This window comes from Litoribrevibacter albus (assembly GCF_030159995.1).
GTDB lineage: Bacteria > Pseudomonadota > Gammaproteobacteria > Pseudomonadales > Litoribrevibacteraceae > Litoribrevibacter > Litoribrevibacter albus.
Map to the genome: position 1 here is coordinate 115343 of NZ_BSNM01000026.1, position 57671 is coordinate 173013.

Here is a 57671-nt window from a genome sequence, read left to right on the forward strand (position 1 = left end):
TCGGCGCCTGGGCTGGAGAGAGTCTTCAGAACATTAAAGTGGTGCAAGCCTTCACCCGTGAGGATCTGGTCAGTCAGCAATTCTCCGAAGCGGCCGAAGGGGCTTTTTCGGTGGCGCTTGAGCGTATCCGACAACGAGCCTTGTTGATTGCCTTGGTGATGATTCTGGTAATGGGGTCGATTGCCGGAATGCTCTATGTGGGCGGCAGTGATGTGTTGTCGGGTGAACTGACCGCAGGTGAGTTAGGTGCCTTTGTGTTTTATGCGATCATGGTAGCGGCATCGCTCGCCGCTGTGACCGAAGTCTATGGGGAAGTGCAACGGGCCGCTGGTGCTGCCGAACGTATTCGGGAGTTACTGGGCACTGAGCCGGACATCTCTCCGATGGGGGATACGCAGGATCACAATGATCTATCTTCCGACCATCCGCAAGGCGCGGTGGTGTTTGATGAGGTGTCCTTCAGTTATCCATCACGTCCCGATCAGTTAGCCATTGATCAACTAAGTTTGTCGGTCAATAGTGGTGAACGGGTTGCATTAGTTGGCCCATCCGGGGCGGGCAAGTCCACTCTGTTTGATTTGCTGTTACGTTTCAGGGACCCCAAACAAGGGCGTATTTATATTGATGGGCAAGCCATTGATGCGATGGATACCAAAACCTTGCGTTCCCAGTTTGCCTTAGTGCCTCAGCAGCCGGTGTTGTTCAGTACCTCGGTTTGGGAAAATCTGCGTTACGGGCGGCCGGAGGCTACCGAAGAGGAAATCATTGCTGCGGCGAAAGCGGCCCATGCTCATGAGTTCATCAGTCAGTTACCTGAAGGCTATCACTCGTTTTTGGGGGAACAAGGGGTGAAATTATCCGGTGGTCAGAAGCAGCGATTAGCCATTGCCCGAGCCATTCTCAGAGACCCTAAAATTTTATTGTTGGATGAAGCCACCAGTGCTTTGGATGCTCAAAGTGAATACCTGGTTCAGCAAGCGTTAGATGAACTGATGCAGAATCGAACGACCTTCATCATTGCTCACCGTTTAGCGACCGTGGCGCACGTGGATCGAATAGCTGTGTTTGATCACGGAAAACTGGTGGACATTGGCACACATCAGACCTTGTTGTCTTCCTCTCCCTTATACGCTCGCTTGGCCGAGTTACAGTTTAATCAGAACCCGAGCAACGAGATTTCTGAACCGGCAAGTGTTACAGGCTAGCCTTATTGTTTCGGCCATTAGGTCATTAGCCAATTTTATAGAGGTAAATGGGCGAGCGGTAAAAGTCACGAATCTGTTCACGACGGATGGCGTGATGTTGCGGCAAGGCGAAGTTGTTGCTGATCACAAATCGAGGGGATGAACCCGGTTCCGCAATGCGCTCTGCTATCTGTTGCATGGCTGATGGAAATAGATAGCAGAGTAAGGTGGCGTGCTCAGGCCAGGGCGATTTTAAGAAATCGGTTCGATGGAGCGTCAGGTTGTCTAATCGCAACAGCGATTTTAGACAGACACTGACGGCCCAGGGAATCCATGACACTTCATAGCCATAGACTTGCCGCTGTGGATACCGCTTGGCCAGTCGAATTGCCAGGTTTCCCCAACCGCTGCCGAGATCCACTAACGGGGTATCGTCCGTTTGATCGGCCATTGATTCAATGACTCGGTAGGCCTTAATAGAACTGGGCATGGGTGAAATGCCTGATTGAATGGTCCCAAACAGAATCAACACTATCACCAACAAGAGCAAAAGAACCAAGGCGATCATTAACGGAGAAATTGTCACGTACCTAGAGCCTGTAAAGTTTGAGGAACATAAGTGCAGGCAGTATCGGTCAATTTCTTCTGAAAGTTAAGGAACCTCTTAACAAGCCGTTTAAGATTGTTTTCGCAGCTGTGTGACTGTGTCTCCCCCTATGCCCCAGTTATCGGTATTGACCTCTTCAATGATCACAAAGGTGGTTTTGGGGTTCTTGTTCAGTACGTCCACCAGTAGTTGGGTGGCACCTTCAATCAGGGCCTGCTTTTGTTCCGGGGTTACACCTTCGTCGGTAATCTTAATGTTTACGTAAGGCATCTTGTGTCTCCATGCTTTATTTCAATGATTGGTTTAAATGATTGTCTTAATTATTGGTTTTACTGATTGCTTGATGTGTTGTTGATAGAAACCGCCCGGTTAAAGTGTTTCCTTAACAAAAAGGGGGTAACGGGCTTCGCTTGGTTTGCCAGCCAGACTCCGAAACTGACCAGGCCAAAGGCACACAGTAAGGGTGTGGTTAAGGGTTCGTCGAAGATCACCGTAGATGCTACTCCGGCCAGAATCGGCACCAGTGCCATCATTGCGCCCATAGCTGGCGCACCAATGGTTTGAACCGCCCGAACGTATAACAACATCTGGATGATGGTCGCCATCACGCCTTGATAGAAGGCCTGCAATGCAATGTCTTTCCAAAGTGGGAGATGGCTTTGCATCGACGTAACTAGCTCCATGCTGATCTGTTTTGGCAGCCAGATCAGATACACCGGCATGTACAGGCAGAAGGTGATCATCGCCAGACTGACCGTGGCCTGCCAAGGCGTAATCTGCCACTTGCTGAGTAATACCGAGTACAGTGCCCAGCACAAACCGGCCAGCACCACTAACCCGTGCCCCCAATGCAAACCATGTCCTTCGTGCAATGCTGACCCGGAATGCGTGGTGTTCCATGCTTGCCATAGAAGTATGCCAACGCCGATGGTGATGACCGTCAGGCCGAGCCACTTCTGTTTGGGAATCGCAACCTTGAGCAAAGGAATCGATAAAATACTGATTGCCAGAGGCATTAATCCAGGTAACAGCACCGACGTGTGTGAGGCCGGTGTCGTTTCAAAGCCATTAAAGGCAAAAAGTGCGTAAAGTAACGCGCCAATCAAACTGCTGACGATCAGTTTCGGTTGCCATAAACGAAAGCGAAATTTCCACCAGAGTGGCAGTAACACCAGGCTACAGGTGGTATAGCGAATGGCGATGACATCGTAAGGTGTCAGGTCGCTGATGCCACCTTGTCTGGAAACCAAAATAAACCCGGACCAGATCAGAACCGCCAATATGGCACAAAGATAACCCGTCAATTTGGGGGAGTTAGATGGTTGAATCGAAAGGGTTGGCATGATGATGACCTCAAATAGGAAGCTAGAAACTATATGAGGTATACTTATTCATTAATATTGAATTATTAAGAATTTAATATTCACTAAATATGAATGAGTGTTGCATTTTCTAACGCCATTGAATGGGAGTACGAGCGTGGAACTGTCTGATCTTAAAGTGTTTTGTGCGGTGGCTGAGCAGGGAGGGGTGATCCGGGCGGCGGAGCAGTTGCACCGGGTGCCTTCCAACGTTACGGCTCGTATTCAGAAGTTGGAATCAGAGCTGGGCCGGTCTTTGTTTCACCGAGATAGAAACCGCCTCAAAATCTCGCCCGCCGGGGAGCAGTTACTCAGCTACGCCAAGCGGATTTTATCCCTGGCGGATCAGGCGATAGAGCAGTTCAGCAGTGATCAACCCTCTGGCGTATTAAGAGTAGGGTCGATGGAAGCCGTGGCGGCTTCTCGATTGAGTGCAATTCTGTATGAGTATCATACGGCGTATCCTGATGTTTCATTAGAAGTGAAGACCCGGCCAACGGGAGATTTGATCGAGTTTGTCTTGAACGGTCAGCTGGATGTAGCACTGGTGGCTGATCCTAATGCCGATGAACGATTGGAACGTATGCCTGTCTTTAAAGAAACGCTGGTGCTGGTGTCTGAAAAGAGCATGACGGATATTTCCGATCCTTCACAACTGGGCGTTGAGCCTACATTACTTGGGTTCAGTAATCAGTGCGCCTATCGTAATCGTTTGACGCAATGGGTCAAGCAAGTGAATTTGGTGGCTAAGGTGGTGGAAATTAATTCCTATCACACCTTGCTGAATTGTGTCACAGCAGGGATGGGTGTCGGTTTGGTGCCTGAGAAACTGCTGGAGTTATACCCTTTCGCCAAGGATTTAAGAACTCATCCATTACCTGACAACCTGGCGACAACGATCACCACCGCAATCTGGCGGAAGGATTCGTCGCGCCCCAGCGTCAGTGCCTATTTAGACATTCTCAAAGGGGCATCAAACCTAACTTAAGGTCGCATCACACTCTGGTTACAAGGATATTCTGGTTACAAGGATATTCTGGTTACAAGGATATTCTGGCTACTGTGAGTATTCTGGATGCTTTTTGATGAAATGGCTCAGGTTGGTATTTGCCATTGTTTGTACTTTATTTCGGAAGAAACCACTCCAACCTAATAGGTAGGCGGGTAAACCAACGGCCTGACGACTCCAGCGCCAGAAATCAAACGTGTCCTTGTGGCGATAAATTTTGCCGTCCTTGAATTCGAATTGGGCATCAATGATGTTGTGGACGAAACGGCCTGTTTGGCTGAAGGTGTATTTGGGTTCCCAGTGGGCGGTGATCTGGCCAGCGTTATCATCGACTGAAAAAGTCAGCGTTAAATCGGTGCCTCGTGTGACTAGCATATGCCACATAGCCGCGATCTCTTTGCCTCTCAGTTGAAAGGCTTCGTCTTCAAAGTAAGCGTCCGGGTGATAACAGTCTGCCATCGTCTGATAATCTTTGTTTTGAAACGCGGTGTAAAACCGATCAATCAGTGCTTTATGTTCACCAATGTCGGAGGTGTGTGTGTTGGCCATGTTCATTGTGTGCTCCTTAGAATTTGACTTCATACAGTCTAGCTCTTGTGTTTCTATTTAATAAGTGACATAAAAGACAACTTAGGTAGCTGAATAAGTCATGTGAAGATAATTTATGAAATCCATAGCTGTACTAGCTCCGAAAGGGTGTCCATTGACGTCGGTGTCCGGCCCTCTGGAAATGCTGATGCTCGCCAACGCTCGTAGCGAGAGAACACGACGATTGGAGTTGGCGTTGGTGTCGGCAGATACCGCTGCAATTGCTTGTCAGGGCGGATTTCAGCTACAGGGGCACATCGGATTGGATGACCAGACCCAATACGACTGTGTGGTGATCGGGGCCATTGGTCCGCCGAACAAGGAGTCGCTGTCTTTTGATCCGGCTACCGTGCAATGGTTAATTCGTCAGCATCAAGGCGGTGCACGCTTAGTGAGCATTTGTACGGGGGCCTTTCTGCTGGCCGCAACTGGTTTACTGGACGGGCGACGGGCTACGACGCATTGGGCGATGGCCTCTGTATTCACTCAACTTTATCCTCTGGTGCTATTAGATCCTGCTCAAATGGTTACTATGGATCAGACCCTGTGGTGCTCAGGCGGTGCCAGCAGTTATCAGGACATCACCTTGCTGTTAATCCGGGACTACTATGGTGATGCGGTTGCCGAGCAAGTCGCCAAGCTGGTTTTGATTGATTTAGATCGCACCAGTCAGTTGAAATACATGCACTTTATCCCGGCACGACAGCATCAGGACGAAATCATTCATCAGGTTCAAAATCGCCTGGAAGAAGATTGGCGTTCGGCGTCTGTGGTGTCATTGGCGGAGGGCGTTCATCTCAGTGAACGGCAATTCAAGCGCCGCTTTAAACAAGCCACAGGGTTATCACCACTGGAATATCTTCAAGCGGTTCGTATCGAACATGCCAAACGCGCCTTGGCTCACTCCCAAACCGGAATCGAACAAGTAGCTCTGTCGGTTGGCTACGAAGACGTTCGCTTCTTTCGTAAGCTATTCAAACGTCAGGTGGGGGTTTCTCCTTCAGAGTTTCGCGATAAAAGCCGTTTTTAAGGAATCCAGTGCTTGGCTTGTGAGATTTTGGCTAATACCGTGTTAGGAAAATACAGTAAGTTTCTCTGAGTCCGAGCTATCTTTTTCCTTGTTGTTCTCTTTATTGTCCCTCTCTGAAAGATGCGTCGTTTGCCCGGCTGTGCTTATTTGTGGCGCCGATAGTCTCATAGGTTTGTCGAGAATGTAGTTGCCATAAGGGTCACTCGTTATTGCGTTTGATAAAAGTTTGCGTGAATTGTGCTGCTGGAAAAACCCCTTGCCCTAAACCAGACTTATAACATTACTTAGGCGTAGTTTGCCTGAGAAAGCCTCAGGGAGGCAGGTGACCCCAAAACTACAGCGATATGGAGCAGCTAAGGAATGCAAACCGAGATAGGCACATCGAAACATCAGCGTTTCATTCGAATTGGGGCGGTGATACTGAGTGTTTTCGTACTGATAGGCGTGGTGTTTTTCGCTACTAAGCAGGGGGCAAATCTGGATGTGCCTGCTATTCGAATTGCTGTGTCGAAAACCCCCTTATCTGCCCCTGTGTTCATTGCTGATGAAATGGGATTCTTCGATGAGTATTGCTCGGAGGTCGAGCTAATTGAGGTTGTGGGCGGACGGCGTAGTTTTGAAAAGATGGCGTCCGGTCAGGCTGACTTTGCCACAAGCTCTGATTCTGTGATTGTTTATAAATCCTTTGCACGGTCTGACTTTGTTACCTTGGCCAGCTTTGTTCATGCCGATAATGATGTGAAGTTTATTACCCGTGAAGATATGTCGTTGGTGCAGGGAAAAGACTTCCGATATCGGAAAATAGCTGTGACCAAAGGTACTGCCAGTGAATATTTTTTAAGTACCTATTTAGCTCTGGAAGGGGTTGATAGAAGCGAGGTTACATTGGTTGATACACCGCCGGACAAAATTCCTGACGTTCTGGCCTCTGGCGAAGTGGATGCCATTGCACCGTGGGAACCCTATGGATACAAAACGGTTCAATTGTTAAAAGGTACGGCCAATGTCTTGCCGACAAAGAATTTGTATTCCTTGAGTTTCAATTTAATTGGATCTAAATCGAATGTTCAGTCCCAGCCTCAAAAAGCAGAATGTGTATTGCATGCATTAAGTGATGCCATTGATTACATCTCTGGCAATCATTCAAAGACTCAGGAGGTCATTGGGCGGCGGTTGAATCTGGAAAACGACTTCATTTTTTGGATCTGGCCTGATTATATTTTCAAACTTTCCTTGAATAGATCCTTGATCATGGGGCTGCAAAGTCAGGCCGAGTGGGTTGTTCAATCAGGTGTGATCAAAGATAGGGGGGTTCCTGATTTTAAGGAGGTAGTGAACCCGACTCCGTTGGCGAAAGTTAAACCCGAAGCGGTTTCCTTGCTGATTCAACGATCCTTGAGTGCTGTGTCTGAAAATTAGAGAACCTTTATGAGATCACTTGAATGAAGCTAAGAACACAACTGTTTATCTTTCCTATGGGCGTGGTCTTTATCACCGTTTGTATCTTTATCAGTTTGATGTGGATTTGGAGGCAGTCGGATTCTGTATTGGAACGAGAAGAGTATGTTGCTGAAATTCACTCTCTGGTTGGGCAGCTTGAAAGCAATTTATTACTGTATGAAGAAAATCCTACCCGAGCTTATATCTATCGCTGGGAGGAACGGCATAAGCAATTGACGATGGTGTTGCACCATTCACCTACCTTGCCGTCGGATCAGCAAACGCTGCTCAACAGCATCAAAGGTTTAAATCGTGGTTTGAACGTTCTGTTTGAACGTTTGCAGTACTTATCCCGTAATTCGACGCCTGAAACCGATGCCTTGAGACGGCACTTCAAAGACAAGTTGGTGACACAGTTAGAAACCATTGTGGAAGACTCGAAGCAGCTGGTGGTGATGGCCCGTCAATCCCTTCGGGACAGCCAGTTAAATCAGATCATTATGATAGGGAGTATTTTGCTCATTGGTGCCCTGCTTTTGTCTTTGTTGGCGATGAGCTTGTCGGTTCGAATCAGGAATTATCTTGATCTCTTGAAGGGCGGTATTAAAGCGCTAGAGGCAGGTAATTTTAGTAATAAGTTAACGAGTGCCGGTGAAGATGAGTTCTGTGAGTTCATTAATGAATTCAATCAAATGCAGAAAACATTGGAAGAGACCACCATTTCCCGGGATGCGTTACAGAAAGAGATTGATCAACGCACTTATGCCTTAAAGCACATTGCCAGTACTGATCCTCTCACGCAAGTCTCTAATCGCCGAAAACTCATGGAGCAGGCGGAGCTTGAAATGGCCCGAGCTTCCAGACACAAGTCGCCTTTATCTTTGCTCTTGATCGATGCGGATCATTTCAAAAAAATTAACGATAGCTATGGTCATGCTGTGGGTGATCAGGTGTTGATTCACTTGTGTCGTTTGAGTGAAGCCGTTATGCGGGAGAACGATCTAATTGCTCGTTACGGTGGGGAAGAATTTGTGATTTTATTACCTCACACGGACTTGTCTGGTGCGGGCGAGTTAGCGGGTCGTATTCAACAACGTTTGAAAGATCAACCTTTTAAACATGAAGGGCAGGTTATTCCGATCACCATCAGTGTTGGTGTAGCCAGCTACACCTATGATCAAAGTTTTGCGGATTTGATTGCCCAGGCTGACAGAGCCTTATATCAAGCGAAGCAGTCTGGCCGGAATTGCATCCGGCTCTCTGAACCGAAGGTGGTGCTCCCGGCTTCGGATCAGAGTCTTCATTAGATTGAACATCATGCATGTAAATTGCACCGGGCTTGGTTGTCCATCAAGGCATGTAAAACGTCCTGGCGGGCAATGACTCCCTCCAATTTGTCTCCCTCAACCACCGGGTACATCTCCGGTTTTTTATCCAACATGGCAATGGCCAGATCCACCACGCTGTCGGAAGGCGCAACCGTCACCAACTGATGATTCATAACATCACAGGCCAGGGCCGGTTGGTCACAGTGGTAACTGGTTTTTAACAGGGTTTTGAGGCAGTCATATTCCGAAATGAAACCAATTAACCGCTGTTCCTGATCGACCACTGGCGCGCCGCTTAGGTGGTGTTCTTCAAGAATTTTAATTACTTCCAGAATCGGAGTGTCGCAGTGAATACGGGTGACGTTTTTCTCGGCGATGGATCGCATGTAGTGTCGTACGCTGTTGTTCATGGTTTCACCTACTGTCTCATGGCTGTTTTTTTTGGCGCTTACTATGTGGCCTATACGGACAGAGAATAGAGAGAAGTAATTTATAGTTAAAATTAAATAAATCTATATTTGTAATAGGTGTAGGTTATTTTGTGTTGATTAACTACAGTTGATTATTCTGATTCTGAGAGAGTGTGTTCTGTTTTTGTATAAAGGTCGGTGATCTGATTCCTTTAAGGAGTGTCTAGACTGAAAAAATGACCTTCGAAAAGGTGTACCAGTGAAAACCCTAGTCCACTCCCTGCTCAGATCCGCTCCACTATTGGTTTTGATGAGCCCACAGGCCCAGGCTGTTGTTACCTACAACGGAACGGATGGCGTTCAGGCCAACATTTTCAACAGCAACAGTGTGCAGGTGTGTACGGGCTGTCATAACAGTGCGCTGGTGGGGGCAGTGGCCCGGAGTTCGGCACCTGACGGTGTCAATTTTGATAACTACGCAGAAGCAACCGCCACGGTTTCCGATCTTGATTTTAGTGGCGTCATCGATGGCAATGATGCCAATCATGTGCGTGCTAGCTTTCGGGTGAACGCCGGCACTATGCCGCCCAATGGCGCGCTTAATACCACAGAGAAAAGTCTGATTGCGCAATGGGTCTCGGACGGCGGACTGGAAAATGCGGCTCCGGCGGCGACCACCAGTGCCGCCAGTTCAGTCAGTAAGTATCAGGCGACTTTCAATGGTTCTGTCTATGAGAACGGAGCAGATACGACGGTGACTTTTGCCTATGGCACCAGCTCGATGAGTCTCACCTCGAATAAGGCGGCCACGTCGCCTTCCGGTACGGGAGGGGGAATCAGTGCCGGGGCGGTTTCGGCCACTCAGACCAGTTTAAATTGCGGCACCACCTACTATTTTCGATTGGAAGCCACAAATTCGGTGGGCAGTAACAATGGCTCGACTTTAAACTTTACCACCAGTGCCTGTAATGTGGCGCCGACCATTACCTCTACCGCCGGCACGACGGCTACCGAAGATCAGCAATACAGCTATCAGCTCACCATTACCGACCCGGACGATAGTAACAATGGCACCGACCTGAGCTTCAGTCTCACCAATGAGCCAACCGGCATGACGGTGTCGACCACCGGATTGATCACCTGGACGCCGACAGAAGGGGTTACCAGTTCGGGTGCTGTCACCGTGACGGTGGCTGATGGCGGTGAAGATGGCGCCAGCTCGGACTCCGAAATTTTCACTGTCAGTGTCACCGCTGTGAACGATTCCCCCAGTATTACCTCAACTGCAGGCACCACGGCCACCGAAGATCAGCAGTACAGCTATCAACTCACTGTGTCTGACCCGGACGATTCCAACAATGGCACGGATCTGAGCTTTTCGCTCACCAATGAGCCTTCGGGGATGGTGGTTTCAACCACGGGCTTGGTGACCTGGACTCCGACGGAAGGCGTGAGTTCATCAGGAGCGGTCACTGTGACGGTGGCCGATGGCGGTGAAGATGGCGCTACCAGTGACAGCGAAATATTTACGGTCAGTGTAACGGCAGTGAATGACTCGCCAGCCATCACTTCAACAGCGGGCACCACCGCAACCGAAGACATCGCTTACAGCTATCAAGTGACGGTGTCTGACCCGGACGACAGTAACAACGGCACGGATTTAAGTTTCTCTCTCACGAATCAACCTACGGGTATGACGGTATCAAGCACAGGCTTGATTACATGGACAGCCACGGAAGGCGTATCTTCTTCAGGCCAGGTAACGGTCACTGTGGCAGATGGTGGTGAAGACGGCGCCACCAGTGACAGTGAACAGTTTACTGTGTTGGTCACCGCAGTGAATGACAGCCCGAGTATTACTTCAACGGCTTCGACGACGGCCACCGAAGATCAGCAGTACAGTTACCAGATTACCGTTTCCGATCCAGACGACAGCAATAATGGCACGGATATCACCTTTGCCTTATCAAACGAGCCGTCGGGCATGACCGTCTCCTCGACGGGGTTGGTCACCTGGACCCCCGCTAATGGCGTCACAAGTTCCGGACAGGTAACCGTAACCGTTGCTGATGGAGGGGAAGACGGGGCAACCTCTGCGACGGAGAACTGGACGGTCACCGTCACTGCGGTGAATGACCCTCCGACGATTACCTCTACCGCTGGTACAACGGCGACAGAAGACATTCAATACTCCTATCAAGTGGTGGTCAGTGACCCGGATGACAGCAATAACGGCACGGACATTGGCTTTGTTCTTACCAATGCGCCGACAGGTATGGCTGTGTCCTCCACAGGCCTAATCACATGGACGCCGACCGAAGGTGTCAGTACCTCTGGTCAGGTGACCTTAACCGTCTCGGACGGTGGTGAAGATGGTGCCGCTAGTGATACGGAACAATTCACCGTGTCGGTTACTGCCGTGAATGACAGCCCGACCATTACTTCGGCCGCATCGACCTCAGCCATTGAAGCCGAACTTTATAGTTACCAAGTGACGGTCTCCGATCCCGACGACAGCAATAACGGCATTGATTTGAGCTTTGCTTTGTCGAATGAGCCGGCGGGCATGACGGTTTCTGCAACTGGCTTGGTGACTTGGACGCCCACCAACGGCGTGTTAAGTTCCGGGTTAGTGACGGTTACCGTATCGGATGGCGGGGAAGATGGTGCTACCTCGGACACTCAGGATTGGACCATTACTGTGGATGCGGTGAATGATCCGCCGGTGATTACTTCTACAGCAGGTACGACGGCGACGGAAGACATTGAGTACAGTTATCAGGTGGTGGTCAGTGATCCCGATGACAGCAACAACGGTACGGATATTAGCTTCAGTCTCACCAATGCGCCGACAGGTATGGCGGTGTCTTCTACCGGGTTGGTGACCTGGACACCCACCGAAGGTATCAGCACATCGGGACAGGTGACCTTAACCGTGGCCGATGGTGGGGAAAGTGGCGCGTTACCGGATACGGAACTCTTTACGATTTCGGTGACATCGGTCAACGATAGCCCGACCATTACCTCGGCGGCCTCGACCTCTGCCGTTGAAGATCAAGCATACAGCTATCAGGTGGTGGTTTCCGATCCGGACGACAGTAACAACGGCACCGACATCAGTTTTGCATTATCCAATGAACCCTCTGGCATGGCGATTTCTTCCACCGGCTTGATCACCTGGACGCCAACCAATGGCGTGACATCCTCAGGCCAGGTGACGGTCACCGTTACCGATGGCGGCGAGGACGGTGCTACTTCAGCCACACAAAGCTGGACCATCAGTGTTGATGCGGTGAATGATCCGCCTACCATCACGTCCACTGCCGGTACCTCAGCCACCGAAGACATAGAATACAGCTATCAGGTGACGGTGGATGACCCTGATGACAGCAACAACGGCACAGACATTAGCTTTAGTCTCAGCAATGCGCCGACGGGCATGGTGGTGTCTTCCACAGGTTTGATCAGTTGGACGCCCACCGAAGGCGTCAGCACCTCCGGTCAAGTGACCTTAACCGTATCCGATGGCGGGGAGAACAGTGCTCAGCCGGCTACCGAACTCTTCACTATTAGCGTCACCGCCGTCAACGATGCGCCAGTGTTTAGCTCAACGGCAGTGACTACGGCCACCGAAGATATTCTCTATCAATACGATGCCAATGCCTCTGACGAAGATGGTGATAGCCTGACCTTCAGCTTGGTGACGGCTCCGACCGACATGACCATCGACGCTCAAACCGGGGTGATCTCCTGGACACCGTTGGAAGGCGTCACTTCTGCCAATGTGGCCGTGGCGGTATCGGATGGCACGGAGCAGGTGGCCCAAAGTTTTGCGATTACTGTCACGGCGGTGAATGACGCACCAACTATTACCAGTACCGAAGTTACGACCGCTACTGAAGATGAAGCCTACCAATACCAGATTACGGCTACTGATCCTGAAGATGACTCGTTAACCTTCACCCTGACCAGCGGTCCGGATGGCATGACCATCACAAATACCGGATTGATTTCTTGGACTCCGCAGAACGGTGTCAGCTCAGGCTCGGTCGCATTAGAAGTGTCGGACGGCAGTTTGACGGATTCACAATCGTTCACCGTTTCAGTAACCGCAGTAAATGACCCTGTGTCTGTGACCCCTCCAGCAGCTCAGGCGTTAGTCGAGCTGTCTGCGTGGCAATTGCAGTTGGTGGTGTCTGACGTGGATGACAGCAACGATGGCACTGGTATCACCTTTAGCTTACTCAGCGCACCGACTGGATTGACTGTATCGTCTACAGGTTTGTTGAGTTGGCTGCCGGGGCAGAATACGGCAGGCAGTTATACCCTGATGGTGAGTGTGGCCGACGGTTTGGAAGACGGGGCAACCGCCGCGCAAGTCTCGATTGCATTGACCGTGGACTTACTTGATGGCGATGGTGATACCGTGGCTGACTATGTGGATAACTGCCCGACCACGGCCAATACCGATCAACTGGATACCGATTCGGATACTTTGGGTAATGCCTGTGATCTCGATGACGACGGTGATGGTTTACCTGATGCGATAGAAGAGCAATTTGGTTTGAACCCGCTTGACCCTGCCGATGCTTCGTTGGATTTGGACGGCGACAGTTTAACCAACCTCGAAGAATATACCGCCTGTGCGTTATTGCAGGATGAACAGTGTGCTTCGTTGAATGTGGACAGCGTAGCCCCTGTAATCAGCTTTGACTCGCCAGTGACCTTTGATGCCGAAGCGTATCTGACGACTGTGTCTTTAACTGCATCGGCCACCGATGGTAATGACGGTGTGGTCGATACCACCATCACCCATGTAGATGATGAAATTATGATTTCGGTGGATGGTACGGCATCGTTACGCCCTGGCGTTCATCAGGTGACCTGGCAGGCTATCGATCAGGCGGGTAACAGAACCAGCGCAATACAGGAGGTCAGGGTTCGTCCCGCTCTTGTCTTCGGCGGTTCGTCTGTGACGGGGGAAGGCGCGACGCTTTCGATTCCGCTGTCGTTGGATGGCGATGCCATTGCTTATCCGGTGACGGTGACGTTGAGCGCATCGGGCAGTGCTTCCGGCGAGGATTATGCGCTTGCCAGTTCTGACATCATTATTGATGACACAGATGGCAGTGAAAGAAATAGCGCGACCGTGGAGCTGACGATTCTGTCCGATCAATTGCTGGAATCGGATGAGAGCATTGTGCTCTCGGTGGCCTCGGTCAGTGACGGTGCCTATCTTGGTGACGTCAACGAATACGAGGTGTTGATTGTGGATCGCAACGTCGCACCGCAATTGGATGTGACGCTAACCCAAAGCGATAACATCAGTCGACGGGTCTATCAGGATGCGGGGACAGTCACCCTTTCTGCTGCCGCCAGTGATGCCAATGACGACAACCTGACGTTGACCTGGCATCTCGACGCCATTGCCGATGCTCTTTCTAATGATGTTCTACCGTCTGCTTCAGACGCTGCATTAACGTCTGCCTCGGAACTACAGGAAACGCAATCCTTTGATCCTCAACAGCTCGACGCCAATCAGACTTATGAGATCAGTGTTGTTGTGTCTGATGGGGTGCTCAGTACCGAGACTTCTGTTTCTTTCTTGGTGGAAGCAGAACAACCGACCTTACTTGCCATACGGGATTCCGATGGTGATGGCATTGACGACCTTACCGAAGGGCTTACGGACTCGGACGGCGATGGCGTGGCGGATTATCAAGACGCTGTGAATGATGTCACCCGGTTATCGGCCACGACCTTAGGGTCAGAAACCACGGATTTCATCGAAGTTGAAGCCGGCCTGCAAATGACCATAGGTGCGACCGCATTGGCGAATAATCAGGGTGGCGCATTTGTCCGAAGTGACGACCTGACCGATGAAAACGGCAATGTGATTTCTGATGGTGATTTCTCGGTTGTCGGTGGCTTATATGACTTTGAAGTAAAAGGACTGACCGAAGCCAACCGTGTCGCCCGATTGGTGATTCCACTAACCCAGAGTGTTCCGGCGATTGCCAGTTACCGTAAGTTCGCCGATGGGGAATGGTATGAATTTGTCGAAACCAGTACCGACTTCATTGAGTCGGCCAGTCGAGTTAATGGCTACTGTCCGCCACCGGGCAATGAGCAATATCAGAGCGGCTTGCTACGCTTTGCCGATTGTTTGCAACTGAACATCTCAGACGGCGGGCCGAACGATGCAGATGGCGAGGTCAATGGCGTGATTGTGGACCCGAGTGGCGTCGCGACGGTGTCTTCCGAAGCGTCCGGTGAGAGCTTGTCGGCACCGAAGGGGCAACCTTCCGGCTCGGGTGGCAGTTTCGGTTTCTGGGCAATTCTCGGGTTATTGGCTTTACTGATAGGAAAGGGCTGGATGAGATTATCGCCAGCCAGGGTTCATTCCTACGCGCACATTCGTTGCACTGATAAGAATAAATTTGGTAAGGAGTCAGGGATTGATGTTTACCCCTCGTAAGACGAGTCTTACATCGCTCGGTTTGTCTTTGCTGCTGACCTGCTCGTCTGTGAGCTGGGCGGAAGAACCTTCGTTCTTTGTGGACTCCGAACTCACGGTTGGCTACGACGATAACCTTTCCCAGGCGGAACGTGAACGCGACACCATTGAAGATCATTTTGTGGAAGGCGAGATCGGCTTGCTGATGAATCAGGAACTGAACTTTCACTCGGCGTTTTCGCTAAAGGGCTTTCTCTCCGGGCAAGCCTATGAAACCGCCCGCAGTATGAGTCGGGGCTCGGTGGGGGTGGAAGCCTCCATCCGTTATCAACCCACCTTTGGGTTTCTCGAACCCTTCTATCGGTTGTCCGTCACGGCGCAAATGGATGAGTACGAATCCGAACAACGGGACAGCGACGTCATCAAAGCGCAGCTGGTGGCAACCAAACGGATTACTGATCGGCTGACGTCCAGCCTGGGGACGGAATATCGATACCGGGATTCCGATGGTAGCGTCTGGGATACCGAGGATGTCCGCGTGTTTCTCAATGGCGATCTTATGTTAACCAAGGATCTGGCCTTGTACTCCACCTACAGTTTTTTGAAAGGGGACGTGACCTCTTCCGCACAGGTGACCTTCTGTAATGGTGTCGTCGCCGATGATATCTATGGCCTGATTCAGGCGTCTACCGAGTTGGAAGTCGACGAAGCCTTATCCGAGGACTTTTGCGGCACCTGGGTGGCGTATCGGCTCGATGCAACCACTCATGCCTTTGTAGCTGGGCTGAATCAGGGCTTCGGCCACAGTTGGTCGCTTGATGCTTCGGTGCTGTGGGCGTCGGTCAATGGCGAGGGTAATAACGATTACTATCGTCGGATTTATCGTTTGTCTGTATTGGCGAGGTTTTGATGATGGCATTTAAACCTCTTTGGCGTGTGTGTTCTCACTCAAAACCTTCGTGGCTGTTGGTGGTCGTGTGTGTGTCTTTGCTGGGCTTAACCGGCTGTGACGGGCGCGATGATACCGAAGTGGAGCCGGTGACGGTGGATGCCTCCACGACGCCGGACAGCTTCCTTTCCTTTATTAATGATCAGGCGAAATTTGGTGTGGGTGACTATCAAGTGGTGGTCTCCCCTGAAACCGATGGCGCATCGGGCAGTTACCAATTAACGGTGACACTGCCGGACGGTTCCAGCCAAAGCTTTTCCGGCAGTTGGCCTGTGGTCAGTGGTTCAACCGTCAGTGGTTCCGCTGGCAGTGGTTTGGCTGGCAGTGGTTTGGCTGGCAGCGCAGCAACGCCGGAGAATAACCCGTCTCATGACCTCACGCTTAGTCAGTCAGGTGCTTTGTCGTTCAGTTTAAATTCCAGCATCGCCGGGCATCTGTATTTGATGAAAAACGGCTCGGTCATTGCCGATGAAGGTGCGAATGAGGCCGGCACATCAACGTCATTAAGTTGGACTCTGGATGCCTCAGAGATCGATTCGCAAGCCTATGCCGAAGCCTATTATGAGTTAATCGATCCGAACGACGAACGCACAACTCTGGCGGATTGGAAACGCACCAACGGCTTTGATCAAGGTGGCGTGACTCATGTGGTCTTCCGGGACACCAAAGACTTAGGTTATGGCCGGGACATGTACGCGCGCACCACCGAAGACGGCGGCTTGGCTTTTTATGTGGATAACTACGTGGTGATTTTTCAGGAAGGCAGCAGCTCTAACTATGGGCCTTTGAACCTGGATGCGGCCTTGGCTCAGGATCGCAATCGCCACATCGGCACTAATGCCATTGAGTTTTCGAGGCTCGATCTGGACGACCCTGATTCACCCCGTATATTGAAATTTTTTACCTTTTCACCGGAAGACGGTAACGGTGACCAATCCCGAATTCTGAAAGCGAATCTCGATGGCCGAGGCATTAAGTACATGCCGACTATGTGTTTGGTGTGTCATGGCGGGACCATGCTGCCGTTGAATGAGGACGGCTCTTTCCCTGAACAATCGGTGTTGACGGCCAAATTTAATCGTTTGGAACTGGACTCTTTTGAATATGGCGAGGAGTCCGGCCAGACACGAACCGATCAGGAAGCCAGCCTGAAATTGCTGAATCAGTGGATTCTCAACAGCTATCAGGAAATTACCGAACGGGATGCGAACACTCGTGGTAAATGGTGGGGTGACTTTGCTATCGATATTTTGGAAGGCCACTATGGGGGCGAAAGTTTACCCAACGACAGTTATCAAGAGGATATTCCTGAAGGTTGGCAAGCCTCGGATTCCCGGCCTGAAGGCGTGGAGTTGTTGTACACCGAAGTGATAGAACCGCACTGTGTCAGCTGCCATTCATTACGAGGTACCGAAGCGGGGAACCGTGAAACCACCTTAGTGAACGGTGAACTGATCAGCCTGGCGAATGCCATCTCCTTTTCTTCTTACGAACAGTTCATCAGTTACAACGATAAGATCATCGAATACGTCTTTCGCCGTGGTGTGATGCCCTTGTCGCTGCGGAACTATGAAAAATTCTGGGATGACCCTGAAGGCGCGCCCTCACGCTTGGCCTCCTTCCTGGCTGGCTTTGATGTCTTCAATGCCAACAGAGAAGTGGAAGAACCCGGCGCACCGTATGCTCGCCCAGGTGAAGATCGCCAAGCGCAAAGCCCGGTACAGCTCACCGCGTCGGAAAGCTTATTCAGTGATCGCTACTCATGGGCTGTGGTTGATGCGCCGGTGGGAGCGAACTTTAGCTTCAGCTCAGATACTGTAATCAGCCCGATATTTACGACGGACACCGATGGCGATTATGACATTGAATTAACTGTCGGGAACGACTCTGGCGCTACCGATACCAGCGGCTTCACTCTAACCATCGACAGCCAAGGCATTGACCAACGCGCATTAACCTTCGTGGACGATATTCGCCCCATACTGGGCAGTGACACCCGGACCCGATGCAGCGCCTGCCATAACGACACCACCGGACGACAAGGTATTCCTGTTTACTACGACGACAGCAACCCCAACCAATATCTCGATGTGCGTGCCCGAGTCAACTTGGCCTCCCCACAAGACAGCCTACTGTTACTAAAACCGACTCAACGCCAACACGGCGGCGGCATTCAAATCTTCCGCAACACCCTCTATGGCGAAACCACCTATCAAACACTGCTCAACTGGATTCGTGAAGGCGCGGTGTGCGGTGACGATGAAAACATCTGCCCTGAATAGAGTTTTGTATTTGAATAACGTTTCATGATCCTAACTTCGGCTGGGATTTTTTGTATTTGTTGAACAACTCCTGGCTGGAAACGACAGCTTATCATCATCAGTGCGACGAAGTTTGGGGATGAAGTCTTTCTGAATGTGTATTAAGTTATTGTTTTATGAAACATGCGTCAGGGAGTGCGGCGCAAAATAGGAAAACTGATCTTGCACTCTTAAGACGCAGAATTGTGTTGTTATGTTCAATCGGCTATAGGGAATCATTTAGATGCCTGATAAAACTGAAGGAAATATGTTTTCTGATCTATCTGATCACGAACTAGTTGAGACCTATCAAAATGTAGCTGATCCGATGGCACTAGAAATGCTGAGGGCCGAAGAACGACGTAGGAATTCTGATAGGGCTTTGGATCAAGCAACTAAATCAAACAAAATTGCCATTGGATCACTTGCTATAGCGTTTGCCAGTCTTATCGTTGCAATAATTGCCATTATCAAAAAACTTGAGGTAGCTTAAATTGCTTGATTCGGGATCTCTCATTCTTGGTTTGATATTTGGCTCAATAGGGCTGGGGTACTTCATTTATGGCAAGAAGCAGGCAAATGTTGTCATACGTTACACTGGCATTGCTCTTATGATTTACCCCTATTTCATCGAAAACCATTTTGCTGTGCTTGGGGTGGGCATCTTATTAATGGCTCTGCCAAAGTTCGTTGAATTATAGGCTTTATCTACTTGGAAACCGGGTATATCGAGGCCAGCTAGCGGGATCGAAAAATCGTTGCTTTGTTTTTATTTTTCAGTCCAGTAGCCCTGAATATTAGGGGACGTTTCGAATTGAGCCGAGGCAGCGTAATTGGGCGTTCATGTCGTGGAAGGAAAGGCGTAGACCTTCTAGACTTTTAGATATCGAAGAGTACAAATCCATTGTCTATCAATTTGTTCATAAGTTATCTAAGGACGCTGTGGACTTTGGAAGAGACAATACCTAACTTCAGCTTGTGATTGAATTTGGGCAATGGCTAGGCGTTAGACACTGGGGCAGCTCCCCAGGGAGATAGCCATGAGTGAATTCAATCCGCATACACCAGAAACAGAGCCTCTTCCTCCTCTCGTCGAGACAGAATGGTTAGAGCAACACCTCAATGATCCTGATCTACGAATCGTAGATGCCACAGTGCAAGTTAAGCTCTGGCCATTCCCGCGTGTTAGAAGTGGCTGGCGTGAGTTTAAGCGTAGCCACATTCCAGGTGCAACATTTGCCGATCTCTTGAAAATATCGGACCCCAAACGTCCTTCCCGCACATTCACAATGCCAACTGAGGAATGGTTCGCCGACCATATGGGCCAACTTGGTATCGGGAAAGACACTCGTGTCGTGTTATACGATGCGCGGGAGAATATGTGGGCGACGCGTTTGTGGTGGATGCTTCGCACCTTCGGTTTTGATGACGCAGCGGTTCTCAATGGTGGTTGGACGGCTTGGCAGCTTGAAGGGCGTCCGGTTTCTTCGAAACCTTGTGTGTATCCGGCTACAAGATTCATCCCGCATGTCCGACCGGAACTCATTGTTGGCAAAGAGGACGTGCTGACAGCGATCGAAGATTCAACCACCTGCATCGTCAATGCACTGGGCCGTCGTCAACATCGTGGTGAGCGTAAAGAATATGGGGGCCGAGGGCATATTCCGGGCGCAAAAAATGTGACCGCATGGGAAATTCTTGATCGTAAGACGATGCGATATCGTCCGCTCGAAGAATTGCGTAAGTTGTTTCTCCCTATGATGAAGGCTGAACGTGTTATTACCTACTGTGGTGGCGGTATTGCGGCTTCGAGCGATGCGTTTGTTCTTCATTTGCTAGGACATCAAAACGTGGCCGTTTACGACGGAGGGCTTATGGAGTGGTCGGCTGATCGTAGTTTGCCTCTTGAACGCGGAGATTAACGGGCGTACGTTCGTTGTGATATCTAATGGAAAGTTCCTTGGGTCATTGGATAGATAGGGTCTTAGTTTAATATTCAAAATATAATACTATTGAGTACTATATTGATGGATAGTCTTTCCTGCCTTTAACCCTGCTAGAGTATTGAAGAGAGAACCAATGCGACCTTCGAGTTTAAAAAAGCGACAACGTTATCTGGAAACAGCAACAGAACTTTTTTTGGAGCAGGGATATGAAAATACGGGGTTGGATCAGCTAATTGAACTCTGCGGTGGTTCCAAGCTGACCTTGTATAGTTACTTTGGCGATAAGATGGGACTATTGAAGGCGGTCGTTACGGAAATGACCGAGCAGTTTCAGGAAATCATAAAGTTTGAGGCGGTGGCTGATGTCTCGATCCAAGAACAATTGGTGCAATTTGCTCATAAATACCTGAGGTTTATTTACAGTCCGCCATTATTGAAGCTTTGCAGGCTGGTCATCACTCAAACTCAGAATGCCCCTGAATTAGTGAAGTATTTCCTTGAACGTGGGCCCTATCATTCGCAATCTACCTTGCAATCATTTCTTGATGAGCAAAGCCAATTGGGACATCTTCAGATTGAAAATACTCGTTTGGCCTGCGAACAACTGCTGGGGGCTCTTAGAGGTAACTGCTATTTCGATGCTCTGATTGCTAATCGGTTACCGAGTGAATCAGAACGTGATGAGTATGCTGTACATACGGTTGAGGCTTTTCTGCGCAGTTATCAGGATGGTCACACGGAAAGGTAGCTTTCCTGATCAATTTTATAAATGTAGTAGCCCTATAAATGGGCTAACTATGTTTTCCACTCATCTGTAATTCCAACTTCATCCTATCGGTTTTCTATTGGATCAATTGCAATCGATTTGCTCTTAGATATAATACTGTACAGTACAGTACAGTATTATATCTAGGTGGGTATGATGCTGAGCTAGAGACTCGGTGTTATCCGTAAAAGATGAGGTAGTGACTATGACTATAAAGGCGAAATTGAAGAAAGGTATTGTGGCGTGTGTATTAGCAACGGCTGCAATCGGGTTTTATATCTACCTAGTGCCACGAGCCGGCGTCATGGTCACTGATAACGCTTATGTGCATGGTGAGATTTCACTCATCAGTGCCGAAGTTGCGGGTATCGTGACTCAGGTCTATGTCAATGATAATCAGCCCGTACAGGCAGGTGATCTATTGGCGGAATTGGATAAACGTGATTTCCTGGCTCGTCGAGATCAGGCGCAAAGTTCGCTTGCTATGGCAGAAGCTTCTATTGCCAACGCCGATCAACGGATTGAAGTTCAGAAGGTCAATATTGACGAGGTGGCGACGGTCATTGCAGCGGCACAGGCCGATGCCAACTTTCAGTATAGGGAGTGGCAGCGCTTCGCTGAGCTTCTGAGAAAGAATATGATCTCAAGTTCAAGTCATGACGCACAACATAATCGTATGAAGCAGTCCCGGGCAGCTTTGAAGGCGGCCAAACTAAAATTGACAGCGGCCGAACAACAACTCACTACTTTGCTGACAGAAAGAGAGAAGTTAGTTGCTCAGCGGGATGTAGCCAAGGCAAGCCTGGAATTAGCTGTTCTTGATTTGGAGGATACCGAAATTCGTGCACCTATTAGTGGTGTGATTGGAAATCGGGCAATTCGTACAGGCCGTTATGTCAATAAGGGAAATCCGTTGTTGGCGATCGTTCCTGTGGATGATATTTGGATTGAAGCCAATTATAAGGAAAACCAGATTACTAATATTCGATCCGGACAAAAGGTTGAAATCAAATTGGACAGTTTTCCAGATCATCATTTGGAAGGAAAGGTAATGAGTGCCGCACCTGCAACGGGAGCCCAGTTCAGCTTGTTGCCACCCGATAACGCAACCGGGAATTTTGTCAAAATTGTGCAACGCGTACCGGTGAAAATTTCGATACAGCTCCCCGATGGTCTTCGGGGGCGGGTTGTTCCCGGCTTATCGGCCGAAGTTGAAATTGATACTAATAGCTAGGCTCGAATATGAAGGTTCAAACGTTCCCTCTTATTGCTTTAGCAATATTAGCTCTCATTCCGCAGGGAATAACTGGCGAAATCTATAGCACAGGCGCCTTGGAAATTGCTGGCACTCTTGGGTTATCCGCAGATGAAGCAACTTGGCTAAAAACGTTGAATATGTTTGGTCAATTGGCGTCTTTCCCTTTAGCTGCCTGGCTGGCTTACCGTATTGGAAATCGCAACTTGTTTCGGCTTGGTGCTGGCATTGGTTTGCTCAGTGCTTTGGTGAGTAGTCTATGGATGAATCCGGCTCCGCAAATGATTGCTTGGCTCGGTCATGGTATTTCGGCATCGTTTCTGTTGTTGTGTGCACACAGAATGGTATTAACCAACTTGAGTTTCCGTACCATCGCTCTGGTTGAAGGGGGGATGCTGCTCTGTGTGGTGTTAATTCCCTTGAGTCTGTACCCGATTATCCTTGCTCAACTGGCTGAAAATAATCTTTGGCACTGGTCTTTCGCTGTTCAGGTTGTGCCTTTTCTGATGATGTTGTATTGGGGGCGTTTTGGGCGGTGGCCCTGTCCGGATCAAAGGCAGGCGATTCGGTTTAACGGGTTGCAAGCTGTGTTGTTGAGCAGTGCAATTTGCGGCATTACTTATTTGCTGCTGCGCGGGGAACGCTTTAATTGGTTCCGAGATCCTCAAATTGTTTTTCTCTCTCTACTAACTTTAGTGCTGTTAGTGTTGGCAATCATGGCGATACACCGTCACTGGGGCACTGGGGAATATATTCGTTGTAACGCGCTAGCAAGCCCTCACGGTAAGGTTGGTATGATCGATGCCGCTGTTGCTGGATTTGTAATTATGGGGACGACTATTTTGGTCTCAGTCTACGTAACACAGGTGATGCATTATAGTCATGAACAACTGGGCGAGTTGGAAGTAATCGGATTTGGCGGCATGCTTGCTGGTCTGATGATTGCGCTGTGGGTAACCAGCAGTCCGGCTCGGAATCCAGAAAGTGTAATTCCTCTGGGTGTGGGGATTATGTTGTTGGCATGTTGGTTGTTGACTGGCAGCAACGCCTATAGTGGTGCTGCAGATCTCTGGACTGCGATATTGTTAAAGGGATTGGCTGTGGGAATTCTGAACATTACCCTGACTGTTCATATCCTGCGAAGCTTCCCTAGAGATCAAGCTGCTGAGGGAATAGCCTGGTTCTATCTGTTTCGAAACCTCGGTTCCATGCTGGCAATTACCGAATTTTCACGGTTGATGTGCATTGAAACGGCAAACTCCGTCAGTCGGCTGGCTGAGAATTACAATGTCATTAGTGAAACCTTTTCTCTTCATCAGGAAAGGGTCGGCGCAATGTTACAGCAGAGTGTCATTTCACCGAGTGCTGAGCAAGCTGCGGCTCTCATGGGAGGGCATCTCCAAACCCAGGCTATGTCGGTAGCCGGCATTAATAATTTCCAGTGGATTATTTTCTCTATCGGTATTTTGGTGCCTATTATGGCCGCTGTTATGAAATGGGCCCGTAGTCATAATCATCATAATGAAGATCAAATAAAGGCCATCGAAACGACTTAATTCAAATGACGTTTTAGATAATTTCTGACCAAGGATGGTTCCGGTGAAATATGTTCAAGCCAGCAACCATAAAGCGCCTGTTTGGCTTGATGTGAAGAAAATTACTTCAAAGCTATAAAGGATTATCACAAAGGACTTATCACGCACTGCTATAGTTAGAACGGTTTTGTTAGAAGAGCAGTAGCTAGAAGATCACAACAGACTTGTTTTCAAAGGGTGGCACCATGAAAAAAGTTCTTTGTACTATCGTTCTCTCTTTAGCCTCATTTCATGCGGTTGCTAATTCAATTGTTGATCAATGGAAGGCGGGCTTATCGGGTGCCCGATTAACCTCATATTCCGGGTCCGCCATAAGTTCAAACAGTACGCTTACGATTATTAACTTTTGTCGAAACGGCCGGTATTCCTATTACAAAGAGGGAAGTTGGTCTGTGCCGGGAACGGCCGGCGGCGCATCTAATAATACCGTGACAGGTACATGGGACATTCAGCTCATAAACGGTGTTACCGTTCTGACCTATTCGACGGATCGGGGAGAGCAAGGTATGTTTCCCATCTATTTACAAAACAATGGGCGAGTAAATATAGGTGGCGCAGCCTATGCTGTGGAGCAAGGGCGGTCGGGGTGTTAATCATTAACGGATAATCATGTTATTTAAAATGTTAAATAACAACAAAGCGTAGGATAGTATCTAGCATCTGGAAAAAGGGATCGGGACGTTATTCATACCCTCGTTAGATGTTTTGGAGTCTGCTTTGAATTTAAGGAAAGCCGCCAGCTTGATTGTGTTAGGTGTATCACTATCTACTCAAGCAATCAGTGCTGAGAAACCGGTAAGGGAAGATAAGTTTTTCCGGAGCGTAGAGGTAGCCGGAAACTCTGGATTTGTTAAATCTCAACGCATTGAGATTCCCCCAGGTTTTGCAGCCCCTTCTCATGTTCATCCTGTACCTACCTTCGGAGTCGTGAACCAAGGCACCATCGCTTATCAAGAGGAAGGCGGTGAGGAAACCATGTTGAACGAAGGTGATACTTTCTTTGAGCCTCAGGATGTGAATATTCTGAAGTTCAATAACACGGGCAGTGATACGGCGGTGTTCACCGTGTTTTATATTGTCGATAAACAAGAATCTCCTACCTTGCACATCAATCGCTGAGCATCAAAATAACGCTGCTGTTATTTGCCTCTGGTCTACACTGTCTTTAGCTATTGCAATCTGTATGACTAGAGGGCTCCTGCTATGGACCGTAAGTATGTTCTGACTGCGTTTGGTTATGCGATTCTGGGTCTTTTATTAGGCATTTATATGGCGGCCTCCAAAGATCATGGGCAGCTTGTCACTCATGCCCACATCATGCTGATTGGCTTCTTACTTTCGTTCATTTATGGCTTATGTCACAAGTTGTGGTTGAATAATTCCACGTCTAAATTAGCGTCCACACAGTTCTATGTTCATCAATTAGGCACCGGCGTTGTTTTGATCGGGTTGTTCTTGTTCTATGGACAGTTCGTAGCGCTGGAAACGATTGATCCGGTGTTGGCAGCGGCGTCAATTACGGTGTTTGTAGGCGTTGTTCTAATGATGATTGAGTTCGTAAGGTGTACTCGGGCGACATAGTCTTTGCTTGGATGTTGGGAAGTCTGCCTTAACGACGTGTTTTTATCTTTAAAGGGGCTTTTATCTCTAAAGGGAACTTTGTATTCAAAGGGAATGTATGAAGAAAACAATCGGGATGTTTGTTGTGGTCATGATGTCGTTCATGGCCTCCTGTTTTGCTCAGGCGGAGCCAACCAAGGTGAGTACACTGCGTGTCGCACTGTATCCGTATGTGCCTGATCGTCTTGCTCTGTTTCATAAAATTGAAGCGATTTTTGAATCCGGAAACCCCGGTGTCAATCTGGAGTTGGTCGATGATAGTTCCATTTTGTGGGATTACTATTCGGGAGGACTTCAGGCGACCAAAGCCGATGTCTACGAAGTCGATACGATTCTGTTATCAGATTTGATTCAGTCAGGGAAAATAACTGAGCTAAAGTTGCCTCGTGAAGATTATTCAGACGAGGTGAAAGCTGCGGTTTCGAGAAACGGTAAGACTTATGGCGTGCCTCATTGGTTGTGCGGCAATTTCTTATTCTACAAGAAAGGGGATACTGAGATTGAGTCAGCGGCTACTTGGGGTGACTTGAACAAGATTCTGTCCTCAAGAAACGAGAGTTTGTTTGTGGATTTCAAAGGGAAATCAACGCTCGGTGAGTGGTATTTGACGGTACTGTCTGAACTCTATGGGTTGGATGAGGCTCAGACGTTGATTAGTGAAAGTGACCGTCTTGATGACGAGGCTTTGTCCAAGCTGAATGTGATGTTGGAGTCTTGTCCTGCCGGTTTTTGTCGGAGTGATGACTTGCATGATCGCACCGGCTATTACTCAAGAGCTTTTGTGTCTGGAAAGTCGAGCGCTTATGTGGGCTACTCAGAGTCGCTTCATTACGGCATTCAATATTATTTGGATAACTGCACCGAAAGTTCAGGGTGTGTTTCACCAGAAGACATCGCTGTTCGTCGTTTGCCTGACTTTGCAAAAGCAACAAAGAGTGGTGGCATTGGTTGGGTGGATGCACTGGCGGTGGATGCAAAGTTAACACCGACAAAGCAACTGTTGGCAATGAAATTCATTGAGTTCATGGCATCCGATGAGGCTTATCAAGCTGTGCTGGCACCCGACTGGGGTGAAGCGCCTAAGTATCTCATTTCAGCCACAACGACACTGGATATCAAGGGTGCGCCTTTGTACCCCGCATTGTATTCCGCTCATTCAGGACGAGGCACCGGCATTCACATTGGCTTGAATGATAAGCTTAGAGCCATAGGTAACCAGCTTGATTGTGAATTGCCCATTAGCCGAACCGATAAGAAAACCTTGGAACGTTGTGCTAAATAGACTCAAGTTCTTTCATTTTTATGATCTTTGACCCTAAGTGTGAAGTAATCGGCAAGGTGAGGTATTGGGGCGTAACAAAAGGCGCTAGGTGTTGTCGAAGCGCTGACCTTTTTCCGAGGTTATGAGCGGCCGAAACAGTATTTCTGCTCTAAGCCTTATGTCGGTATTTAAAGGTCAGACTATAATTTTTTCTAGAAGACGTTATTTCGAGGTGGCATATGCGTTTATTTTCAGCCCTGATGTTTGTGGTGTTATCGCTATCAATGGCAGGTTGTAAGTTGCAACAGGTTAAAGGCGAAGTAGGTGGTGTGGAAGTGGAAGCTCAAACACAAGATAACAAGAAAGACAAAGACAGCGAGTTCTGCCCCCCTGGTCAAGCAAAGAAAGGTAAGTGCTAGGGCTTCATTCTTTGACCTGTCTGTAGAATCTACAAGAGCCTCTAATGGGGCTCTTTTCTTTTTCCCTAACTTCCGAACAGACTTCTGAATAAGGTATGCTTGCCCCAAACGGAAGTGAGTCAGAGTAACAGCGTGCATAAAGTTCTATTGGTTGAAGATGAACAGGGAATTGCGGATAACGTGATATACGCATTAACTCAGGAAGGGTTGGATGTGGAATGGCTGTCGTTAGGTCAGCCTGCGATAGCTCGTTGTCAGCAATCACAGGTGGATCTTGTGATTTTGGATGTGGGTTTACCTGATGTCTCCGGGTTCGAGGTGTGTAAATCCATCCGCAGTGTATCCAATGTACCTGTGATTTTTCTGACCGCCCGAGGGGATGAAATTGATCGTGTGGTTGGTTTGGAAATCGGCGGCGATGATTATGTGGTGAAGCCATTTAGCCCAAGGGAGCTGGCTGCGCGTGTTAAAGCCATTTTGAGACGCCAGTCGGGGTTACTCAATGTTTCGGCCGCTTCAACTGCTTCTGTGGAATCTGACGATTCCCAATCTTCAGTCCTCGTTCGTGGCCGTTTACGGTTGGATAGCCAGCTCAAACGTGTCTTCTATGATGATCAGATGCTGGACTTAACAGCCTATGAATACGGGATTTTGGAAGTGCTGATGCAACAACCCGAGCGAATCTATTCTCGTGAGTTGTTGATGGAAAAAGTCTGGCGTTCTCCGGAAGAGAGTTTTGACCGGGCTGTGGATACTCATATCAAAACGCTACGCGCAAAGCTCAAACAGGTGGATGAACAAGCAGATGTGATCAAAACGCATCGCGGGCTTGGATACAGTTTGAAGGCCGAGCAATGAGCCTGAATCTTCGTATTTTCCTGGCCAATTTTTCCATTCTCGGTGTCGCGACCTATTTGTTGCTCAACGTCTTTATCTCCGAATTGCGCCCGGGAATGCGTCAGACCACCGAAGATACCCTGGTCGATACGGCGAATCTGTTGGCCGAGGTGGTCAGTGAGGAATTTCAACAAGGTACATTTAATCAACAGAGCCAGCTTGAGGATCATAGTTTTGCCCGAAGCATTGATCGATTTCTTGCTCGCTCCTATCGAGCCAAGATTTTTTCGGTAGATAAAGAATCGAGTCAGCTGCGAATCTACATAACGGACGATCAGGGCAAGGTCGTTTATGACTCGACAGGTAAGGATCTCGGTGCAGACTATTCCCAATGGAATGATGTTTATCTGACATTGCGTGGTCAATACGGTGCCAGGAGCACCAAACTCGACCCGACTAACGAATTGAGTACGGTGATGCATGTGGCCGCACCGATTCAGAAAGACGGGCAGATCATTGGTTCGTTGACGGTGGCTAAGCCCAACCAAACGGTTCAACCCTTTATCGATCTTGCGCTGCTTAAAATTAAAACCACCAGTTTTTGGTTGATTGTGATTTCGATTGTGATCGGCGCTGTGTTCTCTTTCGGATTAACACGTTCTATTCGTAAGCTGGTGGACTATGCGGACTCCATCGCCAATGGCCGAAAAGTGCCAGTGCCGAAAGTGGGCGAAGTTGAGCTAACCAAGTTGGCGGATGCTATAGAAAACATGCGTGAACAGCTCGAAGGCAAAGCCTATGTTGAAAACTATGTGCATGGACTGACGCACGAATTAAAGAGTCCAGTTTCTGCCATTAAAGGTGCGGCAGAGTTGTTGTCTCCGACGATGAAAGACAGTGATTTCGAACGCTTTCAAAGCAATATTCTGGATGAGACTGATCGCATTGATGTACTGATCAATCGTCTGCTGGCGCTGGCAAGCCTTGAAAAGCGAGGGACGCTGGAAAATACAGAACCGGTATCTTTACCTGCCTTGGTTGAGGCTGTGGTCGAAAGCAAACGAGTCGCCCTTGAATCAAAAGACATGACGGTTGATGTATCGATCGATGCTGCGGGCGATGATGAAAGTGTGGTAGACGGTGATGCTTGTGTGGTGGATGGCGATGCGTTTCTTCTGTCTCAGGTGATCGATAACCTGCTACAAAATGCGCTGGAGTTTAGCCCTCAACAAAGTGTGATCAACATAAGTATTGCCACACTGTCCGATGGCTCCAGTCGTTTACAAATCATCGATCAAGGGCCGGGAATTCCAGACTATGCATTGCCCCGGGTCTTTGAACGTTTCTATTCGTTGAATCGCCCCGATACCCACAAAAAGAGCACAGGGCTTGGTTTGTGTTTTGTGAAAGAAATTGTGGAACTGCATCATGGGCACGTGGTGTTAGAAAATGACTCTGGCTCTGGCTGTGTGGCTCAAGTTACTTGGCCCAAGTGAGCCTGTCAGTCAGTGATGTGAACCTCACATAAACTCACACACATATAAAACACACTGTCACTTCACATTCACCTCATTTTGTCCCCACATTGGCGAGGTATCTTGGAAGTATCAAATACTTTCAGGAGATACCTCATGCAAAAAGCACTTGCCATTAAACTTTTGGTGATCGGTGTGATCGCCTTTGTTCTCTTAATTCCTCTGGGCTTAATTGCCGACAAAATCTACGAACGTAATCAGTACCTGCAATCCGCCAAAGACAGCGTGGCGCAAAGCTGGACCGGCGCTCAGGAATTGATGGGCCCGATTCTGGTGATTCCTTACATCGCCACGGATTACGTCGATGTATGGAATAAAGACGGATCACTGAAGCAAAAGAAAGAAGTTATCAAACAGAAGCAGGTCTTTATTAATCCTGAAACCTTGATAATAAAAAGTCAGGTGGAAAACGACATTCGCTATAAAGGGATTTATAAAGTCCCAGTGTATACCGCCGATTTTGATGTATCGGGGACGTTCGATGTCCAACGCATTCAGGATCAATTGCGCGACATTCAGGCTTCAGCCGATAAAGTAGAACTACTGCCTGCCTATTTGTTTTCTACCGTATCGGACCCAAGGGGCATTAACAGCATTCCGAGTTTACAGTGGCTAAATCAGGCGATTAAGTTCATGCCTGGAAGCATGTTCGAGAGAAATGAAGAGGGCATTCATGCCTTTGTTCCTGATTTCACGAATAACACCTTATCGGCCTTGGGTTTTAGTTATCAGGTGACTTTACGAGGGATGGAATCCTTGTCTTTCATACCAACCGGCATCGAAAGTCAGGTGTCTGTGGCATCGGATTGGCCGCACCCGGAGTTCACCGGGAAGTTTTTACCTGTACAGCACTCGATTTCAGAAGATGGGTATTCAGCCACTTGGAAAACCACATCCTTTGCAAACAACATCAGCGAAAAAGTGGTCGGTTGTGCCAAGGGGGAATGTTCGGGGCTGCTGTTCAGTGGTTTTGGCACCAAGCACATAGAAACGGTGGACGTGTATCAGCAGTCGGATCGGGCATTGAAATACGGCATTCTGTTTATTGGTTTGACCTTTATTTCCTTCTTCATTTTTGAGGTGGTTAAACGACTACCAATTCATGCGATTCAATACACCTTGGTGGGGTTTGCGAATGCAATTTTTTATCTGCTGTTAGTCTCTTTGTCTGAACATCTGGCTTTTGGGCTTTCTTATGCCATTGCGTCAGTGGCTTGCATCGCGTTGTTGATGTTCTATCTCAGCTATGTATTAAAAGGCGTGAAGTTATCCCTGTTGTACAGCGGTTTGTTGTCGGTGCTTTATCTATGCCTCTACATGATTATCAGCTCGGAAGATCTGGCGTTCTTGATGGGATCTTTGCTGACCTTTGTGATTCTGATTGTGGTGATGGTGGCGACTCGTAATATTGATTGGTATGACGTGGGTGATCGAGCCTCTGCCGTGTCGTTCGCTTCGAAAGGGGAGAAGGTGGAGTGATGATCATGCACTTTAAACGAAACGCCTGGATGGGGTTGGTGCTGATGATTGGTTTGATCGTTGGCACCTTGTACAAAGTCAATCAGGGACAAAGCTACTTTCTGGTGGATTGGCTTCAACAGCTTCCTAATGGTGACAAACTTGGTCATACCATCATCTTCGGTGTTTTGACCTTTGTATTGAACCTCACTTTACTGGGGAAGTCGGTTAAGCTGGGCGTGTCCATGAATCTGGCGCTGTTATTGGTTGGGCTGTTTGCGGTGATTGAAGAATTCAGCCAACTGTTCATTGTCAGCAGAAACTTTGATTTGTTGGATCTGGCGTGTGATGGCTTGGGGATGTGGATTTTTTATCGTCTGTCCAAACGGGTGTTGGCTGACGGCGATCCGTATTAGACATTCATGATTAGGAACAAAAAGAGCCTCGAAATGAGGCTCTTTTTATAGAAGAAAACTAGATTAAGCGGTTTTGGTTTTAGCCGCTTTTTCTTTTTGCTTCTTCTTATACTCTTTCAGTTTCTCTTCAAACTGATAGCTCAAGTTCATGATACGAGTCGCGGTGGTTGGCGATACGTCATAAACCACTTCAGCCAGAGAACCTAACGGAGTCGTTACTTTCTTCTGTTTTGTGATCAGGGATTTCAACACTAAGTCTGCTGCGCGTTCCGGAGACATGACCGGCAAGTAATCGTAGGACTTGGTTGGCGCAATCATCGGTGTACGTACCAATGGCATATAAACCGTAGTGATGTTGATGTTGTCTTGTGCCACTTCATTGGTCAGGCATCGGCTGAATGCATCAAGCGCAGATTTACTGGCAATGTACGCCGAGAAACGCGGTACGTTTGACTGACAACCGGCGGATGAAATATTGATGATGTGGCCTCTTTTGCGCTCACGCATCGAAGGCAAGAAACCAAGAATCAGCTGTAAACAACCGAAGTAGTTCAGATCCATAGTGCGCTGGAAGTCGTGCATACGATCATAGGCGTCATTCACTGAACGACGAATAGAACGACCGGCGTTGTTGATCAATACATCGATTGGGCCGTGTTCTTTCAGAACGGTTTCAACCAGTTCTTTACAGGCTTCGGTTGAGCTTAAGTTGCAGCTGTAGATATGTGCTGTGCCGCCCAACTCTTCAACTTCTTTCTTGGCGATTTCAAGGTTCTCAATACCACGAGCTACCAGAATCACAGTGCCGCCAGCTTCACCAATTTGACGTGCTACGGCTAATCCGATGCCGCTGCTTCCGCCAGTAATTAATGTCAGTTTCTTATTCAACACTTTAGGAAGGAATGGTTTACGAACGATACCAAGTGTTTCTGATAAAAGTGTTTCAAGAGCCATGTTTTAGTGTCCTTTTCTATAACCATCGCGAGGCGACATCGAAACTGCCTGATTGGATGTATTGTATATTTATGTTACCAACTGGTTACATAATGTAGGTGTTCAAAAAATGTTCGTCAATGTGATGTTACCTCTAAGTAACATTTTTGCGAGGCAGTTAGTGTTTAGAGTTATTGCTCAAGGGTATGATGCACAGTGTAGACGACGTAGATGGCAGCGGGTGATATGTCCCAGATTAAGAATAAAGAACAAACCAAGGTGAAAATTCTTTCTGCAGTTGGGGAAGTATTGGCGGAAGAAGGGTACCAAGCCCTGGGCGTAAATCGTATTGCCAAACAAGCGGGCGTTGCTAAGACATTGATCTACCGATATTTTGGTGGTCTTGAAGGGCTGATTCAGGCGTACGGTGAAACCGATAGCTTCTGGCCGTCGGTGGAGGAAATTCGTGGAATGCCAGAAGCCGAATTCAAGGCTCTGACTTTGCGAGAGCGTTGTCGAACCATCTTCAAAAATTTTCGTATTGCGCTAAAAAATCGTCCGCACACCGTTGCTATCTATGCCTGGGAAATGGTCGAAAACAATGAAATCACCAAAAGCCTGATCGCTTCTCGAACTCGTAGCTCATTGAATTTAGTCAGAGAAATGATGGGGCAAGATCACATTGAAATGACCGATTACGATCATGAGATCACAGCCATGTTAGGGGCGGCGTTGCTGCATCTTACCATTCGTGAGTCGCTGGATTCCCCGTTTGCCGGTTTGGATCTAAAAGAGCAAGCCACCTGGGATCGGTTTGACGGCGCGTTGGAAACCTTGTTCTCTGCCATTGAGGCGCTTTATAAATCTAAGAAAGAAAGTAAATCTAAAAAAGAAAATACGTTGAAGAAATCCAAGCCAGCTGAATGATTTCAAAGCCTGAGTGAATGATTTCAAAGGCGTAGTCTATTTGGTGGTGTGGATAAATACCCCATCCCAATTGATGCCTGGCGATTGCTTTTGATAGGTTCGAATTCTGTCCAGGTAGACTTTATATATGACTTTCGGACCGGACTGTTTCACTAATTGTTGAATGATCTGTAAGCACCCTTGCCAGTCTTGGGCACGGTATTTCAGAATCATCTCGTTAAAATCATGAACCTGTTGTATTTCCGAAGGCGACAGCAAGTCTTCGTAACCGATGGGTTCATAGATACTCACCGGACGATCTTTCCCTTTTACTTTTACCCGATCGATCTCCCGACAGACGATGCCACTTAATTGTCGTTGGGTGTCTTCTCCTATGATGGTGTAAATCCCATAACTCTTGGTGAGTCCTTCAAGGCGGGAGCCAAGGTTTACTGCATCCCCCAATACGGTGTAGGCCATGCGATATTCGGACCCCATGTTGCCAACGTCCATCATGCCGGTGTTGATGCCAATGCCTATTTCTAATTTGGGCCAATTTCTGGATTCGAAGCGTTTGTTGAGTCGTTCCAGTGCTTCGAGCATTTCTTCGGCGGCATGAATGGCATTGTGTCGGTGTCGATCATCAGGCAGAGGCGCACCCCAGAAGGCCATAATGGCATCGCCCATGTACTTATCAATGGTGCCGTTATGTTTGTGAATGATTTCCGTCATGGGGGTGAGGTATTCATTCATCAGTTTGGAAAGTTCTTTTGGCTCTAAATCTTCAGAAATGTGGGTAAAGCCCCGGATGTCGGTAAAGAGTACGGTCATTTCCCGACTTTCGCCGTTGAGCTCATAGCTTTCCGGCGCTTCTGCCATTCGGTTGACCAGTTCCTTAGGGATGTACTGACTGAAGAGTTTTGCCAAATGCCGTTTGGCTCGGGACTCCACAAAAAAGCCCCAACTGGTTTGAAAGGCTAACAAGGTAAAGATCAGTGCCAGTGGTGATATCAAGTTGATGACCAGTTGGTTGTGCCAGAGGTAGAGGTTGCCCACCGTATGGACAATGGCCAAGCAGGATAGGAGGCTAAGGTGCTTAAACGGGCTGGCCAACACCGGAGAAAAGATAATGATGAGTCCGATGATCAGTAGGGAGAGAAATTCGATGGCGAGGCTGTAGCTGGGGCGATAGAGAGTGGTTCCGTCCAGAATGCCTGCGATCAGGTTGGCGTGAACTTCCACTCCCGGATAGTTTTTTTGCAACGGGGTAGATCGTAGGTCCAGTAAGCCGGGCGCGGTGGTGCCGATCAGAATGATTTTATCTTTGAGTAAGGGAATCGGTTTTTCGGATAGAATTACGTCGGTGGCCGACACATAGGGATAACTTTCCTGACCACCACGATAGGGAACGTAAACATCGGAGAGCGCCCCCGTCGCGATATGTGTTTGGCCGAGATACACTCCTTCCACCGAGGCATAATCCTGTTCTTGCTTAATGTCCAACGACAATTTGGGATAGCCCTGATTGACGAGCACGGTACCAAGTGCGAGAGAAGGATAAACGCCGCCCTGATATTCTTGAACTAACGGGACTCGTCGATAGACCCCGTCTTTGTCGACTATCGGATTGTCGAAGAATCCTGATAACGCGGAGACTTGTTCAAAATCGGGTAGGTTGGCTGTGAAACCTTTTGGGGAAACTAATTGGAGTTTGTCCCGCATGGAGGGTGAGAGCCGTGTGTTAGCATCGGTTAAGCGATTAATCGTTTTGTCGGAGGATTGGTTAAAGACGTAGCCAAGGATAATGTGTCTGTCTTTGATCGCATTTCGAAACTGCTCATCAAAATTCAGCTGAGTCTGCCATTTTTTATGCATCGCTGGTGGAATGTAGGAGGCTAGATCTGATAAGACAGCCAGTCCGTCGGACGTATCGGGTTCGGCAAACACCATATCAAAGCTGACGCTTTTTACTTGATGTTCATCGATCAACTTATTCACCATTTTTGCGAGTAAGGTGCGCTTCCAGGGCCATTGGCCATGCTGCTGTAAACTCTTCTCATCCAGATCCACGATGACGATTCGATCATCCAGGGTATGTGGTGCGGTGCTGTTGAGCTTGACGTCATAAGCGAATCGTTCGAGTGCGTCCAGTAAGGTGAGCTGTAGAGTGCTTGACGCCTGGAGCAAGAAAATTAAGAGAATGGATAAACTAAGAACGATGCGTACCACTCGTTTGGTGGTGAGAGAGTTCAGTCGTTTGAACAGTAAGGATTTGGCGGTAGATACTGGCATAGTGCTATCCGGGCTCGCTTTCCTGTACTGTTAATGTCTGACAGGGTGAGAGTCGTTCCTTGAATAACTCATCAGTAGCCTCGTCTTGGTGAACTGTAACCCATCACAGAAGAAAACGGTGGTGCCCGCCCGGTGATGGCTTCAATCAGCATTAGCTCTTCATCACTGTGGTTTTTAAACGGCGCAGGAGTAATTAGTTTTCCGGTATGACCGTCGGCATGAATGTACCTTGGTGCGTCGTGGTGTTCTGAAATGATGGTTTCTTTGCTGTGTTGATCTTGCGTTGCCATGAGATTGACGTGGCCGTAGCAGGTACAGACGTAACTGACATCGGGGTCTGATTCTGTATAAACGCCTGTTCCCCGAATACCGATGGTGGCGGTGGAGGTTTTGATGGTATGACTTTCATTTGCCTGGCGTTGACCGAACACGGAAAGTAACTTCCCGGTGACCAGCCTCAAGCCTGTTTCAAGAATGGTTGTTTCGCCTTCTAACTGAAGTTGACTGTTTTCACGAAGGATGTGAGCGTCTTTGCCGACCACAAAAATCACAAAACTGTTGCTGCCCGTTTCTACGAGCGATTGTGCCGAGATGAAAGTGGATTTATCCGCCAATTGGCCATCAACGTAGACTTCGCCGTCCATGTCATAGATGGACTGGCCTGGTGGTAACTCTTCCGGAATATTACCAAAGGCATGAACCAGCGGGGCTAAAATGTTGCTTGCGCCCAAGGCAACATAACCGCCGGTGAGTAATGAGGCGCGAATGAAATCTCGTCGAAGAAAGCGTTTATCCATACATTAATTCCTACAGGCTATTACTCATGTATAGCACAAGGATGGCTAATGTATTGTTCCTTCAATGGATTTACTTGTTCTAGGGGCTTATTCAGCAGTGCCTAGTGATCAGGCCTGTTTCTTTAACATTAAACCTGCGCGCTGTCCTGCCGGGACTTTGCTGTTGGGGAAGACAATGTATTGGGTGTCTTTTCCAACGCGATATTCTTGTTGATCGTCTTTCCAGATCACACTGTCGGTTTCAAAGGGCGTGAAGTTCCAGACGTCTTCTGCAATGTTCAATTCAAAGCTGTCGCCGGTGTTGATGATTTCATGACAGACTTCGAAGAGGTCGACAGATTGCGCCTGCTCTTCTTCAATGCAGGATTCCCGGCCTTCTAAGAGCAGGCAAATCAATGAATGAATGCCTTGATAGCGGCTCAGTTCGTTTTTGCCAAAGGGTTTTACGCTACCAAGTTCAATGGTAAAACTTTCTGCCCCGTATTTTACCGAGGTCAGAGCTGAGAAGGTGCCTGCCGGTGTGGCTTGTAACAATACGGTATGCACATCCGCTGCACACATGAAGGCAATTTGTTGACGTGGTGGCTGGCGATTCGGGACATAAGGGTAGAGTGCAAACTTCTCGCGGTGTGAGCCTCGAATAGCCGTGTGTAAATCGTAATGCAGAATATTAGGGGCACTGCTTTCGTCAGTTGAATGTGTCGGCTGATCTAGCGTGTGGGCGTTCAAAAACTGCTCGACCCAGCTTTCCAGTTCCTTAGCGCGTGCTGTTTCCAGATTTTGTGCCTTGCCTTTCTGAGCATGTTTGCCCAGAAACAAACGATTCAGGTTTTCTTCCACAAAGCGTTCGCCAATTCGCATGGCAGGTGGATTCCCTAACAAGAACAAGGTCGGGCGTTTGATCTGAACCTTCCCGGAAAAGACATCGTTGATGATGTGATTGCATACTTCAATCGGTGCCGTTTCATTACCGTGGATGGCAGAAGAGAAGATTAGTATCCGGTCATCAATACGGGTCTTGGGCTCAAAGCTCAGTGCGCCTAAACCAAGCCGGGTAACGCGCGTGCCATCATCCAGTATTGTCTGATTCGCCGGAGGTGGGGGCGTTAGATCATTCAGAGTTTCAGCGAGAAAATCTTGATTCGGAGCGAAGAAGGCTTGAGTCATCTCGTTCACCTGTTCTGAGTGGGATGCTGGATGGTCGTTTTCTATGGAAGAGCCTGGCTTGGTAGTATCAGAACCTGTTGTGTTAGGTTCGGTCATGTCAGGCCCGATAGTGTCTTACACAGTGGTAAGTATCGGGCCTGATACACGCTTGTTAAGAAAGCGGTCGTAAATGCGCCAACATCTTTTTCTCAAGGTATTTGAAGGTATAGATGAGGCAGAAGGTCATGCATAGGTAGATTAAAGCCACAAAGGTGTAAGCCTCAAACGGTGCATAGTGTTGAGCATAGACATCACGGGCAGCACCCGTCAGGTCAACAATGGTCACAACACTGGCGATGGCGCTGGCATGCAGCATAAAAATCACTTCATTACCGTATGCCGGTAAGGCTCTGCGGAAGGCGCTCGGCAGTACAATGCGTTGTGTCATTTTCCACCAAGACATGCCATAGGCTTTGGCGGCTTCGATTTCACCTTTCGGGGTTGCAACCAATGCGCCTCGTAAAATTTCCGTGGTATAAGCTGCGGTGTTCAGAACGAAGGCTAACAAACATGGGTAGAAGGCTTCTTTAACTACCGGCCAGAACATTGAATCCTGAATACCTTCAATAAACACCACACCGTAATAGATAATATAAAGTTGAATCAGTAACGGTGTGCCTCGGAATATGTAGGTGTACAACCAGATTGGTCTAGAAATCCAAGGGTTGTCAGAGGTTCTCATCAACGCCAGTGGAATCGACAGTACGGCGCCTACCACCAGAGACAAGAAGACTAACTGAACCGTCATTACAAACCCATCCCAATAGTGAAGCAGGGTTTGCATGTGGAAGATTTCGTTTTGATTGATCAGTGCGATTAAACTTTCCATCAATAATTACCCCTTAATCACACCAGCGCTGTAGCGAATTTCCAGTTTCTTGATAAACCACTCTGATATAGCCGTTAACGTCAGATAGACCGCTGCAACCGGAATAAAGAAAGTAAACGGTTCATGCACCGCTTTTGCCGCTTCTGATGCCAATCGCACCATGTCTGCCAAGCCGATGATGGATACCAAAGCCGTGGTTTTTAGCAGAACCATCCAGTTGTTGCCTAAGCCTGGTAAGGCATGACGCATCATCTGTGGAAACATAATGCGTTTGAAAATTTGGACATTACTCATTCCGTAAGCTTTTCCTGCTTCGATTTGTCCGTTTTCAACGGATTGGAAGGCTCCACGGAAGGTTTCAGACATGTAAGCACCAAAGATAAAGCCAATGGTTACCACACCTGCAATAAATTCATTGATGTTAAAAAACACATCGATTTCGTATGTTTCATACAGCCAGTCAGTGAAATTATTCATTATCACCTGACCGCCAAAGAAGATAAGCAGCATCAGCACCAAATCGGGTACGCCACGAATAAGGGTGGTGTAGGCCGTTGCTATGGCATTAGCAATTCTGTTGTTAGAGATTTTGGCAATGGCTCCCATTAAACCGAGTACTACGGCTAGAAATAACGAAAGAAAAGCAATCTCGATGGTAAGGATTGCGCCGTAAAATATCGAAGGGCCGTAGCCGTGAAAATCAATCATAATGCTTCGCTGTCTTGGCTGAGTTTAAAAACGTTCAAGGACAAAGTAAGAGAGCTACCTGGGTAGCTCTCACTTTTGCACTTACATCTTGATGTTGTAAGAGAAGTATTTCTTCATGATCTTGTCGTAAGTGCCGTTGTCTTTCACGGCCTTTAACGCAGCATTGAACTTGTCAGCTAGGTCTTTGTCGCGCTTACGCATCGCAACACCAACACCATCACCTAGTTGGATAGTGTCGCTGATTGAATCGAAGCCATCTTGTTTCATGATGGTTGACTCACCCACTGGGTAGTCAAGGAATACAAGATCCAGACGACCACCTTGTAGATCTAATACAAGGTCATCAGCGGTTGTGTAACGCTTAACATCAACTACGTCACCGAAGTTTTTCGTAACGTATTTATCCTGAATGGTACCGCGCTGCACACCTACGCTCTTACCTTTAAGTGCATCTTTACTTGATACATCAAGGCTCTTTGAGCTGTCAGGACCAAACCAAGAGGATGGGGTGTTGTAGTATGGCTCAGAGAACAATACTTTCTTTTTACGGTCTTCATTGATCGACATTGAAGAGAAAATAGCGTCGTATTTACGAGCTAACAGGCCTGGGATGATGCCGTCCCATGCTTGAATTACCCACTCACACTTCATCTGCATTTCAGCACATACTGCGTTACCCAGATCGATCTCAAAACCGGTTAGAGAACCGTCTGGCGCTTTGTATTCAAATGGCTCGTAAGGTACGTCTACTGCTAGACGAAGTTCCGTGTACTCTTTCGCAGCGGCAAAACCGCTAGTTAGTGCTAGTCCGCAAGCCAAAGCTGCTGCAACAATTTTTTTCATAACCGTAATCCTCGTTATGTGGTTCCTTTCAAAAGGTTTATAGCTTTTTAATAGTCTATAGTTTTATAAAGTGTGCTTCTTTCGGGCACCTTAGTATTTCGGAGCTAAGAATTGCTTCATTCGCTCTGAATCCGGGTTTTCAAAGACCTTCTGTGGTGATCCTTGTTCTTCAATTTTTCCTTGGTGAAGGAAGATCACCTTGTTCGAAACGTCTCGGGCGAAGGCCATCTCGTGGGTTACCACAATCATGGTGCGACCTTCTTCTGCAAGGCTTCTCATTACCTTCAAAACTTCGCCTACCAACTCTGGGTCGAGTGCAGACGTAGGTTCATCAAATAACATCACTTCCGGTTCCATTGCCAACGCACGGGCAATCGCAGCACGTTGCTGTTGACCACCGGACATTTGAGACGGGTAGTAATCACGACGCTCGTAAATGCCTACTTTATCAAGCAGCTCTTTGGCGTGTTCCATTGCTTCTTTTTTGGATTTGCCAAGTACATTGATGGGCGCTTCGATGATGTTTTCCATCACCGTCATGTGTGACCAGAGGTTGAATCCTTGGAATACCATAGACAGGCGGGAACGCATTGCTTCCACCTGCTTATTATTGGCAGGAACTCGAATACCCTGTTTGTCGGTTTTGAAGTCGATGTTTTCACCGTGAACAATGATGTCACCAGAGGTGGGTGTTTCAAGCAGGTTGATACATCTTAGAAAGGTACTTTTACCAGAGCCTGAGGAACCGATCATCGAGATCACGTCACCTTTTTCAGCTTCTAGTGAGATGCCCTTAAGTACTTCCAGGTCATTGAAGGTTTTATGGATATCCTTCACGACGAGGGGAGTAGCTTCTCCCATTGTAATTCTCCCAATAAAGAGGGTTTGTTAGAAAAGTTAAGAACCGAATGTTCCAATCGTCAATGTACGAAAGAAAATATAGCTGCTAACCGCAAACTTTATGCCATTGGATACAGGCGTTGTGGAACAATAAGAATAAGGATCTACTCGTCGTGTACTTCTGCAAGAACGAGTTTGGCAACTGGGGACGGCTGAGATAACAACACTGCAGGTGGATACTTGCAGACTGAGATAAGGACTGTGTCAATATCAAGTTGAGTTGTTTTCAGCATAAAAAGGCACTGTGTTGTTTTTCTTAAAGCCAGCTCCAACATCATGTGGTGGGCTAGCGTCAGTTTGAGACATTCTGTAGTGGATATTTTCGAAAATCAATACTTTTTACGTAACTCAAATTTTATGTTTTATTCATTAAAAGTAAACGAAATCTCTAATTGCTTGAAATAAAACATAAAAATTGAATCGTTCTCATTATAAAACGAAGCGTCTTACTTGCTCTCCAAGGTCGGATGAGACCTCTTTCAGGCCTTTTGTGTAACTTGAAACTGAGGTTACGGCGGTACGATTTTCTTCCGCAAGGCTGCCAATAGTGCGAATATTTTGACCAATTTGTTCACTTTCTTGGGCTTGTTTATTGACCACATCCGTCAGAATTTCAAGTTGCTCTAAGGATGCCTGTGAACCGGATTTTAATTGCATAAGTGGTTCTACCATGTCCTCAATAAGTTGCACACCGGCTTCCATTTCCTGACGACCTGCACCAATTTGTTCTACTGCTTTTTGCGTACCTGAATCAATAGCATCGATAACGTCATTGATCTCTGTGGTGGCCTGCGCGGTTCTGTTTGCCAGGTTTCTCACTTCATCGGCAACTACGGCAAAGCCTCGACCTTGTTCTCCTGCTCGGGCCGCTTCAATGGCCGCGTTAAGAGCCAGCAGATTGGTTTGTTCTGCAATGTCTTTGATGGAGGTAACCATGTCTCTGACAGAGATGGCCTGGTTACGTAGACCTTCTACCGAGTCGGCGGAGCGATTAATGGTGTCTGCAATTTTGGTAAACTCTTTAGAAGCCGATGTGATTCTGTGACTGCCTTCGGACGCCAAATCTCTAGCCAATTCAGCTTGATGTTTTGCCTCGGTGGCGGTATTGGCTGCCTGGATATTTTCCTCAACAAAACTTTGAATAACGTCGGTAATTTTAACTGCTGCGGTGGTTTGATTATTTGAGGCCTTAACTACCGCTTGAACGGGTTCGTTCAGGTGGCCTGCAGAGTCTTCTACATTGATGGCGGAGGACTGTATAGAAGCTATTAAGCTGCCCAGCCCATTTGTGATCTCCTGAAATGCGGTTAATAGCTCGCCAATTTCATCGTGTCGTTGATGCTGGGAGGAGTTTCTGAAATCACCATTAGCAATGTTCTTTGCAATTCCAACGGCATTTAATAATGGTGGGACAATGCTTTTACTGGTGATAGCGGCCAGCAAAATTCCCAGAATAATGGCTGCTACAGATAAAATGGCCATTAATGCCAGCAAGTTACTGCTGTGAGCTTCGGCTTCTTTATGTTTCGAAAGCATGTCGGCTTGCTTCATTTTAAGTAGCGACTTTATATCTGTTAGTAGTTCATTTAATGCTGGTTTGGTGTGTTGGTTGAATTGTTTAATGGCAGCTTCTGCATCAAGTTCTACCAAGTCTACCGTGTCCAAGAAAGCTGTTTGATAAGCTTTGTGGTGTCTAGTAATGTCCGAGATTAAGTTATCCATGCCCTGTGGATCTTGCTCTTTCAGGGCTGTGATTAGCTCTGTAACGCGCTGATTGTGTTGGTCCATTTCTTTATAGAGGGCGATGCGTTCGTTTCTGTCCGGGTTGGGTAATATTTGAAGTAAGTTCAGTGCGGCAGCCTCTGCTTCAATGTTAATCTCACTGGCAAAAAGCACATCCGACACATCTTGTTCGACAAACCGTTCAGAGGATTTCGACAGTCGAGTCATCCCGAGGTAAGCAATAATAGAAATGCTGATTAACAGAGTCAGTATGATTGAAAAGCAAAGGGATAGACGGGTTTTAATCGGAAGATTCTGAAATCGCATAGGAATAGCTCTTCTTTATACTTATCTGAATAATGTATTAGTTAGTAAAGGACATAGAATATTGAATATAGTGCAGAGTAATGGGTGTATCGGCCATGTGCGTAACTTCATTATCCCTGTTTCAATCAGAGGTCAGTAAAAGAATAGATGGCTCTATTGGAAAGGGATAGGAAAATCCAGAAGCGTTGATGTCGTGGATTTTCCTATTATGAGAGTTTCAAAAGACTGTAGGGGTCAAATATCGACTTTTAAATGCGGGCCTATCCAGCTGTTTACCCGCTTCAAATCAAGATGAGTTGCAGACGGGCTGGTAAGAATCTCAAGGATGATTTCTATTTCGAAATCGCGGATAGCACCTTGATCAGAAAGGTGGATAAGTTGTATCTCAAGTTCGTCCAGTGAACTGATGTACTGTTGGTGAAACTCATCGAATACAGGACGAACCAAATCCGATGTTTGGAGTTGGGCAGTATTCATTTTTTCATCCCTTATAAATTAGTAGGTTAACTCAACTATCTCATGTTGCGTATAAATACCAAATATAATTGGTACTCTAATACTATACAAATATTGAGTGAATTTTGACCAATAAGTTCAGATGAAAGGCAGTATATTTCGATAATTAGATCTAAGGCAGACAAAGGAAGGGGAGGGATTTCATTCCTTTGTCTGAGATGGGATGAGGTTTACAGGTTCCCTAGATACCACTGATTAATATCAGCACCCCAAAGAAATGCGATAAAACCGGCGATGATCAAACTCGGCCCAAACGCGAAAGGTTTATTCTCTCCTGAGCGGAAAATTTGAGCCAGTCCAAAACATAATCCGACAACAGAAGAAATGATGATAATCTGTGGAAGCATCATCCAGCCACACCAGGCTCCCAAGGCTCCTAGCAGTTTAAAATCACCATATCCCATGCCTTCCTTTCCTGTTACTAGCTTGAAAATCCAGTAAACGCTCCATAGGCTTAAATACCCAAATATTGCGCCATAGAGGGCAGAGGATAAATCAATAAACAAACCTTGTGAGTTTGCGATTAATCCCAACCAGAGCAAAGGCAGGGTAATGTTGTCAGGCAGTAGTTGCTCATCATAATCAATGAAGAACAGAGCTATCAGCATCCAGATAAAGAATATTGCAAACAAACCCGTCCAGTTAGCGCCAAATTGAAACACCATCAGTCCGGTTAACACACCAGTTAACGCTTCTATGGCTGGATAACGGAGGGATATTGGAGTTTTACAATTGCTGCACTTGCCACGTAAAAAGAGGTAGCTGAGTACAGGTATATTTTCCCAGGGCTTGATCTTATGACCACACTTTGGACAGGTGGAGTTCGGTTTGACGAGGTTAAAAGGCTCTTTCGGCTCAGAGGCTTCAGGTGTGTCTAATTCTAAAAAAACGGTGCACTCCGAACGCCATTGACGTTTAAGCATTTCAGGTACACGGTAAATAACGACATTTAAAAAGCTGCCAACTAATAGGCCTAATATCACAGAAAAGGCGAGCAACTGCTCGCCTGAAAATTGATTTAAATACAATGTATTACTCTCTTTTTAAGGTTTACATAACTGCTTTGCCGAGTTGGAAGATCGGTAAGTACATGGCAACAATAAGACCACCAACAAGTACACCTAAAACGGCCATAATAATTGGTTCCATAAGGCTTGTTAATCCATCTACTGAATTATCTACTTCTGTTTCATAATGGGTTGCTACTTTGTCTAGCATTTCATCAAGTGCGCCAGACTCTTCACCGATAGCAACCATTTGTAATGCCATCGGAGGGAATAGACCGGTTTGTTTCATACTTGTGTTGAGCTGAATACCAGAGGAAACATCCTCTTTAATGCCGTGTACTGCTTTAGAAAAAACTACATTGCCTGTGGCTCCTGCTACAGATTCAAGAGCTTCAACCAAAGGAACCCCGGCTGCAAATGTGGTTGAGAGGGTTCGACAGTATCGAGCAACGGCAGACTGATAGATAATACTGCCAATAATGGGCGCTTTTAGCATCATTTTATCAAGGGTATTTTTAGCCTTTGTGGATCGCTTCACTATCTGAGATAGAGAGAAAACAAGTCCTGCTATGCCTAAGAATATTAAGAGCCACCACTCCTGCATGAATTCTGATATATGAATCACAAACTGTGTAAAAGCTGGCAGTTCTGCTCCAAAGCCAGCAAAGACTTCCTCAAATTGTGGTACCACTTTTACCAATAAGATAGCTGTTACAATGAATGCAATTACTACTACTGCAATTGGATAGTTCATTGCTTTTTTAATTTTAGACTTAAGAGCTTCGGTTTTTTCTTTGTATTGAGCAATCCGGTCTAGCATAGTTTCCAGAGCACCTGATTGTTCCCCGGATTCTACTAGGTTGCAGAACAAATCATCAAAATAGAGGGGGTGCTGTCGTATTGCGTACGCAAAACTGCTACCACCTTCAACTTCTGTTTTAATTTTTAGAACCAGATCTCTCATATTCGCATTCTGAAGGCCATCTGCAACAATATCAAAAGACTGAACTAGGGGGACACCTGCTTTCATCATAGTTGCGAGTTGTCGGGTGAAAATGGCAACATCCATAGGTTTGATTGCTTTTCCCTTACCTCCAAATAAAGGCGCTTTTTCTTGAGTAACTTTAGTTGGGTTGATCCCTTGAGAGCGAAGTTGTGTTTTTACAAGGGCGACAGATAATCCTGTTAACTCACCCTTTGCGACCTTACCAGAGCGATCTTTCCCTTCCCAAATATAGTTTTTCTTTTCTTGTTGTTTTTTTGCCATAAGACGTCTCGTTTATCTTATATTGCGTATTTAATGAGAGGACGTAACCCGGTTGGCTTCTTCAAGGCTGGTTACTCCTTGCATGACTTTTTTAAGACTAGAGCGCCTAAGGTCATCAAAACCTTCTTTTTTACAGGCTTCTGCAATTTGAATCGAATTTCCGCCTTCCATAATGATTTTCGAGATCAGTGGTGTCACTTTAACCACTTCATAGATACCGACACGGCCTTTATATCCCTTATTGCACTTATCACATCCTACTGGTTGGTATAATTTGAAGTCAGTAGAAATATCATCTTCTGTAAATCCTTCTTCCAGTAAAACTTCTTTAGGGACATCTAATGTTGTTTTACAGTTGGAACATAAACGTCTGCCTAGACGTTGTGCAATAATTAGATTAACAGATGTAGCTAGATTGAATGCAGGTACTCCCATGTTAATCATACGAGTAAGGGTTTCAGGTGCGCTATTAGTGTGAAGGGTGGACATCACCATGTGACCCGTCTGAGCTGCTTTGATAGCAATTTCAGCGGTTTCAAGATCGCGAATCTCTCCAACCATGATGATGTCAGGGTCTTGTCTTAAGAAAGAACGCAAGGCTTCAGCAAATGTTAGTCCTACTTTATTGTTTACATTACACTGATTAATGCCTTCGAGGTTAATTTCAACAGGGTCTTCTGCCGTCGAAATGTTTCGTTCCTGCGTGTTGAGAATATTTAATCCTGTATAAAGGGACACTGTCTTTCCGGATCCTGTTGGGCCGGTTACTAAAATCATACCTTGAGGTTGTTCTAAGGCACTCATATACATGTCTTTTTGATCTTCTTCGTATCCTAGTGCGTCAATGCCCATTTGAGCGGAACTTGAATCAAGAATTCGCAGAACAATCTTTTCCCCAAAAAGACAAGGAAGTGTATTAACCCGAAAGTCTATAGACTTTGTTTTTGATATCTTTAGTTTAATTCGGCCGTCTTGGGGAACACGTCTTTCTGCAATGTCCATTTTTGACATTACTTTTAAGCGAGCAGATATTTTTCCTGCTATTTGATTTGGAGGCGAGGATACTTCATGTAAGACCCCATCAGTTCTAAACCGAACACGATAGCGTTTCTCATAGGGTTCAAAGTGTAGGTCTGAAGCACCAGTTTTTATTGCTGTTAAGAGCATTTTGTTGATGAACTTTACAACGGGAGCATCGTCTACTTCTGTTTGAGTAACATCTTGTTCTTCATCTTCCGTAGGTTCTAATTCAAAATCGCTAAATTCATCGTCTCCATCATTCGAACCTAATGCAGATAAATCCTTGGAGCTTAGGTAGCCGTCTATGAGAGATTTTAGTTTATCTGCTTCTGAAAGAACTGCTTCAACAGTCAAACCGGTAGTAAACTTAATTTCATCCAACGCTGTGATGTTAGTAGGATCGGAAACAGCAATAAAGAGTGTTTTTCCTCGTCTTTGGAGGGGAAGTACATTGTGTTTTTGTATCAGAGTGTCTTTGATTATATCTTTAGGAATCACATCTTTATTGTAGGAACTTAAATCAAAAACAGGAATGCCAAATTCTTCACTTGCAGATACAACAATATCTTGAGGTGAAGCAAGTTGATTGTTCACTAGATATTGAATAAGTGATATGCCTTGTTCGTTTGCCCCTCTAGTGGCTGAATGGGCTAATTCTTTGGATATAATCTGGTCTTCACAGAATCGTTTGGCTAGACCACTTAACTTGAAGGTATCCATTACTTAATCCGTCTACTAAACTAATGACTTACTATAGAGTTAAATGGTTGATTTGTCAGTAAGTCTGAGCTCGCTGTAAACCAATTGTAGCTAAGTAATTCAAGGTGTGCTTGTATGATGTTTTAAAGACCTAGATCTTCTTGGTTGCTGATGCTGAAATACTTGTATCTGCTGTTTTGTATACTTTTGCTGTATAACAGTCAGCTATCGATCCACCAGAACATGCAGCTACTACATAGGTGAAATCGTCACCGCCGTCTCCTGGTTTAAACCCTAGCTGAGTTTCAAATGTACCTGATTTGCCTACTTGTGTTCCACTAACAAAGGTATTGTTGTTTAGGTGGTATGCATTCAGGAATAGTTCCAATTGGTCTAGATGTTGTCTTGCAACTGAAGTTTCTGCATCAATAATGTATTGACGATAAGACGGTACTGCTACAGCTGATATTATTCCAATTATCGCAACAGTAATCATTAGCTCAACAATTGTGAAGCCTTTGGATATCTTGTTCATGGGGGGGCTCAATTTGGAGTTAAAATTAAAATATCATTAAATAGAATAGTTCAAAATATTGCTTTAGGGGAGGTTTTTTTCTTTACAAATCATTAGACTGTGTTTCAGCTTGTATCGATTTTAGATTTTGGAAGTCTTAGATGAAAAAAAGAAGTTATTCATATTTTGTACTTTTACTTTTCGGCGTGCTGTTTCTTCTTGGGTCTGTGTGGACGATCTATCTTACTTCGTATAAAAATGTATTTGTAACAAATGACTACGACTTGAAGCGTTTTCTTCTGCTTTTCTTTGTTTTTATATCTTCTGTGTTGATGCTTTTTGTTAAGAAACTGACGGTTATTCGGTTGCCTATTGAGAGTTGTTTGGCAATTTTATGCTTTTTTATTCTAGGGGGAGTCTCTTCTATTTTTAATGAAAATGCTTACTGGGGGGTGATAGATCTTTCTAATTACTTTTTGTTGTTGGTGGTATTTTATGTTCTATCTATATGTTGTAACGAGTTTTCGATGGAGGCCATCTACACTGCTTTATATTGGTTGGTTTTAGTATTTTCTTTGTTTCTTTTTGTCCAGTTTTTCTTAAATCTACTATTTAATCTGATAGATGGTAACAAACCAAATATTCATCATCTGATATCTGGATTTATTAATGCTCGTTTTTTAAATCAGATACAAGTTATCTTGATGCCTTTTTTATTCTTGCCTATAGCTCTTAAAAATCTCAAAGGATATAGTCGAATTAGTATATTTTTTATTGCCTTTCATTGGATGGTGTTGTTTCAGACTGAGGCTAGAGGTGCTTTACTTTGTTTGGTTTTGTCGTTTTGTATTGTGTTGTTTCAGGTTGAGAAAAAACTCAGAAGTAACATGTTCTGTTTGATCTTAAAGACATTATTAATTGGTATAGGACTTTGGTTGTTTTTTATTGTGGCTTTGCCTTGGTTTTTTACCGGAGAGTCCATTGGAACTTTTCGAACTTCAAGTTCTGGTCGCATTGAAATGTGGACTTTTGTTTTAAATGAATTTTATGACGCTTTATTACTTGGTTATGGACCAATGAGCTATGCGTATGCAGAAGGGAAGCCTGTTGGAAATGCCCATCCTCATAACTTTCTTATGCAGTTATTGTATGAGCATGGTGTTTTGATTTTTGGAGTGTTTATTTGTTGGGGCGGTTTTTTGTTATGGTCTGAGTTAGTAAGAATAAAGGAGAAAATATTAAGTCATTCTCAAATATTAAATTTTGTTGCTATTTGGGCTGCGATAGGATACTCATTTCTAAGTGGGGTCTTTGTTATGCCATTTTCTCAATTGGCTTTTGTCTTGGTTTTGGCTGTTAGAATTAGATCGGAAAAAACTATCCAGCTGAAATTGCTATGGCGGCTATTATTGATTGGCTTGGTAATATTTTGTTGTTTTATTATTACTTCTTCTTATCTGCCTATGGAGGAGTGGCAAAAAATTTATCCAAGAATATGGGTGAATTCCTTTCAAGCTTTTCACCGTTAGCTGGATGTGCCTGCTCCGTCTCGACATTGTTCAGTGGATGCTCCATTCGTATCAATTGAAATAGCTTGATAAGATACCCCCCCACTTAGAGTAAGAATTGCGCTTACTTTACAAGGTCCATCGGTCCATTCAAGTGTTGCAGGGGCATCTTTTGCTATGGTTCCTCCATTGGCTGTTTCTACTAGGTCTACAGTATTTGTGATCAAAGTATTTAGATCGTCACAGCCTATACCTGTTTGAATGCATGTCTGAGCTGTCCCTGAGATACTATTAATTCCTTTCATTGCTGCACCTGCATGAGAATTTGCAACATATTGCTTGTATGCTGGAATTGCAACTGAAGCCAAGATCCCAATGATAGCTACCACGATCATTAACTCTATCAATGTGAAACCATTATTTGATTTGCTGTTCATGGAAAGACCTCCTAACTTCGTTTGTGAAAAAAAGAAGCCCACATATAGTGGGCTTTCAATTGTTCTTGTAAAATCAGTAGAGCTATTAACTACCGATTGCTACGTTACCTGCACCTTCTGCACACTGTGCGTCCGACGCAGCTGCTGTATCTTGAGATAACGCGGAGAAGCTAACAACACCTAAGTTGGTTAGGTTGGCAAATACTTTACAAACGCCTGTGTCCCAAGAAACTTTAAACGCGGTATCTTTGGCGACGGTACCTGACTCGAGAGTGGTTTCAGTGGTGTTTGTAATTTCAGTGCCAAGTTCTGTACAGCCAAAACCTGTTTGAATACAAGTCTGGGCTTTTTGTACGAAGCCATTTACGCCTTTCATACCTGCACCACCTTCTGCGGTAGATACATAGTCTTTATAAGCAGGGATTGCTACTGCTGCTAGGATACCGATGATCGCAACTACGATCATTAATTCAATTAGAGTGAAACCAGCTTGTGCTTGATTCTTAGTCATTTTTTTTTCCTCATAGGAAATGATTGAGAGTTTTGTCCGTTTTGGATATCTGGACTAAAGCTCTGATTGTGCCAAAACTTTAAAATTGTTAAAAATCATGTTGTTATGGCTTTTTTGAGTGTTGGTTCTTTTGTGGAGGTTTATTTTAAGGTGACGCAAAGTGTCACCTTGTGACAAGAAGGGTTAGGGTGGATTACAACTCCACAAACCGCATCGATAGATCCAGCGCCTTAACATCTTTCGTTAGCGCACCTATCGAGATGTAATCGACGCCGGTTTCAGCTTTGGCTCTTAACGTTTCTTTAGTTATACCACCGGATGCTTCCAGTTTTGCCTTACTATTGTGTTGCGTTTTGTTGATTTCAACCGCTTTGACGAGATCTGCGTTGCTAAAATTATCAAGCATGATGATGTCTGCACCGGCTTCAAGTGCTTGATCAAACTCTTCGAAGGTTTCCACTTCTACTTCCACTGGTTTTCCAGGTGCGATTTGATGGGCTTTTTCCACGGCTTGTTTGATTCCACCGGCTGCGGCGATGTGATTTTCTTTGATCAGGAACGCATCGTAGAGACCAATTCTGTGGTTATCACATCCGCCGATTTTAACGGCGTATTTTTGAGCTAAACGGAAGCCAGGCAGGGTTTTACGGGTATCAAGTAAAGTTACCGATGTACCTTCCACAAGTTGTGCGTATTCATAAGCTTTTGTTGCAGTGGCAGATAGCGTCTGTAAGAAGTTAAGAGCACAGCGTTCACCGGTAAGAAGTGATCGAGCAGAGCCTTTCAGTTCAAATAATAAAGAGTCGCCAAGAATGTGGTCGCCGTCTTGTTTGTGCCAGATGACTTCCACTTTTGGATCAAACTGTTTGAATACTTCGTTGACCCAGGCTTGGCCGCATAAAATGCCATCTTCACGGGTAATGACTTTTGCATACCCTTGACGATCTTCCGGGATGAGTTGAGCGGTAATGTCTCCTTCTCCGATGTCTTCCGCTAACGCCAGTTTTACAGAAAGCTCGATGTTGTTGATCAATTCAGGAGATAGTGAAGTCATATTGGTCTCAATTTGTCTAAAATTTAACAAGGAAGTCAGATGTAGCCGGCTTTGGGTCACCTTTGACAAGCTATTGTAATAGCTTTGCGTATTCTGAGTAACCGTCAATTTTTTATCGTAAAGATACGTAAAAACGTGACATAAATCTGAATTTTTAAGGTATTGTACGACTAAACTCCATTTGTATATAAATGCAGTACCTTAGTATCAGTCATTCCAAGGCTGGAATTTCATCAATTTTGCTGAAAATCTCTTAGTAAGCTTTCTATTGGAGAAGAACATGAGCCCACAAGATAAAGTGGTTTCAATTAACCCAGGTGTTACGACAAATGTTAAGGGTTTGTCTGTGCCGGTTAAAGCGTATAGCGATTTAGCTCAGAAAGAGCTGAAACTGCTTTTGCGCGCGATGTTCGATAGCGCTGATGACACTTTGTTTAAGTTGTCGGATAAAGCTTCTTCAAATGAGCAGCAAGAGCGCTATTTTAACGCGATGCGTGCAGTACGCTTAAAACGACGTCAGATGGAAACGAAATTCTTTGAAGGATTCCGTAAGTCGTTTGATGATTTGGCATCGGGTGTTTCTGTCGCCGCACGTCAGCAAGATAAAGTGTCGATGGAAAGTCTTTCTCTGGTTCAGAACGATGAGCTGGAAGAGCGTGTTGCCCTTGAAACTATGTCGAATAAGGCAACGTCAGCAAATAAGACCACACTAAGCTACCTGAATAAACGCATTGGCTATTTGTTAAGCAGAGAAGACATGGTCGAGGCGGATAATCCAACCGCGCCGATCAATCTATGCGATTACTTTGCTGATTGCATTCATTTACTTGAACTGGAAATTGAAGCGCGTTTAATCGTGTACAAATTATTTGATCAGTTTGTGTTATCAAAACTGTCTGATTTGTACGAGGCGCTGGATACGCTGTTAGTGACGCATGGTGCGTTGCCTGATTTGACGCCGAAGAAACGTCAAACGTCTTCGACTACATCGAATGGCACTCCGGCCCAAGGAAATGGCGGTTACGGAAATGTTGCTATGGGTGGGGCGCCCGCAGGCGACATTAAGCCGATCTTCCGTTCTTTGCAAAAGTTGTTGTCTCAAGTACAACTGAATAGCAGTGATGTGATGGTTGCGGCCCCCAACTACCAAGGCCCTACGCAGTCTGTTGGCCAAATTTGTCAGGCCTTATCTATCGTGGAACTGCCTTCGAGCGGTGACGAAAACGAGCTGCAAGGTTGGTTAAACTTTGATGTTCGTGAACACCTACGCGGTGCAATGCGTGAACAGGGTCATAATGGCCGTGCTTTGCCGATGAGCCGCAAAGACAATGATGCCATCAATTTAGTGGCCATGTTGTTTGAATTTATTTTGGAAGATCGCAACATCACTCCGTCCATACGAGCTATTTTGGCGCGGTTGCAGCTTCCTTTAGTGAAATTGGCATTGCAGGATCAACGCTTCTTTGATCAGAAATCACATCCGGCTCGCAGCTTGTTAAATGCGCTTGCCTCGGCAGCGGTTGGTTTCAATCATCAATCAGACCGTTTTCAGGAACGTCTCAGATTCAAAATCGAAGAAGTGGTGAATCGAGTCTGTAACGACTTTGAAACCAATTTAGATTTGTTTGAAATGTTGTTGGCTGATTTTCAGGTCTTCCAGGAAAAAGAAGCACACCGAGTGGCGTTAGTTACTCAGCGCTTGCAAGATGCCGAGGAAGGCAAAGCCAAAACAGAGAAGGCGCGTGAGTGGGTTAAGACCACGCTGAGCCGTGTTACGGAAGCTTATCGCCCACTTCCTGAGTTTATTGAAACTTTGCTTTCAGATGCATGGAGCAAGGTGTTGTTCTTGAATGTCCTGAAGTCGGGATATGAAAGTGACGAGTGGAAAGAAGCCGTTTTCACCATTGAGCAGATGCTTTGGACGGTAGCCGGTGAGCATACTCGGATGACGCGTCCTGTCTTGTTGAAAGTTATTCCAATGGTTCAGAAGAAACTGCGTAAAGGTTTGAATGATGTTTCGTTCAACCCGTATGACAGCAGTCGTCTTTTGAAAGAGTTGGAAACCCTTCAAATTAACATGTTGAAAGAAGCCAGTACTCGCGACGGTACTGCTGAGCAAGCAGAAGCGTCGAAAGATTATCTGGTTAAGAACAATAACCCTGGTGAGCGCTTACGAGAGTCGGATGAAGAGCTGTCTGCATCCGAAACCATGGCTGCGATTGATCAGGTGTTGACGCAACAGTCTCAGGATCATGAAGATGATTCGTTGGCTGAGTACCTTCAAAAAGTGGATGAATTTGGTACGGGTAGCTGGTTCCGCATGACCAAAGACGACGGAGAAGTGCGTACTAAATTGGCAGCGGCGTTGCCTAAGTTGAACAAGTATATTCTGGTGAATCATGCCGGCATGAAAGTTCATGAATGCACTCGGGCTGAGTTCGCCAAGATGTTACGAGACGGACGTATCAGTTTGATCGATAACGGGGCGGTATTTGATCGTGCCCTTAAATCGGTGGTTCAGAACTTGAGAATGCCTAAGTCGTAGTCTTTATTGAATAAGTGTACTTTTCAAAGCCCAGAACGTCTGGGCTTTTTTATGTCTAGGTTTTTTATTTTTAGGTATTCATGTATAGGCTTTTCATATCTTCTATTGATGAACGTCGTTCTGGCTCGTAATCTTCTCTTAATAAGGTCTTTTTTGGGGATGTGTTGGTGAATGTTCTGCTTACTGGTAGAGTTTCTTTTTCGTCATTAAATAAAAGCGGGAGCTTTCATGGAATTATGTAAGGGCTGGTTGGTGCCGGGAACACATGTGAAGTCCCCGAACTTCAATCACAGACCTGACAGCGTATCTGTTGACCTGTTGGTGATTCACAATATCAGTCTCCCACCAGGCCAATTTGGTGGCGATCATGTGGAACGTTTTTTTCAGAACCGACTGGATAAATCAGAACATCCGTTTTTTGAAGAAATAGAAGGGCTGGAAGTTTCCTCTCATTTCTACATCAAACGTACGGGTGAAATCATTCAGTTTGTGTCTACCGAAGAAAGAGCGTGGCATGCCGGTGTGTCTGTGTTTGATGGGCAAGAAAACTGCAACGACTTTTCGATAGGTATTGAGCTGGAAGGAACGGATGACCTGCCTTATGAAACAGCGCAATACCAAAGTTTAGTTGAGCTAACTGAGGTGATTAGAAAAGCCTATCCTGCAATCACCAAAGAACGCATAACAGGGCATTGCCATATTGCACCTGGTCGGAAAACGGATCCCGGTGCAGCGTTTGATTGGCACCATTATCTTGGTCAGTTAGGGCAGGATCTTTAACCGATCATTAGATGTGAACAGCTAAAGAACCTTGTGGGCTATGTTGTCAGCTTCTATCTCTATCCGTTCTGATTCACTGTCAGTGCTTTATGCTTCGCTAATAGCTCAATGCGCTGTTTGTTTAACTCTTCCCGAATCGCAGCTCCCTTGAAGCCGGCTTTTGCCAGTTCGCCGGGTTGAATGCTTAAACACACTTGATGGGCTGTTCTTAGATAATCGGCTTGAGGATAGTCCGAATCTTCATAGCCAGTTCGTCCTCGTGCATCGGCTTCACAGGCTAAGAGAAACTCTTCAAATCGCTCCGGTTTACGCCATGCGTCGACCTTATCAAGCAGCTTTAACACAGTGGATGGCTTGAGTTGAAAGGCGGTGTGGCACTGAGTGTGAAATTCACAGACCAGTAACGCTAACTCCTTCAGCTTATTCGGTACTTTTAAGCGCTGACAAAGTTCGTCGACCAGAGTGAGCCCTTTAAACTCATGACCAATATGCCTTGGAAGCATCTCTGCCGGAGTGATGCCTTTGCCTAAGTCATGGGTTAAGGCGGCAAAGCGTACGGTGATCTCTTTCGATAGGAGGCTCGCTTGTTCTAACACCATCATGCTATGAAGGCCGGTATCAATCTCAGGATGAAATTCTTTTCGTTGAGGTACACCAAATAATTGGTCTAATTCCGGGAAAATAATTGCCAGGGCATCGCATTCTCTCAGAACATTGAAAAAGACCCAGGGGCTTTGCTCGGATAATGCGCGTTCGGTCTCTTTCCATACTCGTTCAGCGGTCAGGTAATCCAGCTCGCCGGACGCTGAAATTTCTCTCATCAAATCAATGGTTTCTTCTGCAACGCTAAAACCAAGGTGATGGAAGCGGGCTGCAAAACGGGCCACTCTAAGTACGCGTAAAGGGTCTTCTGAAAACGCTTCGGAGACGTGGCGCAATAGTTTATTTTCAAGGTCTTTCTGGCCGTGGTAGGGGTCTATAATCTCACCCGATGTGTCCTGTGCCATTGCATTTATGGTCAGATCGCGGCGTAGTAAGTCTTCTTCCAGCGTTACATCCGATGAAAAGTCGCAGATGAACCCGTGATAGCCTCGTCCTTCTTTTTTTTCCTTGCGGGCTAGGGCGTGTTCTTCATGGGTATCCGGATGAAGAAAGACGGGAAAGTCCTTACCAACCGAACGAAAACCTGCCTTGTTCATTTCTTCTGGTGTTGCACCGACCACCACCCAATCTCTGTCATAGACGGGAATGTTTAATAGATGATCACGAACGGCGCCGCCGACTAAGTAGGTTTTCAAGATAGACCTCAGATGTTGGGAGAAAATGTTTTATTACAGGCTTGGGCTTTTAGGCCGATAACCCTCAAAAGGGAGTGTGACTATGAAACGAATTCTAATACTAAGTGTATTAATTATGAATGTCTCGGGCTGCAGTGCATTACACACCTTGCTGGGCCCCCAGTACAGCTTTCCTGATCCTGAAGAGCCTGTTTGGGCCACAGAGCAAGGACAACGGCATTGTAAAATCCAGCCTTGTGCCAATTATCATTATTAAAAACAGATCGGATCGACTGTACATCCGTTTACACTCAAATACTAAAAAGAACTCAAGTAGCGCGCTGAATGGTCGATACTTTGAGAATAGACTCGAATCTCAGGACGGATAGATATGAAACTGCACATGCTACTTTTGGCAGCGTCGGTTGGATTGGCTGGTTGCGAAGTTCATCATATACATCATTTTAATAAGAACGATTTGGTTGGCTGTGATTGTGACAAAAATGCCGCGTCTACAAGCGGACAACATTTGCCTATGAGTTATGGGGAAAATGTGAAGGTGTTGCCGCCTATCTATCAGCCGATTGCCCCTTATGCCTACCAAGCGCCAGTCTATCAAGCACCATATCAGGCACCACCGCCTGCGCCTAAGGTTCATATGCCGGAGTATTATAAATTGACGCCAGTTGAGCCAGGACAAATGCCTCAGAATGGTCAGGCGCAGCCAATGGGTCAGCCGATGAGCTATTCGCCGTATCAGCAGCAACCCTATCCACAACAGCAAATGCAGCCGGTACAGCAGCCTGTGATGCCGATTCAGATGTCCTCTAATTCGTCAAAAAACAGTGACAGCAATATTAAAACCTACTTGTTCCAGCCAGCGGGTGGGGTGGTTTATCAATACTGAGAACTGGCGTTGTTGAAAAAATATGGCTTGAGATAGTCAGTTAATTCAATAGATTAGAATAAAGATGCTCCTTTACTGGAGCATTTTTATGTCTGCAAAATATAAACTGGCACACAATTTGATCAATCTTCAGAAACAATCATTTAAGCGGCAACAATTGTCAGAGGTTTGTCATGAAGATTTCAAAACTCGCTCAAGGAGTTTCCACTGCGGTACTGGTTTTGTCGGTGTCTGCGTGTACGAATCACCACTTTTTAAACCAGCAGGATGCTCAGGCGCAAGCCAATAAAGCAGCGCAAACGCAAGTTGAAACACAAATCCAGCCGGTTATTCAGTACCAAGAGCGTCCAGCCAATTCTCAACCTCAAGTTATTCGGGTGAAAGGCTACGGTACC

The 57671-nt window shown here is 46.4% G+C and carries 52 protein-coding genes and 1 pseudogene (2 of these 53 running past the window's edge); 30 read left to right on the top strand and 23 right to left on the bottom strand.

The features are described 5' to 3' along the window. On the top strand, positions 1-1205 hold the 3' portion of the coding sequence (locus QQL66_RS19260; protein ID WP_284383714.1) for an ABC transporter transmembrane domain-containing protein. The gene continues 574 nt to the left of window position 1, outside the view; only the last 1205 of its 1779 coding nucleotides appear in the window; its start codon lies off the left edge, out of view; the stop codon is at positions 1203-1205. Between the two features lie 25 nt (positions 1206-1230). Here the strand turns inward: QQL66_RS19260 and QQL66_RS19265 are convergent, their stop codons facing one another. The 3 genes from QQL66_RS19265 to QQL66_RS19275 all read right to left on the bottom strand — a co-directional run bounded on the left by QQL66_RS19265 (position 1231) and on the right by QQL66_RS19275 (position 3134). Next, a complete protein-coding gene (locus QQL66_RS19265) occupies positions 1231-1770 on the bottom strand; it encodes a class I SAM-dependent methyltransferase (RefSeq protein ID WP_284383715.1) in 540 nt (179 codons plus the stop codon). 90 nt (positions 1771-1860) lie between these two features. Next, positions 1861-2061, bottom strand: coding sequence for a tautomerase family protein (locus tag QQL66_RS19270; protein WP_284383716.1), 201 nt, complete (start codon positions 2059-2061; stop codon positions 1861-1863). 59 nt (positions 2062-2120) lie between these two features. Continuing rightward, positions 2121-3134 (bottom strand): DMT family transporter, encoded by a 1014-nt coding sequence (locus tag QQL66_RS19275; protein WP_284383717.1) that lies wholly within the window; start codon positions 3132-3134, stop codon positions 2121-2123. Between the two features lie 136 nt (positions 3135-3270). On the opposite strand from QQL66_RS19275, the gene QQL66_RS19280 reads away from it, so the two are divergent. Further along, on the top strand, positions 3271-4140 hold the full coding sequence (locus tag QQL66_RS19280) for a LysR substrate-binding domain-containing protein (protein ID WP_284383718.1): 870 nt from the start codon (positions 3271-3273) through the stop codon (positions 4138-4140). A gap of 69 nt (positions 4141-4209) precedes the next feature. On the opposite strand, the gene QQL66_RS19285 is transcribed toward QQL66_RS19280, so the two are convergent. Continuing rightward, positions 4210-4716 (bottom strand): nuclear transport factor 2 family protein, encoded by a 507-nt coding sequence (locus QQL66_RS19285; protein ID WP_284383720.1) that lies wholly within the window; start codon positions 4714-4716, stop codon positions 4210-4212. A 109-nt stretch (positions 4717-4825) separates the two neighbouring features. On the opposite strand from QQL66_RS19285, the gene QQL66_RS19290 reads away from it, so the two are divergent. The 3 genes from QQL66_RS19290 to QQL66_RS19300 all read left to right on the top strand — a co-directional run bounded on the left by QQL66_RS19290 (position 4826) and on the right by QQL66_RS19300 (position 8526). Then, positions 4826-5779, top strand: coding sequence for a GlxA family transcriptional regulator (locus tag QQL66_RS19290; RefSeq protein ID WP_284383722.1), 954 nt, complete (start codon positions 4826-4828; stop codon positions 5777-5779). 360 nt (positions 5780-6139) lie between these two features. Then, the gene (locus QQL66_RS19295) at positions 6140-7198 is read left to right on the top strand and encodes an ABC transporter substrate-binding protein (RefSeq protein WP_284383724.1); all 1059 of its coding nucleotides are present in this window, start codon (positions 6140-6142) and stop codon (positions 7196-7198) included. A gap of 23 nt (positions 7199-7221) precedes the next feature. Continuing rightward, positions 7222-8526 carry a GGDEF domain-containing protein gene (locus QQL66_RS19300; protein WP_284383725.1) on the top strand — a complete coding sequence of 435 codons (1305 nt, stop codon included), beginning with the start codon at positions 7222-7224 and terminating at the stop codon, positions 8524-8526. Positions 8527-8534: 8 nt separating this feature from the next. Here QQL66_RS19300 and QQL66_RS19305 read toward each other — a convergent pair whose 3' ends face one another. After that, the gene (locus QQL66_RS19305) at positions 8535-8957 is read right to left on the bottom strand and encodes a CBS domain-containing protein (protein ID WP_284383726.1); all 423 of its coding nucleotides are present in this window, start codon (positions 8955-8957) and stop codon (positions 8535-8537) included. A gap of 259 nt (positions 8958-9216) precedes the next feature. Between QQL66_RS19305 and QQL66_RS19310 the strand changes: the two genes are divergently transcribed. The 18 genes and pseudogenes from QQL66_RS19310 to QQL66_RS19390 all read left to right on the top strand — a co-directional run bounded on the left by QQL66_RS19310 (position 9217) and on the right by QQL66_RS19390 (position 31771). Beyond that, positions 9217-15435 (top strand): beta strand repeat-containing protein, encoded by a 6219-nt coding sequence (locus tag QQL66_RS19310; protein ID WP_284383728.1) that lies wholly within the window; start codon positions 9217-9219, stop codon positions 15433-15435. Further along, positions 15398-16324 (top strand): hypothetical protein, encoded by a 927-nt coding sequence (locus QQL66_RS19315; RefSeq protein WP_284383731.1) that lies wholly within the window; start codon positions 15398-15400, stop codon positions 16322-16324. Before QQL66_RS19310 ends, QQL66_RS19315 begins: the two co-directional genes overlap by 38 nt. Continuing rightward, positions 16324-18645, top strand: a complete 2322-nt coding sequence (locus QQL66_RS19320; RefSeq protein ID WP_284383732.1) for a hypothetical protein — start codon at positions 16324-16326, stop codon at positions 18643-18645. Before QQL66_RS19315 ends, QQL66_RS19320 begins: the two co-directional genes overlap by 1 nt. A gap of 262 nt (positions 18646-18907) precedes the next feature. Continuing rightward, positions 18908-19156, top strand: coding sequence for a hypothetical protein (locus tag QQL66_RS19325; protein ID WP_284383734.1), 249 nt, complete (start codon positions 18908-18910; stop codon positions 19154-19156). A 547-nt stretch (positions 19157-19703) separates the two neighbouring features. Then, positions 19704-19880, top strand: a pseudogene (locus tag QQL66_RS21270) (hypothetical protein); the annotation flags it as partial. A gap of 72 nt (positions 19881-19952) precedes the next feature. Next, entirely contained in the window at positions 19953-20585 is a 633-nt protein-coding gene (locus QQL66_RS19330) for a sulfurtransferase (protein WP_284383735.1), read from the top strand. A 157-nt stretch (positions 20586-20742) separates the two neighbouring features. Beyond that, positions 20743-21357 carry a TetR/AcrR family transcriptional regulator gene (locus tag QQL66_RS19335; RefSeq protein ID WP_284383736.1) on the top strand — a complete coding sequence of 205 codons (615 nt, stop codon included), beginning with the start codon at positions 20743-20745 and terminating at the stop codon, positions 21355-21357. A 223-nt stretch (positions 21358-21580) separates the two neighbouring features. Further along, a complete protein-coding gene (locus QQL66_RS19340; RefSeq protein ID WP_284383738.1) occupies positions 21581-22609 on the top strand; it encodes an HlyD family secretion protein in 1029 nt (342 codons plus the stop codon). A gap of 8 nt (positions 22610-22617) precedes the next feature. After that, complete coding sequence (locus tag QQL66_RS19345) at positions 22618-24186, top strand: MFS transporter (RefSeq protein ID WP_284383740.1); 1569 nt, start codon at positions 22618-22620, stop codon at positions 24184-24186. A gap of 224 nt (positions 24187-24410) precedes the next feature. Then, positions 24411-24818 carry a hypothetical protein gene (locus QQL66_RS19350; RefSeq protein WP_284383742.1) on the top strand — a complete coding sequence of 136 codons (408 nt, stop codon included), beginning with the start codon at positions 24411-24413 and terminating at the stop codon, positions 24816-24818. Positions 24819-24942: 124 nt separating this feature from the next. Beyond that, positions 24943-25344, top strand: coding sequence for a cupin domain-containing protein (locus tag QQL66_RS19355; RefSeq protein ID WP_284383744.1), 402 nt, complete (start codon positions 24943-24945; stop codon positions 25342-25344). An 84-nt stretch (positions 25345-25428) separates the two neighbouring features. Next, positions 25429-25806: a TonB-dependent receptor gene (locus QQL66_RS19360; protein ID WP_284383745.1), complete on the top strand. Its 378-nt coding sequence runs from the start codon at positions 25429-25431 to the stop codon at positions 25804-25806. Between the two features lie 97 nt (positions 25807-25903). Then, positions 25904-27127, top strand: coding sequence for an extracellular solute-binding protein (locus QQL66_RS19365; protein WP_284383747.1), 1224 nt, complete (start codon positions 25904-25906; stop codon positions 27125-27127). A 218-nt stretch (positions 27128-27345) separates the two neighbouring features. Next, complete coding sequence (locus QQL66_RS19370) at positions 27346-27525, top strand: hypothetical protein (RefSeq protein WP_284383748.1); 180 nt, start codon at positions 27346-27348, stop codon at positions 27523-27525. A 132-nt stretch (positions 27526-27657) separates the two neighbouring features. Further along, positions 27658-28383 (top strand): two-component system response regulator CreB, encoded by a 726-nt coding sequence (gene creB, locus QQL66_RS19375; RefSeq protein WP_284383750.1) that lies wholly within the window; start codon positions 27658-27660, stop codon positions 28381-28383. After that, a complete protein-coding gene (gene creC, locus QQL66_RS19380; protein WP_284383752.1) occupies positions 28380-29858 on the top strand; it encodes a two-component system sensor histidine kinase CreC in 1479 nt (492 codons plus the stop codon). Before creB ends, creC begins: the two co-directional genes overlap by 4 nt. A 135-nt stretch (positions 29859-29993) precedes the next feature. Beyond that, a complete protein-coding gene (gene creD / locus QQL66_RS19385) occupies positions 29994-31376 on the top strand; it encodes a cell envelope integrity protein CreD (protein WP_284383753.1) in 1383 nt (460 codons plus the stop codon). Positions 31377-31381: 5 nt separating this feature from the next. After that, positions 31382-31771 (top strand): VanZ family protein, encoded by a 390-nt coding sequence (locus tag QQL66_RS19390; protein WP_284383755.1) that lies wholly within the window; start codon positions 31382-31384, stop codon positions 31769-31771. Between the two features lie 63 nt (positions 31772-31834). Here the strand turns inward: QQL66_RS19390 and QQL66_RS19395 are convergent, their stop codons facing one another. Next, positions 31835-32725: an SDR family NAD(P)-dependent oxidoreductase gene (locus tag QQL66_RS19395; protein WP_284383757.1), complete on the bottom strand. Its 891-nt coding sequence runs from the start codon at positions 32723-32725 to the stop codon at positions 31835-31837. Between the two features lie 225 nt (positions 32726-32950). Between QQL66_RS19395 and QQL66_RS19400 the strand changes: the two genes are divergently transcribed. Continuing rightward, entirely contained in the window at positions 32951-33631 is a 681-nt protein-coding gene (locus QQL66_RS19400) for a TetR/AcrR family transcriptional regulator (RefSeq protein WP_284383758.1), read from the top strand. A 36-nt stretch (positions 33632-33667) separates the two neighbouring features. On the opposite strand, the gene QQL66_RS19405 is transcribed toward QQL66_RS19400, so the two are convergent. The 13 genes from QQL66_RS19405 to QQL66_RS19465 all read right to left on the bottom strand — a co-directional run bounded on the left by QQL66_RS19405 (position 33668) and on the right by QQL66_RS19465 (position 48278). Continuing rightward, positions 33668-35902, bottom strand: a complete 2235-nt coding sequence (locus QQL66_RS19405) for a CHASE2 domain-containing protein (protein WP_284383759.1) — start codon at positions 35900-35902, stop codon at positions 33668-33670. 71 nt (positions 35903-35973) lie between these two features. After that, positions 35974-36699 carry a FecR family protein gene (locus QQL66_RS19410; protein ID WP_284383760.1) on the bottom strand — a complete coding sequence of 242 codons (726 nt, stop codon included), beginning with the start codon at positions 36697-36699 and terminating at the stop codon, positions 35974-35976. Between the two features lie 108 nt (positions 36700-36807). Further along, positions 36808-37962, bottom strand: coding sequence for a succinylglutamate desuccinylase (astE, locus tag QQL66_RS19415; RefSeq protein WP_284383761.1), 1155 nt, complete (start codon positions 37960-37962; stop codon positions 36808-36810). A 55-nt stretch (positions 37963-38017) separates the two neighbouring features. Continuing rightward, positions 38018-38734, bottom strand: a complete 717-nt coding sequence (locus tag QQL66_RS19420; RefSeq protein WP_284383762.1) for an ABC transporter permease — start codon at positions 38732-38734, stop codon at positions 38018-38020. Between the two features lie 6 nt (positions 38735-38740). Continuing rightward, a complete protein-coding gene (locus QQL66_RS19425) occupies positions 38741-39442 on the bottom strand; it encodes an ABC transporter permease (RefSeq protein ID WP_284383764.1) in 702 nt (233 codons plus the stop codon). A gap of 81 nt (positions 39443-39523) precedes the next feature. Further along, positions 39524-40285, bottom strand: a complete 762-nt coding sequence (locus QQL66_RS19430; RefSeq protein WP_284383766.1) for a transporter substrate-binding domain-containing protein — start codon at positions 40283-40285, stop codon at positions 39524-39526. Between the two features lie 90 nt (positions 40286-40375). Further along, entirely contained in the window at positions 40376-41146 is a 771-nt protein-coding gene (locus QQL66_RS19435) for an ABC transporter ATP-binding protein (protein WP_284383768.1), read from the bottom strand. Positions 41147-41614: 468 nt separating this feature from the next. Next, positions 41615-43234, bottom strand: a complete 1620-nt coding sequence (locus QQL66_RS19440; protein WP_284383776.1) for a methyl-accepting chemotaxis protein — start codon at positions 43232-43234, stop codon at positions 41615-41617. 234 nt (positions 43235-43468) lie between these two features. Next, positions 43469-43711: a hypothetical protein gene (locus QQL66_RS19445; RefSeq protein ID WP_284383777.1), complete on the bottom strand. Its 243-nt coding sequence runs from the start codon at positions 43709-43711 to the stop codon at positions 43469-43471. Positions 43712-43920: 209 nt separating this feature from the next. Continuing rightward, a complete protein-coding gene (locus tag QQL66_RS19450; RefSeq protein ID WP_284383778.1) occupies positions 43921-44778 on the bottom strand; it encodes a prepilin peptidase in 858 nt (285 codons plus the stop codon). 22 nt (positions 44779-44800) lie between these two features. Then, positions 44801-46024, bottom strand: coding sequence for a type II secretion system F family protein (locus QQL66_RS19455; RefSeq protein WP_284383779.1), 1224 nt, complete (start codon positions 46022-46024; stop codon positions 44801-44803). Positions 46025-46054: 30 nt separating this feature from the next. Then, positions 46055-47764, bottom strand: coding sequence for a type IV-A pilus assembly ATPase PilB (gene pilB, locus QQL66_RS19460; protein ID WP_284383780.1), 1710 nt, complete (start codon positions 47762-47764; stop codon positions 46055-46057). Between the two features lie 130 nt (positions 47765-47894). Then, positions 47895-48278, bottom strand: a complete 384-nt coding sequence (locus QQL66_RS19465; RefSeq protein WP_284383782.1) for a type IV pilin protein — start codon at positions 48276-48278, stop codon at positions 47895-47897. A gap of 140 nt (positions 48279-48418) precedes the next feature. Here QQL66_RS19465 and QQL66_RS19470 point away from each other — a divergent pair, with 140 nt between their 5' ends. After that, a complete protein-coding gene (locus tag QQL66_RS19470; protein WP_284383783.1) occupies positions 48419-49786 on the top strand; it encodes an O-antigen ligase family protein in 1368 nt (455 codons plus the stop codon). Here the strand turns inward: QQL66_RS19470 and QQL66_RS19475 are convergent. The 3 genes from QQL66_RS19475 to nadC all read right to left on the bottom strand — a co-directional run bounded on the left by QQL66_RS19475 (position 49783) and on the right by nadC (position 51767). Further along, the gene (locus tag QQL66_RS19475) at positions 49783-50202 is read right to left on the bottom strand and encodes a prepilin-type N-terminal cleavage/methylation domain-containing protein (protein ID WP_284383785.1); all 420 of its coding nucleotides are present in this window, start codon (positions 50200-50202) and stop codon (positions 49783-49785) included. The genes QQL66_RS19470 and QQL66_RS19475 overlap by 4 nt on opposite strands. A gap of 85 nt (positions 50203-50287) precedes the next feature. Then, entirely contained in the window at positions 50288-50713 is a 426-nt protein-coding gene (locus tag QQL66_RS19480; protein WP_284383787.1) for a pilin, read from the bottom strand. 193 nt (positions 50714-50906) lie between these two features. Beyond that, complete coding sequence (nadC, locus tag QQL66_RS19485) at positions 50907-51767, bottom strand: carboxylating nicotinate-nucleotide diphosphorylase (protein ID WP_284383789.1); 861 nt, start codon at positions 51765-51767, stop codon at positions 50907-50909. A gap of 280 nt (positions 51768-52047) precedes the next feature. Between nadC and QQL66_RS19490 the strand changes: the two genes are divergently transcribed. Continuing rightward, a complete protein-coding gene (locus QQL66_RS19490; RefSeq protein ID WP_284383791.1) occupies positions 52048-54312 on the top strand; it encodes a DUF1631 domain-containing protein in 2265 nt (754 codons plus the stop codon). Between the two features lie 228 nt (positions 54313-54540). After that, the gene (ampD, locus tag QQL66_RS19495) at positions 54541-55092 is read left to right on the top strand and encodes a 1,6-anhydro-N-acetylmuramyl-L-alanine amidase AmpD (protein WP_284383792.1); all 552 of its coding nucleotides are present in this window, start codon (positions 54541-54543) and stop codon (positions 55090-55092) included. Positions 55093-55151: 59 nt separating this feature from the next. Here ampD and QQL66_RS19500 read toward each other — a convergent pair whose 3' ends face one another. Next, a complete protein-coding gene (locus QQL66_RS19500; protein WP_284383793.1) occupies positions 55152-56390 on the bottom strand; it encodes a multifunctional CCA addition/repair protein in 1239 nt (412 codons plus the stop codon). 82 nt (positions 56391-56472) lie between these two features. Here QQL66_RS19500 and QQL66_RS19505 point away from each other — a divergent pair, with 82 nt between their 5' ends. The 3 genes from QQL66_RS19505 to QQL66_RS19515 all read left to right on the top strand — a co-directional run. Continuing rightward, positions 56473-56646 carry a hypothetical protein gene (locus QQL66_RS19505; protein WP_284383794.1) on the top strand — a complete coding sequence of 58 codons (174 nt, stop codon included), beginning with the start codon at positions 56473-56475 and terminating at the stop codon, positions 56644-56646. A 114-nt stretch (positions 56647-56760) separates the two neighbouring features. Then, positions 56761-57276: a hypothetical protein gene (locus QQL66_RS19510; protein WP_284383795.1), complete on the top strand. Its 516-nt coding sequence runs from the start codon at positions 56761-56763 to the stop codon at positions 57274-57276. Between the two features lie 173 nt (positions 57277-57449). Next, positions 57450-57671: the 5' portion of an LPP20 family lipoprotein gene (locus QQL66_RS19515; protein WP_284383797.1), read on the top strand. Its footprint extends 414 nt past the window's final position; the window shows 222 of its 636 coding nt (coding positions 1-222); its start codon is at positions 57450-57452; its stop codon lies off the right edge, out of view.

What these genes read in the sequence shown, in the direction of transcription:
- QQL66_RS19270 (WP_284383716.1), bottom strand. Translation starts at nt 2,061, where the DNA reads ATGCCTTACGTAAACATTAAGATTACCGACGAAGGTGTAACCCCGGAA.
- QQL66_RS19275 (WP_284383717.1), bottom strand. Translation starts at nt 3,134, where the DNA reads ATGCCAACCCTTTCGATTCAACCATCTAACTCCCCCAAATTGACGGGT.
- QQL66_RS19285 (WP_284383720.1), bottom strand. Translation starts at nt 4,716, where the DNA reads ATGAACATGGCCAACACACACACCTCCGACATTGGTGAACATAAAGCA.
- QQL66_RS19290 (WP_284383722.1), top strand. Translation starts at nt 4,826, where the DNA reads ATGAAATCCATAGCTGTACTAGCTCCGAAAGGGTGTCCATTGACGTCG.
- QQL66_RS19295 (WP_284383724.1), top strand. Translation starts at nt 6,140, where the DNA reads ATGCAAACCGAGATAGGCACATCGAAACATCAGCGTTTCATTCGAATT.
- QQL66_RS19300 (WP_284383725.1), top strand. Translation starts at nt 7,222, where the DNA reads ATGAAGCTAAGAACACAACTGTTTATCTTTCCTATGGGCGTGGTCTTT.
- QQL66_RS19305 (WP_284383726.1), bottom strand. Translation starts at nt 8,957, where the DNA reads ATGAACAACAGCGTACGACACTACATGCGATCCATCGCCGAGAAAAAC.
- QQL66_RS19320 (WP_284383732.1), top strand. Translation starts at nt 16,324, where the DNA reads ATGATGGCATTTAAACCTCTTTGGCGTGTGTGTTCTCACTCAAAACCT.
- QQL66_RS19325 (WP_284383734.1), top strand. Translation starts at nt 18,908, where the DNA reads ATGCCTGATAAAACTGAAGGAAATATGTTTTCTGATCTATCTGATCAC.
- QQL66_RS19330 (WP_284383735.1), top strand. Translation starts at nt 19,953, where the DNA reads ATGCCAACTGAGGAATGGTTCGCCGACCATATGGGCCAACTTGGTATC.
- QQL66_RS19335 (WP_284383736.1), top strand. Translation starts at nt 20,743, where the DNA reads ATGCGACCTTCGAGTTTAAAAAAGCGACAACGTTATCTGGAAACAGCA.
- QQL66_RS19340 (WP_284383738.1), top strand. Translation starts at nt 21,581, where the DNA reads ATGACTATAAAGGCGAAATTGAAGAAAGGTATTGTGGCGTGTGTATTA.
- QQL66_RS19345 (WP_284383740.1), top strand. Translation starts at nt 22,618, where the DNA reads ATGAAGGTTCAAACGTTCCCTCTTATTGCTTTAGCAATATTAGCTCTC.
- QQL66_RS19350 (WP_284383742.1), top strand. Translation starts at nt 24,411, where the DNA reads ATGAAAAAAGTTCTTTGTACTATCGTTCTCTCTTTAGCCTCATTTCAT.
- QQL66_RS19360 (WP_284383745.1), top strand. Translation starts at nt 25,429, where the DNA reads ATGGACCGTAAGTATGTTCTGACTGCGTTTGGTTATGCGATTCTGGGT.
- QQL66_RS19365 (WP_284383747.1), top strand. Translation starts at nt 25,904, where the DNA reads ATGAAGAAAACAATCGGGATGTTTGTTGTGGTCATGATGTCGTTCATG.
- QQL66_RS19370 (WP_284383748.1), top strand. Translation starts at nt 27,346, where the DNA reads ATGCGTTTATTTTCAGCCCTGATGTTTGTGGTGTTATCGCTATCAATG.
- creC (WP_284383752.1), top strand. Translation starts at nt 28,380, where the DNA reads ATGAGCCTGAATCTTCGTATTTTCCTGGCCAATTTTTCCATTCTCGGT.
- creD (WP_284383753.1), top strand. Translation starts at nt 29,994, where the DNA reads ATGCAAAAAGCACTTGCCATTAAACTTTTGGTGATCGGTGTGATCGCC.
- QQL66_RS19390 (WP_284383755.1), top strand. Translation starts at nt 31,382, where the DNA reads ATGCACTTTAAACGAAACGCCTGGATGGGGTTGGTGCTGATGATTGGT.
- QQL66_RS19395 (WP_284383757.1), bottom strand. Translation starts at nt 32,725, where the DNA reads ATGGCTCTTGAAACACTTTTATCAGAAACACTTGGTATCGTTCGTAAA.
- QQL66_RS19400 (WP_284383758.1), top strand. Translation starts at nt 32,951, where the DNA reads ATGTCCCAGATTAAGAATAAAGAACAAACCAAGGTGAAAATTCTTTCT.
- QQL66_RS19405 (WP_284383759.1), bottom strand. Translation starts at nt 35,902, where the DNA reads ATGCCAGTATCTACCGCCAAATCCTTACTGTTCAAACGACTGAACTCT.
- QQL66_RS19410 (WP_284383760.1), bottom strand. Translation starts at nt 36,699, where the DNA reads ATGGATAAACGCTTTCTTCGACGAGATTTCATTCGCGCCTCATTACTC.
- astE (WP_284383761.1), bottom strand. Translation starts at nt 37,962, where the DNA reads ATGACCGAACCTAACACAACAGGTTCTGATACTACCAAGCCAGGCTCT.
- QQL66_RS19420 (WP_284383762.1), bottom strand. Translation starts at nt 38,734, where the DNA reads ATGGAAAGTTTAATCGCACTGATCAATCAAAACGAAATCTTCCACATG.
- QQL66_RS19425 (WP_284383764.1), bottom strand. Translation starts at nt 39,442, where the DNA reads ATGATTGATTTTCACGGCTACGGCCCTTCGATATTTTACGGCGCAATC.
- QQL66_RS19430 (WP_284383766.1), bottom strand. Translation starts at nt 40,285, where the DNA reads ATGAAAAAAATTGTTGCAGCAGCTTTGGCTTGCGGACTAGCACTAACT.
- QQL66_RS19435 (WP_284383768.1), bottom strand. Translation starts at nt 41,146, where the DNA reads ATGGGAGAAGCTACTCCCCTCGTCGTGAAGGATATCCATAAAACCTTC.
- QQL66_RS19440 (WP_284383776.1), bottom strand. Translation starts at nt 43,234, where the DNA reads ATGCGATTTCAGAATCTTCCGATTAAAACCCGTCTATCCCTTTGCTTT.
- QQL66_RS19445 (WP_284383777.1), bottom strand. Translation starts at nt 43,711, where the DNA reads ATGAATACTGCCCAACTCCAAACATCGGATTTGGTTCGTCCTGTATTC.
- QQL66_RS19455 (WP_284383779.1), bottom strand. Translation starts at nt 46,024, where the DNA reads ATGGCAAAAAAACAACAAGAAAAGAAAAACTATATTTGGGAAGGGAAA.
- pilB (WP_284383780.1), bottom strand. Translation starts at nt 47,764, where the DNA reads ATGGATACCTTCAAGTTAAGTGGTCTAGCCAAACGATTCTGTGAAGAC.
- QQL66_RS19465 (WP_284383782.1), bottom strand. Translation starts at nt 48,278, where the DNA reads ATGAACAAGATATCCAAAGGCTTCACAATTGTTGAGCTAATGATTACT.
- QQL66_RS19470 (WP_284383783.1), top strand. Translation starts at nt 48,419, where the DNA reads ATGAAAAAAAGAAGTTATTCATATTTTGTACTTTTACTTTTCGGCGTG.
- QQL66_RS19475 (WP_284383785.1), bottom strand. Translation starts at nt 50,202, where the DNA reads ATGAACAGCAAATCAAATAATGGTTTCACATTGATAGAGTTAATGATC.
- QQL66_RS19480 (WP_284383787.1), bottom strand. Translation starts at nt 50,713, where the DNA reads ATGACTAAGAATCAAGCACAAGCTGGTTTCACTCTAATTGAATTAATG.
- nadC (WP_284383789.1), bottom strand. Translation starts at nt 51,767, where the DNA reads ATGACTTCACTATCTCCTGAATTGATCAACAACATCGAGCTTTCTGTA.
- QQL66_RS19490 (WP_284383791.1), top strand. Translation starts at nt 52,048, where the DNA reads ATGAGCCCACAAGATAAAGTGGTTTCAATTAACCCAGGTGTTACGACA.
- ampD (WP_284383792.1), top strand. Translation starts at nt 54,541, where the DNA reads ATGGAATTATGTAAGGGCTGGTTGGTGCCGGGAACACATGTGAAGTCC.
- QQL66_RS19505 (WP_284383794.1), top strand. Translation starts at nt 56,473, where the DNA reads ATGAAACGAATTCTAATACTAAGTGTATTAATTATGAATGTCTCGGGC.
- QQL66_RS19510 (WP_284383795.1), top strand. Translation starts at nt 56,761, where the DNA reads ATGAAACTGCACATGCTACTTTTGGCAGCGTCGGTTGGATTGGCTGGT.